Source organism: Vibrio sp. GLN_1 (genome assembly GCF_043106015.1).
Classification (GTDB): domain Bacteria; phylum Pseudomonadota; class Gammaproteobacteria; order Enterobacterales; family Vibrionaceae; genus Vibrio; species Vibrio parahaemolyticus.
Genome location: NZ_JBICMD010000014.1, coordinates 1 through 56,520, shown reverse-complemented (window position 1 = coordinate 56,520; position 56,520 = coordinate 1). Strand labels below are relative to the sequence as shown.

General features: G+C 47.0%; 59 protein-coding genes and 1 pseudogene (1 of these 60 only partly in view). 42 read left to right on the top strand and 18 right to left on the bottom strand.

What is annotated here, in order from left to right; all coding sequences use genetic code 11:
* The 15 genes from vscD to vopQ all read left to right on the top strand — a co-directional run.
* Positions 1-932, top strand: partial view of a SctD family type III secretion system inner membrane ring subunit VscD gene (gene vscD / locus ACF8OV_RS05220; RefSeq protein WP_005477850.1) — the 3' portion only. The gene continues 370 nt to the left of window position 1, outside the view; 932 of the gene's 1,302 nt are visible here — the last part of the coding sequence; the start codon falls outside the window, past its left edge; the stop codon is at positions 930-932.
* Positions 919-1,128 (top strand): EscE/YscE/SsaE family type III secretion system needle protein co-chaperone, encoded by a 210-nt coding sequence (locus ACF8OV_RS05215; RefSeq protein ID WP_015296814.1) that lies wholly within the window; start codon positions 919-921, stop codon positions 1,126-1,128. The genes vscD and ACF8OV_RS05215 overlap by 14 nt, the downstream gene beginning before the upstream one ends.
* A gap of 11 nt (positions 1,129-1,139) precedes the next feature.
* Positions 1,140-1,388, top strand: a complete 249-nt coding sequence (gene vscF, locus ACF8OV_RS05210; RefSeq protein WP_005464566.1) for a type III secretion system needle filament protein VscF — start codon at positions 1,140-1,142, stop codon at positions 1,386-1,388.
* 3 nt (positions 1,389-1,391) lie between these two features.
* The gene (gene vscG, locus ACF8OV_RS05205; protein ID WP_005477707.1) at positions 1,392-1,751 is read left to right on the top strand and encodes a YscG family type III secretion system chaperone VscG; all 360 of its coding nucleotides are present in this window, start codon (positions 1,392-1,394) and stop codon (positions 1,749-1,751) included.
* Positions 1,748-2,374 carry a YopR family T3SS polymerization control protein VscH gene (gene vscH / locus ACF8OV_RS05200; RefSeq protein WP_021448598.1) on the top strand — a complete coding sequence of 209 codons (627 nt, stop codon included), beginning with the start codon at positions 1,748-1,750 and terminating at the stop codon, positions 2,372-2,374. Before vscG ends, vscH begins: the two co-directional genes overlap by 4 nt.
* Before the next feature lie 8 nt (positions 2,375-2,382).
* The gene (vscI, locus tag ACF8OV_RS05195) at positions 2,383-2,727 is read left to right on the top strand and encodes a SctI family type III secretion system inner rod subunit VscI (RefSeq protein WP_005464519.1); all 345 of its coding nucleotides are present in this window, start codon (positions 2,383-2,385) and stop codon (positions 2,725-2,727) included.
* The gene (gene vscJ, locus ACF8OV_RS05190) at positions 2,727-3,473 is read left to right on the top strand and encodes a SctJ family type III secretion inner membrane ring lipoprotein Vsc (protein ID WP_005500485.1); all 747 of its coding nucleotides are present in this window, start codon (positions 2,727-2,729) and stop codon (positions 3,471-3,473) included. Before vscI ends, vscJ begins: the two co-directional genes overlap by 1 nt.
* Positions 3,466-4,131, top strand: coding sequence for a SctK family type III secretion system sorting platform protein VscK (gene vscK / locus ACF8OV_RS05185; protein WP_021448596.1), 666 nt, complete (start codon positions 3,466-3,468; stop codon positions 4,129-4,131). Before vscJ ends, vscK begins: the two co-directional genes overlap by 8 nt.
* Positions 4,110-4,748, top strand: coding sequence for a SctL family type III secretion system stator protein VscL (gene vscL, locus ACF8OV_RS05180; RefSeq protein WP_203502554.1), 639 nt, complete (start codon positions 4,110-4,112; stop codon positions 4,746-4,748). Before vscK ends, vscL begins: the two co-directional genes overlap by 22 nt.
* A gap of 213 nt (positions 4,749-4,961) precedes the next feature.
* Positions 4,962-5,390 carry a CesT family type III secretion system chaperone gene (locus ACF8OV_RS05175; RefSeq protein ID WP_017448959.1) on the top strand — a complete coding sequence of 143 codons (429 nt, stop codon included), beginning with the start codon at positions 4,962-4,964 and terminating at the stop codon, positions 5,388-5,390.
* 3 nt (positions 5,391-5,393) lie between these two features.
* Positions 5,394-6,557, top strand: coding sequence for a T3SS effector adenosine monophosphate-protein transferase VopS (gene vopS / locus ACF8OV_RS05170; RefSeq protein ID WP_392404335.1), 1,164 nt, complete (start codon positions 5,394-5,396; stop codon positions 6,555-6,557).
* A gap of 242 nt (positions 6,558-6,799) precedes the next feature.
* A complete protein-coding gene (locus ACF8OV_RS05165) occupies positions 6,800-7,249 on the top strand; it encodes a type III secretion system chaperone (protein ID WP_005464342.1) in 450 nt (149 codons plus the stop codon).
* A 10-nt stretch (positions 7,250-7,259) separates the two neighbouring features.
* The gene (gene vopR, locus ACF8OV_RS05160; RefSeq protein WP_203502552.1) at positions 7,260-8,237 is read left to right on the top strand and encodes a type III secretion system effector VopR; all 978 of its coding nucleotides are present in this window, start codon (positions 7,260-7,262) and stop codon (positions 8,235-8,237) included.
* Between the two features lie 227 nt (positions 8,238-8,464).
* A complete protein-coding gene (vecA, locus tag ACF8OV_RS05155; RefSeq protein ID WP_025506149.1) occupies positions 8,465-8,923 on the top strand; it encodes a CesT family type III secretion system chaperone VecA in 459 nt (152 codons plus the stop codon).
* Between the two features lie 9 nt (positions 8,924-8,932).
* The gene (vopQ, locus tag ACF8OV_RS05150) at positions 8,933-10,411 is read left to right on the top strand and encodes a type III secretion system effector VopQ (protein WP_017448963.1); all 1,479 of its coding nucleotides are present in this window, start codon (positions 8,933-8,935) and stop codon (positions 10,409-10,411) included.
* 61 nt (positions 10,412-10,472) lie between these two features.
* Here vopQ and ACF8OV_RS05145 read toward each other — a convergent pair whose 3' ends face one another.
* The 3 genes from ACF8OV_RS05145 to ACF8OV_RS05135 form a co-directional block, all read right to left on the bottom strand.
* Entirely contained in the window at positions 10,473-11,111 is a 639-nt protein-coding gene (locus ACF8OV_RS05145) for a flavodoxin (RefSeq protein WP_203502551.1), read from the bottom strand.
* An 87-nt stretch (positions 11,112-11,198) separates the two neighbouring features.
* Positions 11,199-12,137 carry an alpha/beta hydrolase gene (locus ACF8OV_RS05140; protein ID WP_025502967.1) on the bottom strand — a complete coding sequence of 313 codons (939 nt, stop codon included), beginning with the start codon at positions 12,135-12,137 and terminating at the stop codon, positions 11,199-11,201.
* 71 nt (positions 12,138-12,208) lie between these two features.
* Positions 12,209-13,123 (bottom strand): alpha/beta hydrolase, encoded by a 915-nt coding sequence (locus tag ACF8OV_RS05135; RefSeq protein WP_203502550.1) that lies wholly within the window; start codon positions 13,121-13,123, stop codon positions 12,209-12,211.
* Positions 13,124-13,251: 128 nt separating this feature from the next.
* Between ACF8OV_RS05135 and ACF8OV_RS05130 the strand changes: the two genes are divergently transcribed.
* Complete coding sequence (locus ACF8OV_RS05130; RefSeq protein WP_317676161.1) at positions 13,252-14,169, top strand: LysR family transcriptional regulator; 918 nt, start codon at positions 13,252-13,254, stop codon at positions 14,167-14,169.
* A 110-nt stretch (positions 14,170-14,279) separates the two neighbouring features.
* Here ACF8OV_RS05130 and vscU read toward each other — a convergent pair whose 3' ends face one another.
* From vscU to vscN, 8 genes are read right to left on the bottom strand one after another with little or no spacing between them, the layout of a single operon-like run.
* Entirely contained in the window at positions 14,280-15,335 is a 1,056-nt protein-coding gene (vscU, locus tag ACF8OV_RS05125) for a SctU family type III secretion system export apparatus subunit VscU (RefSeq protein WP_017448968.1), read from the bottom strand.
* Between the two features lie 15 nt (positions 15,336-15,350).
* Positions 15,351-16,136 (bottom strand): SctT family type III secretion system export apparatus subunit VscT, encoded by a 786-nt coding sequence (gene vscT / locus ACF8OV_RS05120; RefSeq protein ID WP_025579371.1) that lies wholly within the window; start codon positions 16,134-16,136, stop codon positions 15,351-15,353.
* Positions 16,133-16,399 (bottom strand): SctS family type III secretion system export apparatus subunit VscS, encoded by a 267-nt coding sequence (gene vscS, locus ACF8OV_RS05115; RefSeq protein WP_005464497.1) that lies wholly within the window; start codon positions 16,397-16,399, stop codon positions 16,133-16,135. Before vscS ends, vscT begins: the two co-directional genes overlap by 4 nt.
* Positions 16,400-16,412: 13 nt before the next feature.
* Positions 16,413-17,063, bottom strand: coding sequence for a SctR family type III secretion system export apparatus subunit VscR (gene vscR / locus ACF8OV_RS05110; RefSeq protein WP_005377232.1), 651 nt, complete (start codon positions 17,061-17,063; stop codon positions 16,413-16,415).
* Positions 17,060-18,046, bottom strand: a complete 987-nt coding sequence (vscQ, locus tag ACF8OV_RS05105; protein WP_079857775.1) for a SctQ family type III secretion system cytoplasmic ring protein VscQ — start codon at positions 18,044-18,046, stop codon at positions 17,060-17,062. Before vscQ ends, vscR begins: the two co-directional genes overlap by 4 nt.
* Complete coding sequence (locus tag ACF8OV_RS05100; protein ID WP_317676162.1) at positions 18,022-19,350, bottom strand: type III secretion system needle length determinant; 1,329 nt, start codon at positions 19,348-19,350, stop codon at positions 18,022-18,024. Before ACF8OV_RS05100 ends, vscQ begins: the two co-directional genes overlap by 25 nt.
* Before the next feature lie 9 nt (positions 19,351-19,359).
* Positions 19,360-19,821 (bottom strand): type III secretion system central stalk protein VscO, encoded by a 462-nt coding sequence (vscO, locus tag ACF8OV_RS05095; RefSeq protein WP_005464592.1) that lies wholly within the window; start codon positions 19,819-19,821, stop codon positions 19,360-19,362.
* Positions 19,818-21,140, bottom strand: a complete 1,323-nt coding sequence (vscN, locus tag ACF8OV_RS05090) for a SctN family type III secretion system ATPase VscN (protein WP_025540415.1) — start codon at positions 21,138-21,140, stop codon at positions 19,818-19,820. Before vscN ends, vscO begins: the two co-directional genes overlap by 4 nt.
* Positions 21,141-21,326: 186 nt before the next feature.
* Between vscN and vopN the strand changes: the two genes are divergently transcribed.
* From vopN to ACF8OV_RS05025, 13 genes are all read left to right on the top strand, one after another.
* Positions 21,327-22,220: a SctW family type III secretion system gatekeeper subunit VopN gene (vopN, locus tag ACF8OV_RS05085; RefSeq protein ID WP_392404334.1), complete on the top strand. Its 894-nt coding sequence runs from the start codon at positions 21,327-21,329 to the stop codon at positions 22,218-22,220.
* Positions 22,201-22,485 (top strand): TyeA family type III secretion system gatekeeper subunit, encoded by a 285-nt coding sequence (locus ACF8OV_RS05080; protein WP_005464474.1) that lies wholly within the window; start codon positions 22,201-22,203, stop codon positions 22,483-22,485. Before vopN ends, ACF8OV_RS05080 begins: the two co-directional genes overlap by 20 nt.
* Positions 22,472-22,843, top strand: coding sequence for a type III secretion chaperone SycN (sycN, locus tag ACF8OV_RS05075; RefSeq protein WP_017448973.1), 372 nt, complete (start codon positions 22,472-22,474; stop codon positions 22,841-22,843). Before ACF8OV_RS05080 ends, sycN begins: the two co-directional genes overlap by 14 nt.
* Positions 22,843-23,220: a type III secretion system protein VscX gene (gene vscX, locus ACF8OV_RS05070; protein WP_069488572.1), complete on the top strand. Its 378-nt coding sequence runs from the start codon at positions 22,843-22,845 to the stop codon at positions 23,218-23,220. The genes sycN and vscX overlap by 1 nt, the downstream gene beginning before the upstream one ends.
* 5 nt (positions 23,221-23,225) lie before the next feature.
* Positions 23,226-23,570, top strand: coding sequence for a type III secretion system chaperone VscY (gene vscY, locus ACF8OV_RS05065; protein WP_021822202.1), 345 nt, complete (start codon positions 23,226-23,228; stop codon positions 23,568-23,570).
* A complete protein-coding gene (gene vcrD, locus ACF8OV_RS05060) occupies positions 23,554-25,680 on the top strand; it encodes a SctV family type III secretion system export apparatus subunit VcrD (RefSeq protein WP_079856886.1) in 2,127 nt (708 codons plus the stop codon). The genes vscY and vcrD overlap by 17 nt, the downstream gene beginning before the upstream one ends.
* Positions 25,680-26,093, top strand: a complete 414-nt coding sequence (gene vcrR, locus ACF8OV_RS05055; RefSeq protein WP_025508982.1) for an LcrR family type III secretion system chaperone VcrR — start codon at positions 25,680-25,682, stop codon at positions 26,091-26,093. The genes vcrD and vcrR overlap by 1 nt, the downstream gene beginning before the upstream one ends.
* Positions 26,094-26,153: 60 nt before the next feature.
* Positions 26,154-26,438, top strand: a complete 285-nt coding sequence (vcrG, locus tag ACF8OV_RS05050; protein WP_317676164.1) for an LcrG family type III secretion system chaperone VcrG — start codon at positions 26,154-26,156, stop codon at positions 26,436-26,438.
* 4 nt (positions 26,439-26,442) lie between these two features.
* A complete protein-coding gene (vcrV, locus tag ACF8OV_RS05045; protein WP_079856887.1) occupies positions 26,443-28,266 on the top strand; it encodes a type III secretion system needle tip protein VcrV in 1,824 nt (607 codons plus the stop codon).
* Between the two features lie 12 nt (positions 28,267-28,278).
* Positions 28,279-28,767 carry a SycD/LcrH family type III secretion system chaperone VcrH gene (vcrH, locus tag ACF8OV_RS05040; protein WP_005464462.1) on the top strand — a complete coding sequence of 163 codons (489 nt, stop codon included), beginning with the start codon at positions 28,279-28,281 and terminating at the stop codon, positions 28,765-28,767.
* A gap of 3 nt (positions 28,768-28,770) precedes the next feature.
* Entirely contained in the window at positions 28,771-29,970 is a 1,200-nt protein-coding gene (gene vopB, locus ACF8OV_RS05035) for a type III secretion system translocon subunit VopB (RefSeq protein WP_005464635.1), read from the top strand.
* An 11-nt stretch (positions 29,971-29,981) separates the two neighbouring features.
* On the top strand, positions 29,982-30,986 hold the full coding sequence (gene vopD / locus ACF8OV_RS05030; protein WP_317676165.1) for a type III secretion system translocon subunit VopD: 1,005 nt from the start codon (positions 29,982-29,984) through the stop codon (positions 30,984-30,986).
* A gap of 229 nt (positions 30,987-31,215) precedes the next feature.
* A complete protein-coding gene (locus ACF8OV_RS05025; protein ID WP_021448581.1) occupies positions 31,216-32,187 on the top strand; it encodes a TAXI family TRAP transporter solute-binding subunit in 972 nt (323 codons plus the stop codon).
* Between the two features lie 127 nt (positions 32,188-32,314).
* Here ACF8OV_RS05025 and ACF8OV_RS05020 read toward each other — a convergent pair whose 3' ends face one another.
* From ACF8OV_RS05020 to ACF8OV_RS05005, 4 genes are all read right to left on the bottom strand, one after another.
* Positions 32,315-33,085, bottom strand: coding sequence for a sulfite exporter TauE/SafE family protein (locus ACF8OV_RS05020; protein WP_031415940.1), 771 nt, complete (start codon positions 33,083-33,085; stop codon positions 32,315-32,317).
* A gap of 268 nt (positions 33,086-33,353) precedes the next feature.
* Positions 33,354-34,880 carry a tripartite tricarboxylate transporter permease gene (locus ACF8OV_RS05015; protein ID WP_025575490.1) on the bottom strand — a complete coding sequence of 509 codons (1,527 nt, stop codon included), beginning with the start codon at positions 34,878-34,880 and terminating at the stop codon, positions 33,354-33,356.
* A gap of 19 nt (positions 34,881-34,899) precedes the next feature.
* On the bottom strand, positions 34,900-35,394 hold the full coding sequence (locus tag ACF8OV_RS05010; protein ID WP_015296786.1) for a tripartite tricarboxylate transporter TctB family protein: 495 nt from the start codon (positions 35,392-35,394) through the stop codon (positions 34,900-34,902).
* A gap of 241 nt (positions 35,395-35,635) precedes the next feature.
* Positions 35,636-36,607: a tripartite tricarboxylate transporter substrate binding protein gene (locus tag ACF8OV_RS05005; protein WP_069494215.1), complete on the bottom strand. Its 972-nt coding sequence runs from the start codon at positions 36,605-36,607 to the stop codon at positions 35,636-35,638.
* Between the two features lie 267 nt (positions 36,608-36,874).
* On the opposite strand from ACF8OV_RS05005, the gene ACF8OV_RS05000 reads away from it, so the two are divergent.
* The 10 genes from ACF8OV_RS05000 to ACF8OV_RS04955 all read left to right on the top strand — a co-directional run bounded on the left by ACF8OV_RS05000 (position 36,875) and on the right by ACF8OV_RS04955 (position 50,592).
* On the top strand, positions 36,875-37,273 hold the full coding sequence (locus tag ACF8OV_RS05000) for a GFA family protein (protein ID WP_203502545.1): 399 nt from the start codon (positions 36,875-36,877) through the stop codon (positions 37,271-37,273).
* A 264-nt stretch (positions 37,274-37,537) separates the two neighbouring features.
* Positions 37,538-38,251 carry a GntR family transcriptional regulator gene (locus ACF8OV_RS04995; RefSeq protein ID WP_005464619.1) on the top strand — a complete coding sequence of 238 codons (714 nt, stop codon included), beginning with the start codon at positions 37,538-37,540 and terminating at the stop codon, positions 38,249-38,251.
* A 12-nt stretch (positions 38,252-38,263) separates the two neighbouring features.
* Positions 38,264-39,160: a methylisocitrate lyase gene (gene prpB, locus ACF8OV_RS04990; RefSeq protein ID WP_203502544.1), complete on the top strand. Its 897-nt coding sequence runs from the start codon at positions 38,264-38,266 to the stop codon at positions 39,158-39,160.
* A gap of 131 nt (positions 39,161-39,291) precedes the next feature.
* Positions 39,292-40,434 carry a 2-methylcitrate synthase gene (gene prpC / locus ACF8OV_RS04985; protein WP_005500536.1) on the top strand — a complete coding sequence of 381 codons (1,143 nt, stop codon included), beginning with the start codon at positions 39,292-39,294 and terminating at the stop codon, positions 40,432-40,434.
* Between the two features lie 227 nt (positions 40,435-40,661).
* Complete coding sequence (acnD, locus tag ACF8OV_RS04980; RefSeq protein WP_203502543.1) at positions 40,662-43,253, top strand: Fe/S-dependent 2-methylisocitrate dehydratase AcnD; 2,592 nt, start codon at positions 40,662-40,664, stop codon at positions 43,251-43,253.
* Between the two features lie 9 nt (positions 43,254-43,262).
* Positions 43,263-44,459: a 2-methylaconitate cis-trans isomerase PrpF gene (prpF, locus tag ACF8OV_RS04975; protein ID WP_203502542.1), complete on the top strand. Its 1,197-nt coding sequence runs from the start codon at positions 43,263-43,265 to the stop codon at positions 44,457-44,459.
* A 57-nt stretch (positions 44,460-44,516) separates the two neighbouring features.
* Positions 44,517-46,394: a propionyl-CoA synthetase gene (locus tag ACF8OV_RS04970; protein ID WP_021823037.1), complete on the top strand. Its 1,878-nt coding sequence runs from the start codon at positions 44,517-44,519 to the stop codon at positions 46,392-46,394.
* A gap of 195 nt (positions 46,395-46,589) precedes the next feature.
* Positions 46,590-47,072, top strand: a complete 483-nt coding sequence (locus ACF8OV_RS04965) for a GNAT family N-acetyltransferase (protein WP_203502541.1) — start codon at positions 46,590-46,592, stop codon at positions 47,070-47,072.
* Between the two features lie 199 nt (positions 47,073-47,271).
* Positions 47,272-48,822, top strand: a complete 1,551-nt coding sequence (locus tag ACF8OV_RS04960; protein WP_203502540.1) for a trypsin-like serine protease — start codon at positions 47,272-47,274, stop codon at positions 48,820-48,822.
* 306 nt (positions 48,823-49,128) lie between these two features.
* Positions 49,129-50,592 carry a bifunctional NUDIX hydrolase/phosphatase PAP2 family protein gene (locus ACF8OV_RS04955; protein ID WP_203502539.1) on the top strand — a complete coding sequence of 488 codons (1,464 nt, stop codon included), beginning with the start codon at positions 49,129-49,131 and terminating at the stop codon, positions 50,590-50,592.
* A 97-nt stretch (positions 50,593-50,689) separates the two neighbouring features.
* Here ACF8OV_RS04955 and ACF8OV_RS04950 read toward each other — a convergent pair whose 3' ends face one another.
* Positions 50,690-51,499, bottom strand: a complete 810-nt coding sequence (locus ACF8OV_RS04950; RefSeq protein WP_203502538.1) for a Cof-type HAD-IIB family hydrolase — start codon at positions 51,497-51,499, stop codon at positions 50,690-50,692.
* Positions 51,500-51,664: 165 nt separating this feature from the next.
* Between ACF8OV_RS04950 and queE the strand changes: the two genes are divergently transcribed.
* Positions 51,665-52,315, top strand: coding sequence for a 7-carboxy-7-deazaguanine synthase QueE (gene queE, locus ACF8OV_RS04945; protein ID WP_029785507.1), 651 nt, complete (start codon positions 51,665-51,667; stop codon positions 52,313-52,315).
* A gap of 14 nt (positions 52,316-52,329) precedes the next feature.
* Positions 52,330-53,028 carry a 7-cyano-7-deazaguanine synthase QueC gene (gene queC, locus ACF8OV_RS04940; protein ID WP_017448988.1) on the top strand — a complete coding sequence of 233 codons (699 nt, stop codon included), beginning with the start codon at positions 52,330-52,332 and terminating at the stop codon, positions 53,026-53,028.
* A gap of 13 nt (positions 53,029-53,041) precedes the next feature.
* Here the strand turns inward: queC and ACF8OV_RS04935 are convergent, their stop codons facing one another.
* Both ACF8OV_RS04935 and ACF8OV_RS04930 read right to left on the bottom strand, forming a co-directional pair.
* The gene (locus tag ACF8OV_RS04935; RefSeq protein ID WP_005477806.1) at positions 53,042-53,659 is read right to left on the bottom strand and encodes an OmpA family protein; all 618 of its coding nucleotides are present in this window, start codon (positions 53,657-53,659) and stop codon (positions 53,042-53,044) included.
* 2 nt (positions 53,660-53,661) lie between these two features.
* Positions 53,662-54,978 (bottom strand): TolC family outer membrane protein, encoded by a 1,317-nt coding sequence (locus tag ACF8OV_RS04930; protein WP_024103885.1) that lies wholly within the window; start codon positions 54,976-54,978, stop codon positions 53,662-53,664.
* A 403-nt stretch (positions 54,979-55,381) separates the two neighbouring features.
* On the opposite strand from ACF8OV_RS04930, the pseudogene ACF8OV_RS04925 reads away from it, so the two are divergent.
* Positions 55,382-56,520, top strand: a pseudogene (locus ACF8OV_RS04925) (Calx-beta domain-containing protein); the annotation flags it as partial.

Here is a 56,520-nt window from a genome sequence, read left to right as displayed (position 1 = left end):
GCACAAGCTGGAAAAGAACCGCACTGATAGCCGTGCTGTGCAGCGCGATACCAAGCGCGATATTCGCTGGCATGTGGTACAGCCAAGCCAATGGCAATGACAGTGAAGTTGTGGCAGAAGCCGAACCGATTGTGTTGGTACGCAATATTTTAAATGAGCTTGGGCTTAATGATGTGCGTGTGGAGTGGAACGCTACTGCTCATCAAGCGGTTTTAGAAGGTTATGTCGAAGACAGAACGCAGAAACTGCAACTGCTGGGAAGAATCGATGTTCTGGGTATTAACTACAAAAGTGACCTAAGAACGATGGAAGAAATCCGCAGAGGCGTGCGCTTTATTCTTCGTAACCTTGGCTATCACCAAGTGAAAGTCGAGAACGGGGATGAAACTGGCACGTTGCTGCTGACGGGCTACATCGATGACGCCAGCAAATGGAACCAAGTCGAACAAATTTTAGAACGCGATGTACCCGGTTTGGTCGCTTGGAAAGTCGAACTGCAGCGTGCAGGCGCGTACATGGACACATTAAAAGAGCTGCTCACCAACGCGGAGCTGCTTAAAAAAGTTCAATTAGTGACAAGTGGTGACCGCATTGAAGTACGTGGTGAATTAGACGACATCGAAACCACACGCTTTTACGGCGTGACTCGGGATTTTCGTGAGCAGTATGGTGAAAAGCCGTATCTGGTTTTGAAATCGATTCCCAAAGTCAGCAAAGGCACGGACATCGACTTCCCGTTTCGTAGCGTTAATTTTGGCCAAGTGCCGTACGTTATTCTTACCGATAACGTTCGCTACATGGTAGGGGCTCGCACTCCGCAGGGTTATCGCATATCCAGCGTAACGCCAGCAGGGATTGAGCTGGTGAAAGGCGGGCGCGTTATCACTATTGAACTTGGATACGAAGGCGAGAAAAACCATGACAAATCTTGAACAGATTCTAAATAACGACCTAAGTGGCATTGAAGTGCAAAACATTAAGAGCAAGCTCTTACAAGCACAGGCAGCGGTAAAGCGTCAGTTGGACTTGGGATGTCCTCCGCAGCAGTATCAATTGCTACTAAAACAGTATGAAGCATACACAGCGGCACAGGTTGTGATTGAAGCATACGAAGCTAACCAAAAATAAAGGGAAATCCTATGTCATTTTACGATGCGACCAACAGTGTAAACCTCGATGACGTTAAAACGAAACTTGAGCAACAAGCGAAAGACGCGAACAAATCCGTCACTGATGCAATTAAAAATCTAGAAACCAACGCGGACGATCCATCTAAGCTGGCTGAACTTCAGCACGCTATCAACAAATGGTCGGTGGTATACAACATCAACGCAACCACCACTCGTGCGATCAAAGATGTGATGCAGTCGATCCTGCAGAAGGTGTAATGCATGGAACGAGAATTACGCCAGCTGTTGGCTGAAATTGCTTTGATGGCGACGGGGATGCATCGTCATCAAGAGGCCAATACGATTGCTGATTGCCTTGAGGAGACTTCGAACTCTGAAGAAGTCGTAGTCATGATTCGTGCGATGAGCCTGATGAACAAAGGCGCTTACGAAGAGGCACATCGATTACTTGAGCCACTTTGCACCGCGTATCCTGACCTAATCAGTTTGGCGGCGCTAGCGGCTGCAAAAGCAGGGTTACTAAGCCAAGCTGAACGTTGGATGGAACTGGCAGCTCAAGGCAGCGAAGAAAGCCAAGCTTTTGCGGCGAGCTTCACCCAAGACATTAGGAATCTTGGATGAGAGTCGACCCTAGCTTTGTCGGACAAACGCCCGCTCATTCAACCGATGTTCGTCACTATGAACGCGACGATGCGAAGCGAATGAGCGAGCTTATGACGCGAGAAACTACGGCCGAAGTTTCTCGCCCAGCTCCCAAAGACACGCTGACAAAAGTAGAAGAGAAACTCAACGCAATTAAAGATTGGTATGCGTCGATCAAGGAAGCAGAGACTGTCTCTAAACAAAGCGTGCTTTCTTCGTTAAAGGACGTTTTTTCTGATCCTCAAACGCAAAAAGAAGCGCTGTGGTACGCCTTTCATCAGGCGAAAAGCGCCAAAGGAACGGATGATGCCGTTCCGGAATTATTGAGCGTTCTGAAACAAGAGTTGCTCGGAGATTTTGCAGGCCAGTTAATGGCTGAGCCGCCAACAGACAGAGCAGCATTAAAAGCGATGCTTGCGCAAAGCTTCCCACTTGGCGCTCAGAAAGAACAAGCGCTTTGGCATTGTTGGGCAGAGCTAAAGTCTTTGCCAGAGATGACATCAACAGTCGATTTAGTACGTGAAGAGCTGAGTTTTGTTATCCAAAAAAACGCGATGGTGAAGAACATCATGACTCACAGCCATAAGTTAGATTTGTCGTAGGAGTACACATGATCAATACACAGTACACCGAGGTGATGCAAACCAACCTTGAGAAGTTGCAAGATGCTCAAGTCGAAGACGGGCTGAGTGAGCGTTTTGAACAAGCCATGTCTATTCCGGAGGGGAACAACGGTTTAGAAGGCGGTTTGCTAGAAAACATCAGCGAACTAAAAAACACCATCGATAACGCGAAAAGCAGTCTACAAGACAGCATGAAAATGGTCGGTGACGATCCAGCGCAACTGTTGCAAATGCAGTGGGCGTTAACGCGAATCACGTTTCAAGAAGAGTTGATCGCGAAAACCGTGGGTAAAACCACACAGAATGTCGAAACGCTTTTGAAGGCGCAGTAATGATGAAAAATAAAATGCGCGCGCTTTGCCTTGTATTGGCGCTGTTTTTGGTGGGTTGCCAAACCGAGCTTTACACCAATGTGAGCCAAAAAGAAGGCAACGAAATGCTGTCGATCTTGTTATCGGAAGGCGTGGTGGCGACCAAAGAACCGGACAAAGACAACAAAGTAAAATTGATGGTCGATAGCTCGCAAATCGCGTTTGCCGTTGATGCATTAAAACGCAAAGGCTACCCACGAGAGCAGTTCTCGACGTTAAAAGAAGTGTTTCCGAAAGACGATTTAATCTCCTCGCCACTGGCGGAAAGAGCGCGTTTGGTTTACGCAAAATCGCAAGAGTTGTCATCAACGCTATCGCAAATTGATGGTGTGCTGGTGGCGCGAGTCCACGTGGTACTCGAAGACCAAGATCTTCGCCCAGGCGAGCGTCCGACTCCTGCTTCGGCATCGGTGTTTATTAAACATGCTGCCGATGTAGCGTTGGACTCTTACGTGCCTCAAATCAAATTGTTGGTGAACAACAGTATTGAAGGGCTGAATTACGACCGCATTAGCGTCGTGATGGTGCCATCTTCGGAGGTGCGAGTGACGACTCAAAGCAACCAATTTAAAAGTATTTTGTCGGTGCAAGTTACCAAAGAAACGGCGAACCATCTCATCGGGATTTTAGTGTTTATGGTACTGCTATTGATTGGCTCGAATGTCGCGACGTTCACGTGGTGTCGCAGGAGCGCAAAGCGTGGTTAAACCTGAAACACCGATGGCTCAGGTACTGCATCAGTTCAACTACTGCCCATGTCAGTACCTAGAGCAAAACTGGATCGTGCCAAAACAGCCTTGGCTTCTTAATTTAGATGGCTGGCGAGATAACCCAAACTTCAACCTTTGGTGTTTAGAAGAGTGGGCGCTTGCGCCTGTTCCAGAAACGGCTTTTAACAAGCCACACCATAGCTTGGCTCTGCTTCCTCCTGATGCGCTCAGTACGTTAATGCTCACCATTGGCGGGGCGTTGCACAGTTTTGCGATGCGCCAAGTGGTACTTAAAAAGCCCAAGCAGTGTTTGAACAACGTGTTTGGTTTGGATATCGCCCGTTTTCTTATTCAGCAAGGGCCGATGTTGTTGTCACAATGGCCGAAAGGTTGGCAAAAAGCGCTACCAGACATGATGAAAGAAGACGAAGTTGAACGTCATATGCTCAAACAGGGCTACGCATGGATGAAGTTTATCTTAGCGAGCTCTTCTCACGATATTTTGCTCCGTTGGCAGTTCAAGCTCGATCAATCACTTAGCCAAGTGAAAGAAAACACCTCTTGGCTCGTTGAAGAGCAGCGTGATCTCGCGTACCGACTCACCAAAAAAATCGCAAAACAGGTTATTCCCCAATGGTTTCATTTGTTGAAATAAAAACCGACAACTTGCAGTTAGCGCCAGGTTTAAAGGTGCTCAAAGCCAAGGATTACGTTAGTTATCTCGATTCGCAACATTTGGTTGAAGCGGCGAATTCGAAAGCCGACAGCATCATTGCTAAAGCGCAGCAAGCGTATGAAACCGAAAAGCAGCGCGGCTATCAAGATGGTTTGGAGCAGGCGAAAATAGAAAATGCGCAGGCGATGGTCGCTACTTTGGCTCGCTGCAATGAATATTACCTGCAAGTTGAGCACAAAATGACGAACGTCGTCTTAGACGCAGTGCGTAAAATCATCGACACATTTGATGACGTTGACACCACGATCAGCGTGGTCAGAGAAGCGCTGCAATTGGTGAGTAATCAAAAGCAAGTGATCTTACACGTTCATCCTGAGCAAGTGGTTGACGTGAGAGAGAAAGTTGCTGGCGTTTTGAGTGATTTTCCTGAAGTGGGTTATGTCGATGTGGTTGCCGATGCGCGCCTCAAAAACGGTGGCTGCATACTGGAAACCGAAGTCGGCATTATTGACGCCAGTATCGATGGACAGATTCAGGCGTTAAAGCAAGCGATAGTGAAACAACTCAGTGAGCGGAAAATGACGTCACCAGAGTAGAGCGTCACCGCCAAATCAATCGAACACAAAGCTCAGCACATTGCTGAGCTTTGTTGTTTTCAAACGTCTTAAAACGAAAAAAATCCGACCATCTTTAGCATATTAATCGCGTCGAATGATGAAAAATAACAGCATCAAAACGGCCCTGGGTCACTCTGTTTTCATGACTCGTCCGCCGAATTCGTAACAAGCACTATAGGATTATTCATTCAAATGGCTAATGGATTTATTACCGCTTTGATGACGGATTTTGCTCACCGTTGCCAAATAGAACAACTGGTTTTTGATGGCGACGATTGCTGTCATCTTTTGATTGACCAAGACACGGCAATCACTGTGCGTGCTGAGGATGATCGCCTGACGCTCATTGGCTTGATTTCTGGCGACAAACCAGAACATGACGTGATGCTGCAATACATGAAAGCGTCGCTCACTCAAGGCTCACCAGCCGTTTACTGGGACGAGGAAGTGGGTTTTGTTGGCTTTGTTCATCTAAGTCAGCAATGGCTGGATGCAGCGATGTTGGATGAATCTCTCGGCAATTTCATTGAGTGGTTAAAAAGCACGACCAACTCAACAATCAGTGATGAGCCAAGCGCGCCAGTGATGGATGCTAACCAATTCTCTACATTAAGGGTGTAAATCATGATCAGTTTTGGAAATGTGAGTGCATTGCAAGCGGCGATGCCACAAGCTCGTAATGAGATTCTAAATGAAGGCAAACTCAGCATTGGTGGTAAGGAATATACGATCAATGCTGCTACTCAAGAGTTTACACGCGCAAACCCTACAAGTGGTGCAGTCGCGCGCTTCTTTGAAGCTACTGGGAAATTATTTCGTGAAGGCAGCACGCAGTCTGTGGCAAAAGCGATCACAAAAGCAGTGTTTGACAACGAACAGGGACAAGCTCAACGTTTGCAAACATCGTCTTCTGTCGAGCATGGTCAGATGTTGTTTAAAGACGCGAACCTCAAAACGCCTTCAGATGTTCTGAATGCGTTTGCGAAGCTGGACAGTAAAATGGTGAAGTCTCACGCTGCTGAGCTGAGCCAACTTGCCGAACGAGCCATGACAGAAGTGATGCTAGAGACGGATTCTGGCAAGAACCTCAAAGCGCTGATTGGTGATGATGCCGTTAAATCGCTCGCGGTGCGTGTGGTGAAAGATTACGGCGGTGGCGTGGCGGCTGCTCAGAAAAATCCAGAAGTACGCATCAACCAAATGCAAGCTGTCTTTGACATGGAGGTGATGCACCTAAAAGCAGCGCAGCGACATATTGAAGGGCTCGCAAGTACGGATTTAGACCAAGGCGTGTATGCAGAAGGTCTTCCTGAAGACGCTTTCAATAAAGCTGGCGTGACCAACAATGTTGAACGCGCAGCGGCTTGGATCATCAACGCTTCAAACTCAAAAGGGAACGATGCGGAAAACATCACGTCATTATTGAAAGAGTACGCGACCAACGGTAAAGACTTGCTGAATATGGACAACCTAAAAGAGTTGCATTCTCGTTTGGTACCAAATGTAGAACGCGATTACCGTGGGCCAAATATCTCTGGCGGCACATTACCATCAAGCATTGGTGGGGAAGGCATGTTGAAGCAACACATTGAAGGCTTTTTGAAAGAGAATCCAGTTGCGGACAAGGACCTCGGTAAACATTTGTTTGCTGGTGTGATTGGTTATCACGGCTTTACCGATGGCAACGGACGCATGGGGCGCATGCTTTATGCCATCGCTGAACTGCGTAATGACTCGTTCAATCCTCTGGCGATGAATGCCGAAAATAGCCTTCACGGTATCGCATAACTCAGCGCACCAAATAACTCAGTGATTTTCGGTGTTAGTATTTGTATGTTGGTAAGAGCGGCGAGCGCCGCTCTTTTTGTTGCCGCTGTTCATGCGATTCAATCTCATCGACTTTTAAAACGGCCAATAGCAATAAAATTCGGACGTTTAAATAAAGTCCAACTTCAAAGCTCACCCTAAAATGTCCTTCATCTTTATGCGCTTAATTCAATAAGCCGTCATCAAATTTAACAGGAAACAACATGGATACCGGAAAGATCAATATTCTTCTCGCAGAGCTAGGGGATTCACTCAACCTTGAGCGTGTTACAGAGTTTGAGCATCAAATGTGGTCGCTCTGTTTCAGCGAAGATAACGCTATCGATGTGCAATTTGTGCAAGAGAAGAACGAGGTGCTTGTCTCAAAAAGTCTAGTGGTAGAGAAAGATATTCTCACCGCCGACAAGCTCCAAGTGCTGCTGGAATACAACTTTTTGTATCGCGAAACGGGCGGAGTGCAGTTTTGCATCAACCCAACCACCAAAGATATTCTGCTTCAAATCGCCATCACGGCAGACACCGAGATCAGCCAATTAGCCAACGTGATCAGTCAGTTGAATGAGTTGAGTGACACTTGGGTGCAACTGTTCCAAAACAACACGGTTGTCGATTTTAGCCAACAAACTGGCTCACACCCGTTTATTCAAGTTTAAGGTTTTTTACATGGTTAATATCAATACGTCACACATGCAGTCGTTGAGCCAGCTGACGTCACATTTGGCGACACAGAATCAAGCGGACGATAAAGAGATTCGAGCACACAACGGCAAAGACATTTTCGTAAAAGAAGGTGCGCCAAAAAACAAAAGCGTGAGCGCTCGTATTAGCCATCAGAACAAAGCGAAAGACATTGTGGTGAATCTGCTCACCAAGCAGGGCATTCCAAAAGATGTGGCGAAGCAAATGCTACAAAACGTGCTCAATGGCGAAAATAAACTGACGCTCGGCAATTTGAAAAATCTTGAAAGATTGTCGTCTGGCCCAAGTTCACATTGGCCTGCAGCACAAACCGAAACCTCGTCTTCCAAAACCAGCAAAGCCTCATCCAGCGTGGCGCTGATCAACGAGCACAGAGACAACCTTCAAAAGCTGGGGGATTTTGCGTGTACAGACTTAAATACGTTTGGTCAAAAAGGGTCGCAGTTTTATGAAACAAAAGGCGCGCCAAGGCTAAAAGCTCTTTACGCGAACCAAGCACGTATCGCGCAAGACCAAAGAGCGACCATGTCTGCCAGCGCAGTTCAAGCTGCCGCTCAAAGAGGCAATGCTCCGCAGCTAAGTACATTACAGAACATTGCTAAGTATGTACAAAATGCTAAGGCAGGTTGCTGTACCACATTTGCTTTCGCTGCCGCTGCTGAAATGATTCAAGGCATGTCGGGCACACCAGAAAACCAACCAAAAGTAGAAGTTGTGGCGTTTAAAAAAGGCCATTCTGGCACGCACCTTTATGTATTGGTGGGGAGACAAGAAGGCAGCGACATTAAAGACCCATCGACATGGAATAAAGACGTAAAAATCGTCGACCCTTGGGCGGCGTCAGCGTTTGGTGCGACCATGTTCGGTGATGCCCAACGCCCGCCAGTATCGAACATGTTCCCACCAACAGAAGTGATTTTCGATAGTCACAAACTTGGTTAGTCGAGGCTTGTACGTTGATTTGACATCGAACATGAAAATCGAACCCGTAAGAAAAGAGCAGCTGAGTGTTGCTCTTTTTTTATTTATAAACCAAATAGTTAAATTGAGGTTGTATCTGAGGCCATCATCACAAAGAAACGGTGAAAGTGACAAAAATAAAACCATTAACGACATCGTCAAAATGGGAATCGGTGTTCAATAGAGTGACGGAAACAAGAGGAAAGATTATGAACACGATTCAACCACTGCTCGATGAGTTTTGTCGTTTAAATGAATTACCACCACTCATTTTAGAAGATGGAAATCGTTGTCAGCTTCTCGTTGATGATCGATTCGTGCTGTACTTCACCGCCACAGAAGATGACGCCTTAATGCTCTCTGTTACGTTTGGTGGCTTAGAAAAATCGGGAGAGTTGCGCGTAAGAGGCTTAGAGCTACTAGCCCGCGCAAATTACCAAAGAGTAGGCAGTGGCAACTTGGCGTTATCGCTCGCCCCGAATGGTCGACAACTTGTCTTAGCGGGTCGCCAACCTACCGAGCATCTTAACTCAGCCAATCTGACAGTTTGGTTCCACGAAATCATCGAACAGACCGAACTTTGGCAAGCGCGCTTTGCCATGTTGGATCAAGATCTTTCAGCCACTTCAAATCATGAACAAAGTCATGTTCAACCACTGCGTGTGTAGGAGGGAGTTATGGTGAATACAACGCAAAAAATCAGTCAAAGCCCAGTACCCGATTTGGAACAGTTTCGTGCCATTGCCGCGCAAAAAGATGACCGAGTAATCAGCAAAAGAGGCGAAGTCAAAGAGCCATCTACGTTCCATAAAGGCCACAAGTTTGCTTCGGTTAGCGAAGGCGTATTAAGAAAAAAATACACCAAGTTCTTCCAAGAAAACATCAAAACGCACCTCGACTTGAAGCAGGCACTGCTTAAGGAAGAAAAACCAGAAACCGCGCTTTTGGCTTATTCATTAGTCAGTCCGTCAGGCTACCGAGGAGAACCATTAACCGAGCGAAAAATCTTGGAAGTGGTGAGCCTACTTGATGAAGTAAAAGTCGACGGAGACACCTATCAGCAGCTCAAAAATACGTTTGATTCGATCAGCAAAGATCCGCGTATGCAGGTCAGTTTGGAAAACCAGTATCCGGGGAAAATGGACGGTTTCGGCGCGCAGTTGTTGGAAATGGGAAAAGAGAAGCTGAAAGGCTCGGGTGTTAACGCTGCCATCAATTTGGCGTTACCCGGTGTAGGCTTGCTCGTCGCCACAGGGCGTGAACTTCATAAAGCGTCCGTCAATGGCGATGCCGAAGCGTATCATCATCAACTCGAACAAATCTCACAATTGCCGGGAAGAGATCAGCGCTTATCGATGCCAATGCAACAAACGTTAGCCATTGGTCACGCGATGTTGTCGGCTGAGGGTGCAGTTGGTGCCACACTTGGTATGGCGACAGGCGGTTTGGGTACGTTTGGTGTAAGCTCTGTGGCAACGGCAGGAGTTACGCCGATAGCAAAAGAAGCCATTGGAACTGCTTTAGCTACTGGCATTATCAGCGGCGGGGGTTTTGTTGCTGGCCAAGCTGGGGCGTATGGCTTAAATAACGAAGTGCAAGACCAACTCAAACAAGGGCCAATGTCTGGTGTGCTGCCACGTTTGGAAATTTCAAACGTGAAGGGCGATTTCACTTTTAGCATGCAGGAGCCGGCGGCAGTTCGCGCACTGATGGCGTATCTTGGTCCTAAAGAAGATACGTCAATGAGCTCACCTCAAGCGCCAAAAGAAGCGCAAGAGATGGAAGCCGCACGCTTAACACTCAAACAAATGCTTGGCTCAAGCCCGAGTGAACATCTCGTTCCTGATGTCGACTCACTGCTTAAACTGAGCGATGAAGACATGCCAAGTCAGACGGAATCTACGGCGAACGGTGCATTTAAAAAGCTGTTAAGTGAAGATTGGGATTGGCTGATGCCTGCTGTCCGAGCAATGGATAAAGGTGAAGCGAGCAAAATCAACGAGAAGTTGACGTACAAGCTGCCTTTGGATGCCGCCAACGGACGTGTGTATCTCGATAAGAGCCCGAACCTAAGTGACGCCCAGCTTGATGCATTAGATAAACTCGGCTCACCAAGCCAGTTACGACTAATGTACTTAGCCGAAGGCTGGATTTAAAGGAAAAGGGAGCATTCGCTCCCTTTTTGCCTATTATATCGCCGCTTAAACAGTGCCATGTTTAACGTGAACTTATTGATTGGGGGGGGAGATGGTCAAACGCGGCTAACATTTCGTCTGTAGATAACTGGTCTCCCATTCTTCCTCGTTTTACATATTGATGCTCGAAGCTTGTTGCGCCTTTGGCTCGAACTAATGCAGCAAATTCGTCAATAAAGTGTTGTTCAAATTTACTATTGAACGAGTTAAACAATATGACCCGTTTGTTGGTTAAATCGTTGTCTTTCACAAATTGCCAAATAGGTGGGGCTGGACTGTATAACCAAATAGGAGAGCCGAGATAAACCGTATCGTAAGAGGAGAGGTCGATATGCAGTGGGACGATCTCTGCAACATTACTTCTGGCATCTTTCAACGCACTTATCCATCCTGGAATGCCGAGCTCGTAGCTTTTGGCAAAAATTTCATAAACATGCCCATTTGTTTTGTTGGCAATATGCTCGGACAGAGTAGCGGTATTTCCTGAGCGAGAGAAAACGACGATTGCGCTTTTAGACTCGCCGGTTAACGAGCGCTGCAGATGTTGCTGCTTTTGTTTGTGCTTGCGGTATTGTGAGTTTTCGATTTGAGTAACGACGAGAGCAACCACCATCAAAAATACGAACAATATAAATAGAACGATGAGCGTCCATCGAAACATAGTCACTGACCTATGGCTATTAACTGGGAAATAGGAATAACAGAGAAGTAAGAGTGCGACCGGTTTGGTGGCACTCTTGATTTCAGATTACTTCAAATGCTTATCCAAGAAGGGCGAGACTTTCTCCATTGCCATTCCAACTGCTTGTGGATGGTCATACAACTCATAGTGAGACCAGTTCTCTAGATCAACTAGCTGGCGATCCTTTGACGCGACAGCTCGACCATAAACCTCTTGACCATCGCGATAAGCACCAAACGCTCCCACTTTTTGACCAATCACGGTCATCACTGGTTGAGTTAATAAAGTTTCAGTGAAGGCAAAAGCATCCCAACTTAGGGTTTTCTGAGCATGAGAAAACAACATGCGCGTGGCTCCGCCTTCAGTCTGTCCGCGAGGCGTTTTATAGTAGTCAGTCGCCTCAAACACATCGCGCTCAGTTAAGCCATTTTCTTTGGCAAACTCTAGGCTTGGTGGAAGAAGTTCGTTGACTTGTAATTCTCCGCCGCGAGCTTCAGCGGTACGCTGTGCCGCCATTGCTTCCAGCGTGCCGTTTGGGTTGTACAAGCTGAATCCTTCACGGAATAAGCGTCCCACATTGACTGGCGTAATGCCAACGACCGCTTTCAAACGTTTTTCTGTTAAAGCGGCACTGATGACATAAGCCCCGCCACCGCAAATTCCCAAGCCACCAATTCGAGTTTCATCGACATACGGCAGGGTTACTGCGTAGTCGATAACGCGACTGATGTCTTCAACGCGTTGGCTTGGGTCTTCAACATAACGAGGTAACCCTCCAGATTCACCTTGAAAACTCGCATCAAAGGCGATCACCACGTAACCAAGCTCAGCTAATGCTTTTCCGTATACCGCGCTTGACGTTTGCTCTTTGCAACTGCCAAATGGGTGAACGCTTATCATGGTTGGGTAACGTTTGGATTCATCAAAACCTTCAGGTAGTAGAATAAGTGCCGCTATATCCCAAGCCATATCTGCGTTTCTGAATGTTACTTTTTGAGTGTTCATATCTTTGTTCCTAGTTTCAAATTTGGCTCGAAATCGCAGAGCCAAACTATCTGGTATCTCAAATCAATCTGTTAAAGCGTACGTTGGAAAAACGGCGCTAGAGCGCCAATCGCTTCTGCGATAGGGTTTTCACCATCATAAAGATCCATGTGATTTGCGCCGTAAACGACATACATGTGTTTATCCGTACTCGCCGCTCGTTCCATTAGGTCATCGCTCATCCATTTACTGCCAGCCTCGCTACCGACAACGGTCAGCAATGGTTGAGTCAAGAACGCTTCTGCTTTGAAAAACGCATCGTAAGTGATGATTTGATTCAAACTACGTGCGGTTGCAAAGCCCGGCGCTGTGCAATATGCCGCGCGATCGGTGTGGTAATACTCCCACGCTTGGCGTAACTCTTCGTTTGGCGCGTCTTCTTCTTTTAACGGCGCCATTGGGATTGTGACAAATTCAGCACCGCTCGCGTCTGAAGTTCTGGCGAGTGATCCCGCCTCGATGTAAGGGATGGCGTCGCTGTCTTTCACACTGTTATCCCAACCATTACGGAACATTTGACCGATATTAACCATGCTGACGGTACCGACAGCCTTAATGCGGCGGTCATTAATCGCTGCGTTCGCGGTGTAACCGGCACCTGCACAAATCCCCATTGCACCAATGCGTTCGTTATCTACGTAGTCAAGAGTGGTGAGATAATCGATAACGGCACTTACATCTTCGGTACGAATGTAAGGGTTTTCTAGTTGGCGAGGCTCACCTGTACTTTCGCCCTGAAACGATGCGTCGAATGCGATAGTCACGAAGCCATGTTCTGATAGTTTTTTCGCGTAGGTTCCCGCTGTCTGCTCTTTAACGCCGCCACCAGGATGAGAAACAACAATGGCAGGATACGGTTTAGATTCATCAAAGTTTTCAGGAACGTTAATCACCGCTGCAATAGAGATGCCCAGACCATTTAGATTTTTGAAAGTAACTTTAGACATAACGAAATTCTCCTGTAGCGTTTCACTGTTTTGTCTCGTGGGGCGTAAGCCTTGAGTTAATACTAGTGAACGAACTGTATTAGATAAATATCGTTTTACACACATGACTGTTAAGTTATACTTAACAAATGGCTATTGAACCTTCCCTAATATCTTCACTAACGTGGTTTGCGCATGTAGCGCGCCATCGTAGTTTTACGAAAGCCGCCTCCGAAATGGGAGTGACGCGGGCTGCATTGTCGCAGCATGTGAAAGGGCTAGAAAAACAACTTCAAGTCAGGCTGCTAAATCGCACGACACGAAACATGTCTATGACCGAAGAAGGGCAGCGCTTGCTCGACACTCTTCATCCTTCATTGAGCAATATTGAGCAAGCCCTAAATTCGCTGAATGATTTACATATCGAGCCAGCGGGGCTCATTCGTATTAGCGCTTCTAGAACAGCCGCTCGGCTTCTTATCGAACCGCACTTGGGGGAGTTTTTATCTCGTTATCCGAAAATACGTTTAGAGCTGATCATGGATGACGGTCTGACAAATATTGTTGCGGAAGGGATGGATGCAGGAATACGTTTAGGGGTTAGCTTGGATGAGCACATGGTCGCGATTCCAATCACTCCAAATCTGACAAACGCGATAGTCGGTTCTCCAGATTACTTCAAGCGATATGGCAAACCTGAAACGCCGAATGACTTAGAGTATCACAACTGCCTCGCGTACCGTTTTACCTCAAGTGGCACACTCGACCATTGGTCACTCACGTCTCCTGATGTTGATAAACATACTGTGATATTTGAACCGAAAGGCAATGCGGTGTTCAACGACGATTACAGCATGTTGCAAGCTGCTATTCAGGGTGTGGGACTTATCAAGCACATTGATTTATGGGTATTGAAGTATCTTGAAGAAGGGAAACTGGAGCGCGTTTTTGTTGATTGGTGTAAACCGTTTCCGGGCTTTTATCTCTATATCCCTTCACGTGAAAACATGCCCAAGAAAATCCGCGTCCTTATGGATTTTCTGATTGAAAAGCGCGCTGAGCTTTAGGTTTACAAGTAAATCATACGTGCTTTCTGCAGACGTATCCGTGCTAGAAATGTTAAATCAACCTGAGTTTTATTAAGGACAAAGCGACGTACTTTGCCCTTTGAATAAAACTATCTTTGAGTACCATCAGATTCCAATGATGCCAGCCAACGGAGCACTTCTGCCGTGGCTTCAATTAATTCGCTTGGGATGTATTGGTCAACGTTTCCGTCGGCATAAAGCGCACGCGCTAATGGCACTTTTTGCATTACTGGCACGCCTTCTTCTCGCGCAATTGCAATCATGCGTTTAGCCATCGCATCGGTTTCCATCAGAGTGATCACAGGTAAAGGTGTTTCGCCTTTTTTGTAGTACAGACCAACCGCGATATGAGTTGGATTCGTTACTAATACGTTGGAGCGCTTAACGTTTTCGCGTTGATTAGAAGCTTGAAGTTCTTGATGAAGTTGACGGCGTTTACTTTTGATTTCCGGGCTGCCTTCCATCTCTTTGTATTCACGTTTCACTTCGTCCTTGCTCATTTTGAGCTTCTTCGTGTGGTCAAACTTTTGGTAGGCAAAATCTGCCGCGGCGATCACAACAAAACCAACCGATGAAATGATCATCAATTGTTTAATCATAACTCCCGTCACCGCAGGGACACATTCCAATCCACAAGTTGGAATTTGCATCAAGGTGTTGATGTTGCCCCGCAACGTAACCCAAATGATGCAGGAAAGCAGAGACACCTTGAGTATCGACTTGATGAACTCAATGACGCTTTTTAGCGAGAAGATGCGCTTTGCGCCCTCGACAGGGTTGATTTTCTTAATGTCGGGCTTGATGGATTCGCCACTAAAAAGAAAGCCAAACTGTCCCATGTTAGAAAAAATCGCGATAAGCGCTGCGACCAAAATAATTGGCGCGAGGAGGTAGGCCATCTCTTTGGCGATAGCGATGGCAACATCGATCAATGCGTCTTGAAAGCCTTGATATGCGAGTTCGCTTGGCAGCAAAAGTAGGGCAGAGATGTGCGACATGTAGTAATCGGCAAAGGCGAACAGCACGGCGATGAGTGCCAGAATTAACGCCGAAGAGACGATTTCTTGGCTCTTTGCGACTTGTCCTTTTTTGCGGGCGTCGCGGAGCTTTTTGGCGGTGGGTTGTTCGGTTTTTTCACCACTCATAGAACATCCTAACCTTTATTTCCAAATCGTGTTGAGCTGAGCGCCAAAGCGAGTGATGCCATAAAATAGTGCTTCAAAGTGATCCATCATTAATCCGAGATAGACGATCAATAACACACTCGCGATGGCACTTTTGATGGGCATCGCCAAGAAGAAAACGTTGAGTTGTGGCGCAAAGCGGCTGATCAGCGCAAGGCCAAATTCGGCTAAGAACATCGCGAGCACAAGTGGCGCCGACATTAAGACACCAAGCCACATTAACTGTTGAAACTGATCATAGAAAAAGCTTACCCACGCGTCCGTGACCATCGGAAAAAAGCCGAGTATTGGCCAAGTGGTGTAGCTTTTAAACAGAGCGTAGATAAATGCAACAAAGCCACCGCCCGAGAAGAACAAGGTGATCAACGTTTGGGTGAGTAATACCGCCGTTGGGGTGGATTGAGAACCCAGCGTTGGGTTGAACATGCTCGCCATCGCCGCGCCGCGTTGGTTATCCACCAAAAAGCCAGTGGCTTCAATCGCCCAAAAAGGAATGGCTGCGACAAAGCCAATCAGCATACCCAGCAAGACTTCTTTGCCTAGAATCACAATCAACCAAAGGCCGTCAGTTTCGGCGGGCAATGCTTGCTCGTTTACGACGGGAAAAATAAACAACGCAAGTGAGCAAAGTACGCCGTTACGGATCATTGCGCCGCCAAGCATCTGTTTGCTCAAAATAGGCAGAAAGATAAAGCACGCCATGAGCCTTGGCAGCGTCAAGCTATAAAGAAACAAAGCTTGGTGTAAATCGTCGTAACTCATCGTATTTGTGGAATTTTATCCAGAGCGAGTGAGGCAAAAGCGTGCAGTTCTGCACCTAGCCACTGCGTTGTGATGAACAGGGTGATGATCACGGCAATGAGCTTCACGACAAACCCTAACGTTTGCTCTTGTACCTGAGTCAGTGCTTGGATCAGCGACACTAAGGTGCCGACTAATGCTGCGACTAAAATTGGTGGTAGCGACAAGAACAGAACCAAAGTGAGTGCTTGCGTTGTGAAATGGATGATTTCTGCAGGATTCATTCTCTTTCCTTCATCAACCGTAACTCAGCACTAAGCCGTGCGTGAGTTTTGTCCAGCCATCAAGCAAAACGAAAAGCAGCAACTTGAAGGGCAGAGAAATGGTCATTGGTGACACCATCATCATCCCCATTGCGAGCAGAATATTGGAAACAATCAAATCGATAGCGATAAACGGCAAGTAGAGTAGGAAGCCGATTTCAAAAGCCCGCGTTAACTCGCTAACCGTAAATGCAGGCAGCAACAGCAATAAGCTGTCGGATTCCAAACGGTCCACGTATTTTTGTGGCCACAGCGTGCGTGCTGCGTCGGTAAAAAATATCGCTTCGGTTTCACGGATGTGTTTTTTCAAAAACTCGCGATACGGCTGTAAACCACTTTCAATCAGGCCCTCAACGCTTGCAGAGTCTTCCAAAGAAATGTCGTGCTGTTTTACGTAGTCGTACGTTTCAAAGCCAACCGGTGCCATGATGAAAATCGACAAAATGATCGCTAAGCCATACAGCGCCATATTCGGCGGAATCTGTTGTACGCCAAGCGCATTTCGCAGCAGCGAAAACACGACCGCGAGTTTTACAAATGAGGTCGCCATCATGGCGATAAACGGGATCAATGCCAGCAGCGCAAGGCTGACAATGAGGTTTAGCTCATCAGGTAACTGAATCATGCCGGCTCCTGAGTGCCGCCGAATAATTCAAGCACACGTACACCTAAATGATCGTTGACGTTTACCAGTTCACATTCACCAATGATTTTACCATTCGCGCGCAGTGTCACGGGCTTAGACACCGGTTGGTTGAGCTCGAAAACGTACCCAGGTTGCAGTTGGTTGAGTTGCTCCAGCGTGACGGTTTGGTGGCCGATGTCGAACGTGAGTTCCACAGGCAGTTGCTGGTGGTCTGTGAGTGTTTCGGATGTGTTTACGTCATTCATATCGGTTTCTTTCTCAATGATGTAGAGGGTGTTGTCTTCAAGTTGACAACGCCACAGATTCTTATTGGATACCTGAACAATCGCTTGTTGCTGGGCGATGTAGCATTGGTCAAAAAAGATCACGTCTCCAAGCTCTAACGAATGGAATTGATTTAAGTCCAGGTGCGTTTTGCCAAGGCTTAGCCAGACAGGAAGGGCAATATGCTGAGTCAGTTGCGACGAGCATGGCGGCAGCGCATCAACTAAAACGCTTTGACCTTCACTTACCCACAAACAAAGTGATGCGCTCGGTTTGTTTAGCGTCAGCATTAAGGTATTGCGCTGCGTTTCGCTTTGTTCCAGCGGTTGTAATTTGCTGAGGATCGGTAACTGACCAAATAGGCGTTTGAACGCGTCAGCATGAGGCTCAATCTGCGTACTGAGCAGAGCTAACTGCAACGAGTTTGGGAGAGATTCAAACGCTGTCGCATTCAAAGTTGAGTGAAGCCATTGCTGCAGCTGCGCGGAACAAAAATCGACTTGAATGGTTTGTCCACCAACCAGAGTGGTCAAGCGGTAGCCAGAAAATTCCGGTTTTTGCGATGCGGTTATTGAGATGCTGTGCTCGTCACGCCCTTGAAAGTGGCATTGTTTAGCGCAGAGCTGATTGGTCAGCGCAATGCTCTCGGCATCGACTGTTGGGATGGTTAATTTCATTGATCCGCCTCGGGTTGCCATTCTTCATAAACGCTACGTTGTTGGCGTGATTGTTGTTGATCTTGCTGTGTGTGACCATGTTGCGACGTCTGCTCGCTGATCGATACGCGCAACGGCTGTTCAAAGCCCATGCGGTTTAAACGCTCTGCCAGATCTTGCCTTGCTTGTTGATTGATGATGGAAAGCGCATGCTCTTGTCGAATCGTCACGCTATAACCTTGCGAATCTAACTTGATGTGGATTTCGCCACCTTTGAGTTGGCCTTCGCTCAGAAACAATCGTACTTCTTTCTCATTCGATGCCGTTGGTAGGGCAATGTACACTTTATCCACCAATTGCTGAATCAGTTGGCTGATTTCACGAGTTGGTTGAGTAGGTTGTGGAGTCGAGATGCCTTTCAAAATCACATCGCCTTGAGTAATCGGTGTCGTGACTGGTTGATGCATCGGCTTGTCACTGCTTTTTTCTGAATCCAACATGGCTCTATCTAGCAACGTGCGCTCACCCTTGCTCGCTTTGGGATGTTCATCATTCGGGAGTGGTGTTTTCAAATTGCGCGAATTAAAGCCAAGTGATGAGTCACCCTCATGCTTGTTTACTTCAGTTTTAGTTGCAGTTTTGTGCACAGCTGAAGTGACAGGATGAGAGGTGAGTGACGCAGACGTCACAGACGCAACGGTTGTTGACGCTAAAGCGTCGGATACCGTTTCAATTGTGTCCGGCTTCGTTCCCGCAGTAGGAATGTGCTTAGTATCTTTCGGCGACTGTGTCGACTCGTGTAACTCTGCTGTTTTAGCAGTCGCAAGTTCGGTTTTAGAATCATCATGATCTTCGACCAAGCGTTCAAATGCGTCTTGCTCGTCAGCGTTTTTCTCACGCTTATTCGAAGGCTCCATTGGTAGTTTCTTATCACCGGTAGTAGGAATTCGAATGCCAGATTTCATGTGCGCGTCCATATCGCTTGGCGTTTTGTCTTGGGTGTTCAGAGCGATAGGTGACGACGTATCTGATTCGTTGTTTATATTTTCTGTGACGACGTCACTATTTTGAGCAAAAGCAGATTTCTCAGCAGTCTTACGTTGGTTGCTACTTGTCGAATGCAATGACGCAAAAGAGCGATCTGAGTAATTTTCAGTAAACGGTTTTTTAGCTTCTAAAGTTGCTTGATTATTGGCGTCATTTGGCTGTGGTTTGGTTTGGTCTGGGTTTTCCTTGAGCGCACGCTCAAAACGCGATTGAAGCATGGCATGATCGTCAATCGGCATTGGAGATTGTGATGAATGAGGCTGCGTACTTGGGGTATCCGTACTTGGTTTAATGCGCATGATGAACCTTTAGATAATATCGACAGTGCGAAACTCTTCTTGCTCGAGTTCTTCTTGGTACTGTTGTTGGCGCGATTGTTCCGCGATTTCTTGTTGTTGCAACTGAACGAATTTTTCTTTGGTTTTATGGGCTTGAAGGGCCTCTTGTTGTTTTTGTTTTAGCAGAGTGCGCTCTTGTTCTAACGTCACTTTTACTTCTGCTACGCGCTGCTTGAGCTCGGCTTCCCGTTCTCTAAGTAGGGCGATTTCTTGTCTTAGCGTTTCCAGCTCTTTAAGAAGCACGGTTTGCTGTTTGGCTTTCGCGAAGCGGCGTTCTTCTTCTTCCTGACGCCAAACGTGATAGTCCGCTACCGAGCGTTCTGCTTTTTGCAGCTCTGCCGCCACGTTGGCAACTCGGTATTCTTGGCGTTGAACGGCTTTATCGGCGCGGTCTGCACGAATTTTCTTAATTTCTAATAATCGTTCGATCATTGACCTGCGATGCCTTTCAGTTGAGCGATAGCACCTTCAAGGTCACTTGGCTCATGGGTACCTTGACGTAAAAAGGCGCGAATATCGTCACTTTGCGCGATTGCCAGATCGGCACGCGGGTCTGCGCCATGTTGGTACTCGCCGATTTTGATAAGCAGCTCGACTTCTTCATATTTCGCCAACATTTCACGCAGATGCGCGGCAGATGCTTGATGATTCGGCTCGACAATTTGGTTCATCACTCGACTTGCAGAGCGGAGCACATCGATGGCCGGGTAGTGGTTCATCGCTGCCAATTTCCGCGAAAGGATAATGTGTCCATCCAGAATGGAGCGCGTTTCATCTGCGACAGGCTCGGTCATGTCGTCACCTTCGACCAATACGGTGTAAAGGGCAGTGATAGAGCCTTTGTCCGATTGGCCTGCGCGCTCCATTAGTTTTGGCAGTGCGGCAAAAACAGAAGGCGGATAACCGCGTCGAGTTGGTGGTTCACCAGCGGCAAGACCAATTTCACGTTGGGCACGAGCAAAACGGGTGACGGAGTCCATCAGCAGCAAAACGCGCTTGCCTTGGTCTCGGAAATATTCGGCGATAGAAGTCGCAACGAACGCCGCTTTTGCGCGCTCCATGGCTGGTCTGTCGGATGTCGCAACGACCAGCACTGAACGCGCCATACCGTCTTCGCCCAAGTCGTGTTCGATGAACTCTCGCACTTCTCGCCCACGTTCGCCAATCAGAGCCAGAACGGTTACGTCCACGTCCGCAGAGCGAATCAGCTTCGCCAGCAAGGTACTTTTACCGCCACCAGCCGCAGCGAAAATGCCCATACGTTGGCCTTCACCACAAGTGAGCAAACCATCTATGGAGCGAACGCCAAGAGAAATTGGTTTTTCGATCAATTTACGCTGCATCGGTGGCGGGGCATCACGATAAACGGGATACCAAGCACTTGGCTCTTGGCTTTGTGCACCATCGAAAGGGCGGCCCAGTCCGTCGAGGATTTTACCCAGCAAGTGATCGCCAACACCGACTTCGTGCATTTTCCCCATCGGGCTCACCTCGGTATTGGATGAAATGCCAAACATGTTGCCAAGTGGGGTAAGCAGCGCGTGATGTTGTTGAAAGCCGACGACTTCAGCCAGCAACGATAAGGTTTGGTCGGGATTGCGCAGCTCACACAACTCTCCAACGCGTACGCCCGGCACAACAGCCTTGATGATGGTGCCGGTTACTTGTGTAACGCGTCCGCGAATTTGGATCAAACGCGTTTGTTTGATCGCAGATTGCTGAATATCGGTGATGTATGAGAAATCGTTCAATGTAAAAAATATGCGCAATGATTGATGCTGGGAGAATAGAAAGGATGGGGTGGTATTTATAGTGAATATTGGTCGGGAGTTTTTAGAAAACTGAAAACGCCCTAAAAAAACACGTCTGATTTTGACAGCCTGATAAAAACGCACTTCATATAATTCGCTTGTATTGTACGAAAGGAGTGCAAGTGAATGAGCATTATCAATAGTCAGATAGCAACCAACACCAAGTTTGATGCATCGGTCCGAAATGGATTGGAATCGTCTCGTGCGGACAGTGCCGTAAAAGGCAGTTATCGAGGTGAGACAGTGCGCGTGCACAACGCCACTCAATCGCTTTTTGACGCGATGGAAGAGCTCACATCACTTGGCTCCGAAAAAGCAGAAAAAGCTCTCACCAAACGCAAAATAAAAGACGGTGGCGTTCGCGTTAACGAAGCGCACGAGATGGTTTCTGATTACCTCAGAAAGGTGCCCGATCTAGAGAAAAACCAAAAAATCAAAGATCTTGCGGCCAAAATGGCGGGTGGCAACATTTCGACCATCGCTCAGCTTCAAGCGTATTTGAGCGGGTTTTCGGAAGAGAAAAGCCACCAATACTTAGCTCTAAAAGCGGTGAAGAAATACTTATCGGCCAATCCGGAAAGCAAGCACTTATTGGCGCTGATTGACCAAGCGATCTTGAAAATCGAGCAAAACCCGGATTCTTGGTCGCAAATCGACACCGAAATCCGTGTTTCTCATTTCGCTGATGAGTTTAGCAAAGAGCAAGAGTTCAGCTCTCTTCATCAGTTGCGCGGCTTTTACCGCGATACGGTGCACAGCTATCAAGGGCTTGGCTCTGCATATCAGGATGTTGTCGAGCGTTTTGGTGAGCAAGAAGTCTCTACTGCGGTGGACTTCATGCTGCAAGGCATGAGTGCCGACCTTAGCGTTCAAGGCAGCAACATTGACTCCGTCAAATTGCAGCTACTGATGTCCGACATGCAAAAACTCAAAACGTTAAACACCTTGCAAGATCAAGTAGGGCGGCTATTTCAAATGTTCAAACCAGAAAGGATGAGTCATGGCTTATCAGGCTTCTGATTTGATGGCTGACGTAATTGCTCTGGTCGAGCAACGTTGGGTCAGCAGTGAAGAGATTTGGAAGATCGCAACATCAATGGAGTTGGTGGCAATAGAACAGAAAATCGATTTTTTTCGAGAGCTGCACAAGTTGATACGACACATCCCCGTTGATGTATTTGCTGACGACGAACAGAGACAAAACCTAATACAAGCCGCACAAAAGGCGCTAGACGAAGCCATTGATTTAGAAGAAGAGGAAGCGTGGGACGATGAGTTGGATTGATGCATCAGTCGATGAGTTTTGCCGAGGAATGGGTTTAGATGCGGTGGATTTTTCTGCCGCAGGACGTGTGCAGTTGAGCTTTGAGCAAAGCGGCACATTGCACATAGAAAAACATCATGATCGACTTTTCCTTATGTTGGCGCGTGCGTTGTCGTGGCATCAATCGAGCGAGCGTATTCAGCATGCGCTGCGTTTGTGCCATGCCGAACAGGGTTGGCCTTTTGAAATGAAAACCGGTTTGCTCGACGACGAAACCTTGGTGTTTTCCGCCAAAATTGAAGGCGATGAAGTGACGCTGCCGACACTCGAACAAGCGTTCGCTCTTTTAGTGCGTCTTCACGATGAAGTGGCAAGTTGATGACCCGAGTTAGTACGTTAAATGTCGGCATTGAAGCCTTTACTCACGTTTCCCATGGTGAAGTCGAAACGGATTTCCCCAAACGATTTCAGTTACTGCCGGATGGGCAAGCCGTCGCGACTCATTTGGAAAAACTGTATGACCTAAGACCGTCCGATCAATATTTGTTGGCGTTAGCGAAGCCAAAACTGGACCATTGTGAACTGCTTCGTCCAGAAAAGTACCGTCAGCAATTCGACAATACTTTAGCTCGTGTTCAGCAACTCGCACAGGAATCAGGCTCAGCGAACCTTGCTAAAGCCGCCGAAACGCTACAAAGCACACAACTGGACCAGCGTTACCTCACCATGGCGCTCAATCTTCTTATTCAGGTTTAACCCACATGCTAAGCACCAAAGATATTGAGCTGCTGCTGGTTCACGCTGCGCTTCAAGTTCAATACCAACAACCCGATCAAGCCATCGCGATACTGGATGCCGTGTTAGAACTCGAACCAGAACGCGAAGATGCGTTACACACGCTCGCGGTCGCGTGTTTGCAAACTGGCCGTTACACCCGCGCTGTTGCGATATGTGAAGGCTTACTGAAGTCGCAATCGCAGTCTGTGCAAGCGGCGGGAATTTGGTTTTGCTTGAGCCAAGCGCGCTGGAAACAAAATGACGTCGAGGGCGCACGCCAAGCGCATCGACGCTATCTGCAATCTTTACATAGTGAATCTCATGAATAAGTTGATCGATATTCTAAACAAGGTAGGGCAACGCAAAGACATCATGCTCGCAGTGATGTTGCTGGCGATCGTCTTTATGATGATTTTGCCTTTGCCAACTGCACTAGTAGATGTGCTGATCGGCGCAAACATGAGTATTGCTGTCGTGTTGCTGATGTTGGCGATTTACATCACCACGCCACTGGAGTTTTCGGCGTTTCCGGCAGTATTGCTGATCACGACGCTATTTCGTTTGTCGCTGTCAATCACCACGACACGTTTGATCTTGCTTCAAGGCGATGCGGGTCAAATCGTTTACACCTTTGGTAACTTCGTCGTTGGCGGCAACCTTGTCGTTGGTATCGTGGTCTTCCTGATCATCACTATTGTACAGTTTATGGTGATCACCAAAGGTTCGGAGCGTGTTGCTGAAGTTAGTGCTCGATTCTCTCTTGATGCCATGCCGGGCAAACAGATGAGTATCGACGGTGACATGCGCGCTGGAGTTATCGATGTTCACGAGGCACGTCATCGCCGTTCACTGATCGAGAAAGAGAGCCAAATGTACGGCTCGATGGACGGCGCAATGAAGTTCGTAAAAGGCGACTCCATTGCGGGCTTGGTGATCATCATCGTGAACATCTTGGGTGGCGTCACCATTGGCGTCACGCAAAAAGGCATGAGCGCGTCAGAGGCGCTTGAGCTGTTTGCGATTTTGACCGTAGGTGATGGCTTGGTATCGCAGATTCCTGCGCTATTTATCGCGATCACCGCTGGTATTATCGTTACGCGTGTTTCCCATGAAGACTCGGCCGACTTGGGCTCCGACATTGGTGGGCAAGTCACGGCTCAGCCTCGTGCACTGTTGATTGGTGGCGTGCTGCTGATCTTGTTCGCTCTTATCCCTGGCTTTCCGAAAATTACATTCCTAGTGCTGGCTTTGGTGGTCGGTGGCGGCGGTTTTTACCTCTTCTATCAACAGAAAAAGCAAACCGAGTCTGAAAGCAGCGATCTGCCGAGCTTTGTCGCGCAGGGAGCGGGTTCTCCTGCCGCAAAACCCAATAAACCAATGCCGTCTCGTGGTAGCAAAGGCAAATTGGGCGAGCAAGAAGAGTTCGCGATGACAGTGCCACTGCTTATCGATCTGGATTCAAGCTTACAAGAAAGCCTAGAAGCCGTCGCACTGAACGACGAACTCGCCAGAGTAAGACGCGCGTTGTATCTCGATCTTGGCGTACCGTTTCCTGGAATTCACTTGCGTTTTAACGACGGGATGAAAAACGGCGAATACTTGATTCAGTTGCAAGAAGTGCCCGTTGCACGTGGTCGTATTGAGAAAGACAAATTGCTGGTCACAGAAGGAAGCGACCAGATTGAATTGCTTGGTGTGCCTTTTGAGCAAGATGACGACTTCCTCCCGGGAGTCTCGAGTCTTTGGGTCGCACAAAGCTATCAAGAGAAGTTGACTGCGAGCCATGTCGGCTTCCTTACACCAGACCGTATTTTGACGTTCCATCTATCACACGTATTGAAAGAGTACGCACAAGACTTTATTGGGATTCAAGAAACTCGCTACCTACTTGAGCAAATGGAAGGCAGTTATTCTGAGTTGGTGAAAGAGGCGCAGCGCATCGTTCCGCTACAAAAAATGACGGAGATTTTGCAACGTTTAGTATCTGAGGACATTTCGATTCGTAACCTTCGCGTCATTTTGGAGGCCATGGTCGAGTGGGGACAAAAGGAAAAAGATGTCGTCCAGTTGACGGAATACATTCGTTCAAGCTTAAAGCGTTACATCTGTTACAAGTACGCGAGCGGTCAGAACATGCTGCCGGCATACCTTCTGGACCAGAGCCTCGAAGACACGATTCGCAGCGGTATTCGACAAACCTCGGCGGGCAGCTACTTAGCGCTTGATCCTTCGGTTACGCAGCAATTTGTTAGCGACGTAAAACAGACTGTAGGCGATTTAAGCCGTATGCCGAACAAGCCTGTTCTGGTGGTTTCAATGGATGTACGTCGTTATGTTCGAAAGCTGATTGAATCCGAATATTACGATTTGCCCGTTCTGTCTTTTCAAGAACTCACTCAGCAGATCAACATTCAGCCACTTGGACGGGTAGGGATGTAATGAACGCAGCACTTGTACAATCGTTTGAACAAACGGGGATCGAAGTGACGCCGTACTTTTGGCAAAAAAGTGCGATTCAACTTGGTTATCGCATTGAAGTTGATGGCATGGAGCTGGTGTTTCGTGTCGAACAAGGGGAGATAATTATTGTACTCCTCAAACGTGTGAGTCCGAATTTGGGGTTGAGTAACCCCTTTTCTTGCCTGTTTCTTTTGGCTGAGCACGCCATCCCTCTTTTTCCTTCTGATTGGGTTATCCGCGGTAACGTTGATGTGTTGCGTGGTAGCAACATGAGTAGCCAACGCTTGGCTCAATTCTACTTACACGCCTGTGGCGCTAGCCACGATCAACAAGCCGACTGGTATTTTTTGCGGCTTGCAGACTATCGCCCACTGAAAAAGAGAAAAATGTAAAAACTCTCGACTGTTACTGACAGCGCCAATGAGAAGACACGCTTTAAGATAGGAATCAATATGAAGCAACCCTTTACCCAAGCTATTGAAAATGCAGAGTTAGCGATTCGAAATGCGGATGAAAGAAATGACATTTTTAGTGAGCTATTAGAAGGACTCGGTGTTGGCCCCGTAGCAGGAGAAGTTCTGCTTGCCGGTTTAAACGCCTCGCCGAAGTTAATGCAACACGCCGAGCAAGAACTCATCGAAGAAGTTCAGCGCCGCAGGCAGCAACAGCATCAGTTGCAAGGCGTGCAGGGTAAAAGACGAAAGCGACCAACCATGATGCGCGGTATGGTGATCTAGAGGTTTGGATATGACGGATATGACAACAACGGGCTCAGCAACCGAAGCGGCAACCGCCGCCGCAAGCAGTACGCCACTGCCAACGTTTGGACAAAGCCTAACGGAGCAATTGACCCCAATTTTAGGTGATGCGGAAACTCAGCAGCTTGCTTCACTGATCGCGCATTTGCCAACTATTAAAGGTCAAACAGACGAACAGAGCATCGCACTTTACGTCGATACGCTGACTCAATTGAAAGAGAAAAACAGCGCATTTTCGGGTGCTGCGCTCAGCGAAAGCGCATCTATTTGGATGACGTCGCTACAACGAGTGAGTTCAAACGGTAAAATGGACGCCGCCGAACTTGCGACGCAGATGAACAATGCATTGGCAAGTCAGTTCCAAACTTGGTTTGCCGACCAGCTTACGGACAAAGTGGATTCGTCATTGCCGACTCAGTTTGTGAGTCAATTTCAGCTTGGAACCGAAAGCACGCAAGCGCAGCAGATTGCAAAGTTAAGCGCTGAAGAGCTGAAATCAGCTACTGGGGATATTGCCTCATTTGTTGATGATTTGGCGCGTCAAATGAGTTCTAGCGTGGTTCGTGAGAGCGCATCTTCGTTCCTTCGCAATGCGTTTGCTCATTTGCCATCGATGAATCTGGCACAGCTCAAAGCATCTGATTTTCTGCTAACCGAAGCGAATTTTGTTACGAACGTCTCGACGCAATTGCAGAACGTTTTTAAACAAATTGGTATCACTTTAACTAAGGATGTTGCAGACGAATTAGCGAAAAGAATTACGTGGACGCCAGGCATTTCTAAACAGCAGCTTAGCGAAGCGTTAAGCGAAATGGCGACGCAAGTGAAAGGTCAGTTTACTGCGGCTTACGGTGAAACCGCTGGGACTGAAAATTTACGAAAAGCGTTAGATGCCATCATCAAAAGCTCGGATTCTTTGACGCTTTCAAGCTTGTTTGCGAATTTTGCTGTAAGTCTGATTCACACCGAAATCGATGCTTTTTACAACGATAAAGCGATTGTCGATATCCAAAAAACGCAAATCTCTGCAGATCAGGTTGAGCTGATAAAAAACAATACGGAAAGAGATATCCGTTTCCAGTTTGAAAAAATGCTGAAGGGTGAGTCGACAGGCGCCTCGTTTATCGAACGTTACGAAACATTACGCAAGAACTTAGGTGCGTTGAAAAATCGTCTACTCAATATCACCGAGCAAGAGAAAAAGGATCTTGAGGTTCGCGCAGAGCACTCTTTGACGGCTCGCGATTTGTTGGCTGTCGTTGAGTCCAGTATTGGTGACCGTTTTGATGAACAAGTGCTGTTTGCATTAAACGAGCGTCGCGTAAATCGCTTGGAAAAACGTAACGAGCAAAAGGAAGCACTGCAAGATTTAACCGTGCAACTAAAAATCTTTGGTGTTGTTCAGTCGAAAATTCACTCTACGCAAAGTGTCGATGGTACTTACAAACCGGATGACAATGCTTTTAGTGCGAGCGACTTCAACTACAACTCTGCTACCGATTATCAGAACTCGCCTGAGTATAAATACCTCACCGACAATGGCATTACTACACACACGGATTTTCTGAAAAAGCAGGGTGTAACGGTAGCTGACGGCGCGAGTTTTAAAGACGAAGAAAAAACCAAGAAACTGTCCAACTTTTCCAGTTCGGTCAGCGACAAATCCAAACTACTCAACGACGAAGTTCAAATCAAAACCACTGAGCTAAACGACATCAGCTCGCAATACAATTCGACCGTTGAAGCGATGAACAAGTTTGTTCAGAAGTACCACAGTATTTTACAAGAAATCCTACGAGCCATTTAAGGATAACCAACCATGACTAAAACAAACGCGACCGATCCATCTCAAATGCAAGCAGAAGAGCTGCTGTCTTTTCTGGAAGAGGGAGGCACGCTGAAAATGTTGCACGATGTATCGGCAGATACCATCGAACACATTTACGCGGTCGGCTACAACTTCTTCCAATCAGGAAAGATTGAACAAGCCGCCAAAGTTTTCCAACTGCTTAGCATGCTGGATCATTATCAGGCGCGATTTTTCATTGGCCTTGGTGCTGCTCGTCAGGAACTGGGTGAGTATCTGCAGGCGATTGATGCCTACAGCTACGCAGCGCTCGTGGACATTAACGATCCACGCCCACCTTTCCACTCTGCGGAATGTCACCTGAAATTGGAACAACTGACGGAAGCAGAGAGTGGGTTTTACAGCGCGAAGGAGATGTCTGCCGGTAAATCACAATATGCAGACTTGCATCAACGTGCAGGCATCATGTTAGAAGCGGTGAGAAACAAAAGGAGTAATTAGACTATGAGTTCTATTGCACTTGACCGCACTCAGACGCAGGTTTACATCCCTGAGTCTGGCCAAACTACGTTAGAGAACGTACAGAAAACGGCGTCTACTGCGACACCTTCTGTAACGGTTGAAAACGTAAAGAGTAGAGATGCTGACACTCTGAATACAGGAAGAGTGAAAGTTCAGCTAGATGCCCCAAATGCTGCCGTGAGCGATAAAGTGACAGACTTGACGCTAAAAGCCATGGCTCAGCTGCAAAAGATCGTCGATACCATCGCAAAAGCGCTACATGCTGTTGCTGATCAGACGGGTTCGATCGCAGTTAAAATCATCGCAGGTTCTGCGGACGATTTTGAAGTGGAGCTTGCGGCGATTACAGACAAACTGAAAAGTGCTCAGAACGAGCTGAAAATTCAGGAAGTGAAAGTCGCAAAAGCCAAACATGAACAAGAAATGGCAGAGAACCAAGAGAAAATCAAGGAATCAGAAGCCGCTGCGAAAGAGGCTCAGAAATCGGGCTTAGCAGCGAAGATCTTTGGTTGGATCAGCGCGGTTGTCTCCATTGTGGTAGGTGCCATCATGGTTGCTACTGGCGTTGGTGCGGCAGCTGGCGCGCTTATGATCGCTGGTGGCGTCATGGGTGCAGTCAGCATGGCACTGCAAGAACCAGCCGTTCAAGACGCGCTAAAAGAAGCGGGTGTGAATGTCGATGTGTTGAACAAAGTGGTGATGGCATTAGAAATTGCTGTCGCTGTCATCGGTGCAATCGTGACCTTTGGTGGCGCGGCGGCTGGTGGTATCGCGAAACTTGCCGCGAAAAGTGCCAGCAAAATTGCGCAGAAAGTGACAGATATTGCCACTAAAGCTGCAGCCAATATGGCAAAAGTTGCGGACATGGGTTCTAAAGCTGCGACAACCACAGCCAAAGCGATTCGCTACGGTGCTGAAACGGTCGACCTTACGGTTAACATAGGTAAGGGCGCAACGGACAGCGTTCACGCTGCCAACAATGCGAATGTTACGGAAATACAAGCCGATATCACGGATCTCCGCGCCAAAATGACATTGAGTCAGGCGGTCATCGACAAGCTAAAAGAAGAAATTGGCAAGTTGATGGAAGATTTCCAAGAGCTGATGAGCATCATCATGCAAATGATTCAGGCGAAAAGTGAAACCATGCAAACGGTGTTAAGCCGTCCTGCAACGGTTTAAGGAGCGGAAGTATGTTGGATAAAATTGGTGGAACGGGGCGCGGTGAACTGTATGGTTTGGGCGACACTATCAAAACAACCAAAGCAGAAAAAACACCAGAGACCAAATTGGAAGCGGGTGCAGTAAAAAGCAACGGTGAGTCAAACGTTTCTGGTGCAGGTCGCTATCAATTAGATGGGCCGAAAGCTCCTGCGATCAGTAATCAAGCACAAGTGGTTGCGAACCTGATGGGAGAGCTTGCACCAACGATTGATCTACTGATGAGCACTACCACGAAAGTGCTAAACGGTGAAGAAGTGATCAAATCACCTTCGGACGCGGTTTCTCAATCGCTGTCTTTGTTGACGCTGCTTTACCAAGTGTCGAAGCTAAGCCGTGAACAGCAAGTGCTTCAACGTGAAATTGCGGTTGAAGCCAACGTTGCGAGTTTGCAAAGCCAAGCGGCAGAGCTGAACAACTCTGCTAGCGCGATGATCGCGATGGCGGTTGTATCTGGTGTGTTAGCGGGTGCTACAGCAATTATCGGTGCGCTTGGTTCGTTCAAAGCGGGTAAAGAAATTAAGACCGAGATGGCAAGCAACAACGTGCTGAAAACGCAAAAGGCGGGCTTCGATCAGGTTGAAGAGTTGATGAACAACGGTAACTTGTCAAAAACTCAACAAGATCAAGTAAAACGCGCACATTCGCTAGCGAAAGACAGCATTGCAGACACCACGGCTCAGTTGACTAGCGGCGGTCGCAAGTTCGATAAACTGATGAGCTCAAACCAAGCGAAGAACGCGATTCTTCAAGCTCTTGGACAGATGGCAAACTCAGCATCGAACGTTGAACAAACTAAAGCGCAAGCTCGCAGCAAGGACGATGAAGTGCAAGCGACGCGTGCTCAAGCAGCGAAGCAAAAAGCAGATGAGAACATCGGCTTCCAAGAAGGGCTGCTTAAAGAGTTGCGTGAGCTGTTCCGTTCTATCTCTGATAGTCAGAACCAGGCGTGGCGCGCATCTATCCCGACAGTGTAATTGCGGTTTCATTTTAGTACTGACAAAGCGTTGTTTATACAACGCTTTTTTTTGTATTTAAAAGGATAGAATAAAAAATACTCTTTATATATCAGATTATTATGTGGTTTTGTAAATCATTCTCGAATCGGGTGTGAGAAGCAAAGTTCAAGGATGAGAACTTAAACGTTATCAAATTGTTAACGATTGCTATACTTACACCGTCATAAACAAAGGAAAAGGACGTTCAATGTTTAAGTTTAAGCACATCGCGCTAGCTGCGTCACTTGCAGCGTTGACTGCCGGCTATTCAGTTGCCGCCGAAGAGACTTTCGTCACAATAGGTACGGGTGGCGTCACAGGTGTTTACTATCCCACGGGTGGGGCTATCTGTCGCTTGGTAAATAAATCTCGAGCAGAGCACGGCATTCGTTGTTCGGTCGAAAGTACGGGCGGTTCGATATACAACATCAACACCATTCGCGCAGGCGAGTTAGATTTGGGTATTGCGCAATCAGATTGGCAATATCACGCGTATAACGGCACCAGCCAGTTTGCTGAAAATGGTCCGTTTAAAGAGCTGCGCGCGGTATTTTCTGTTCACCCAGAACCGTTTACGGTGGTTGCCCGTCAAGATTCAAATATCAAAACGTTTGATGACTTAAAAGGTAAAAGAGTCAACATTGGTAATCCTGGCTCTGGTCAGCGAGGCACTATGGAAGTGTTGATGAAGGAATATGGTTGGAGCAACGATGACTTCAAACTGGTTTCGGAATTGAAAGCGGCAGAACAATCGAAAGCGCTTTGTGATAATAAAATCGACGCAATGGTTTACACCGTTGGTCACCCAAGTGGTGCGATTAAAGAAGCAACCACTTCGTGCGACAGTAACATCGTGACAGTCGCTGGCCCAAAAGTGGATAAGCTTATCGCCGACAACAGTTTTTACCGCGTTGCTACCGTGCCTGGCGGCATGTATCGCGGCTCGGATAACGATGTGATGACATTCGGTGTTGGTGCGACGTTTGTTTCATCTACTGCCGTGCCTGAAGATGTGGTGTATAACGTCGTGAAGGCCGTGTTTGAAAACTTCGATGATTTCCGTCGTCTTCATCCTGCGTTTGCGAATTTGAAGAAAGAAGAAATGGTAAAAGATGGTTTGTCTGCGCCACTTCATCCCGGTGCACTTAAATACTACAAAGAAGTTGGATTGATTAAGTAAGTGGTAGTCCGTCTTAAAACGGTTTTCTAAACTCACTTTTTCACGTTATTTAATAAACTTCTTTTTAGAAACCTTTATTGAAAGCCGCAAAAGCGCCATTAAGTTGATGGCGCTTTTTCTGTTTGGGTTAGGCGTAAACGTCAATAAAAAAGTAAATGGTGATGATAATCGAAGAGAGAGCGACAAAGCCTTTAACGTGGCTCGGATTAAGCTGGCGAGACACACGCGCGGCGAGATAGCCGCCAGCTAATGTCCCGACCATTACCACGCTGCCTTTACTCCAATCGATAGAGCCGTTCGCAACAAAAATGACGATAGCGATGAGAGAGACACACGTTGAAACCAGAAGTTTAAGCCCATTCATCAAGTTGATGTCTTGATGGCCCGCCACAACGAGGTAACTCAGAACAATCACACCTAATCCGGCATTAAAAAATCCGCCGTATGCTGAAACGCCCACCAACAACAAACTCAATGCGATTAAGCCTAACACGCCCGCGTGTTTATGTTCTTTGGTGATGGATTTGATGATCATTGTTAACCGAGAACCTGTAAGAAACAGCACCGTAGCAAACAAAAGTAGCCAAGGAATGGCTTCCAAAAACAGTGATTCTGGCGTGTTGAGAAGAAGATACGCGCCAACTGCGCCACCGACTAAGCTGAACGAGATGGTGAATAGCAGTTCTTGCTTGTTCTTCAAAATTTCTTCACGAAAACCCACGGCACCGCTTATGTATCCCGCGCATGCGGCGTAAGTGTTGGTGGCGTTAGCCATGATGGGCGGCACGCCAACCGCCATCAGGGCGGGGAAGGTGATAAAACTTCCGCCTCCTGCTATCGAATTCATGATTCCACCTACCACGCCTGCAGCAAACAACAGAGCCAATTCCAGCAGCATAAACAATCCTTGTTATGTTCTTATTGGTTATTAGAGTCTTAGATTTTGAGAACGCATGTTCTAACGTTTTTATGAGATTTACTTTACATGCTCCAAAACGAAATTGTTCAGTTCCGTTGCGGTTTTGATAACGTGAACCTCTTTCTAGCGAAATTTTTCTCTTAGCCGTGATATTAATTCATCGTAGCTATATCGTAGAAAGATCGAAGAAATAAAAAGCCACCGCGAGGGTGGCTTTTAGGGGCTATCAAGAAGGAGGAATCGACGATTATTGCTCAACTTTTATAGGTTGCGCTTTAAGCTTTTGAAACAGCTTCACAAACAGCGGGCTACCCAGCACTAATACTGCCAGCACAGTAAACGTCAACGTAATCGGACGCTCCCACAAGAAGCTCAACTCACCGTCAGAAATCATCAACGCTCGGCGCAAGTTTTCTTCCATCAAGCCGCCGAGGATGAAGCCAAGCAGCAATGGTGCGAGCGGGAAGTTTGCCAGTCTAAGTGCAATGGCAGCCATCGCCACAAGTAGCATCACAAACACATCCATCGTATTGAACGAAACTAAGTACACACCTGTAATTGAGAAGAACAAAATCATAGGTAGAAGCACTGTTCTTGGAACGGCCAGTAGTTTCGAGATGTAAGGAATCAACGGCAAGTTAAGGATCACAAGCACGATGTTACCAAAGTACATTGAGATGATGACTGACCAGAAGACATCCGGGTGTTCAACAAACAGGCGAGGGCCAGGTTGAATGCCGTAGGCGATTAACGCGCCAAGCATAATAGCGGTGGTGCCTGAGCCTGGAATACCCAGCGTTAACAATGGAACGAATGAGCCACTTGATGCGGCATTGTTCGCTGATTCTGGCGCAACCAGACCACGAATGCTGCCTTTTCCGAACTCTTCTTTTTTCTCTTTTGGAGCCAAGTTGCGCTCTAAGCCGTAACTTAGGAATGCCGCGATTGTTGCGCCTGCGCCCGGAAGTACGCCAGTAAAGAAACCTAGGATAGAAGAGCGGATCGATACCGGAGCGACTTCTTTAATTTCCTCTTTGGTGACTTTCATCGAGCCGATGTTGCTCAATTTGTCTTGCTCTTCATCACGAGTATCGTTTGAAGGTTTGAGAATCCCCATTAAGGTTTCGCCCAAAGCAAACGTCGCCATTGCAAGAAGAAGGAAGCTAAAACCGTCCATCAAATCGGTTAAACCAAAGGTGAAACGCTCGACGCCAACGCCTTTATCGATACCGACTGTCGACAGCATCAAGCCAAGAATGGTCATCATCCACGCTTTAATGACCTGACCTTTACCAGCAAAAGCCGCAACGGCAGACAAGCCGAGCAACATCAATGCAAAGTAATCAGAAGATTGAAAGCTTAACGACACGTTAGCCAAGGCTGGCGCAGCCACGAGCAGCATGATGGCCGAAAGTGTGCCGCCAGTAAAAGAGGAGTAAGCGGCTAATGCTAGCGCTTTACCCGCTTGACCTTTTTGCGCCATTGGGTAACCGTCAAACGCGGTTACGACCGTTGAAGAGCAGCCTGGTGCGTTGATCAAAATTGAAGAGGTTGAGCCACCAAATACGGCGCCGTAGTAAACACCCGCCATCAAGATGAGGCCCGATGAAGGCTCTAAACCATAAGTAATCGGGATCATCAACGCGATGGCCGAAATTGGGCCAAGACCCGGCAGCATGCCGATAAATGTGCCGACGAAGCAGCCAACAATCACCATCATGATGTTCATTGGCATCACCGCGGTGGATAAACCTTGTAGAATTCCATCTAACATAATTCAGTCCTTTCTTTGGCTACCAGATGGTGAAAATCAAACCCGGTTCGAGATAGATATCCAAACCTTGAGTGAGCAATAAATAAAAGGCGATAACGAATGGGAAAGAGGCACCAAACAAAACGGGTTTGCGTCTTTCTCCAAGCAGATAGAAACCCGCAAGCAAAAAGAAACCTGTCGCGAGTACAAAGCCCAGGTAGGTTAGGCCCAAGCCGTAAAGGGCCATCAGCACTAAGAACGAGATCAGTAGCTTCCAGTTGAAGGTTAAAACGGCGCCGCTCTTTTTGTCTGGTTGGCCAGTCACAAGAAGCAAGAGAGAAAGCCCGATGCCGATATAAGTCAGAATGGTTGGCAAGGTGCGCGCAGTAAACGGTTCATACTCATCGCCCGGAAACAGTGCGATTTGAGACGTTTGATAACCGTAGCAAAGGCAGAAGAGCAGGAAAATCATGGCGCCAACACGGTCGCGACAGAGTAGATATTCTTTGGTAAAAACGTTGGTTGAACGAGACATATTCAACTCCTAACAAGAATAAAAAAGACCGTATATGAACGTTAATGTGCAAAGTAATCCATTAACAAGTAAGCATTTCGCTGCTAGTCGATATGCTTAACAATCAATAAACAAAGGAGTGTGTATGCCGAGTGTCGACAATGTCCATATACGGTGAAACATAGAGTGCAAATGCCGTTGGGGCGAATAGCAACTCAGGTTTTACGCTAAGTTGCTATCGGAGGGAGCCCCGGAATAACGGTTATTTCAGGAAGCCTAGCTCACGCATCAGGTCACCCATTTGCTTCTCTTGATCTTCAAGGAACGCGAAGAATGCTTTGTCCGCTTTGTAGTTGTCTATCCAACCGTTGCGGTCACGAACGACTTGCCACTCGTCAGTGTTGTACATCTTAGCGAATGCGGCATTCCATTCGTCGATTTTCTTTTGGCTAACGCCCGGTGCAGCAAAGAATCCACGCCAGTTCGCAAATACCGTTTCGTTGCCGTATTCCGTTAAAGTTGGAATGTTCGGCGCGGCTTCTAGGCGTTTTGGCGCAGTGATAGCAAGTACTTTCACTTGGCCAGATTTGGACATTTCCAGTACTTCACCTAAACCTGTTGAAAGCAATTGAGTTTCGCCAGAAAGCAGGGCTGCCATTGCTTTACCGCCCGCATCATAGCCAATGTAACGGACTTTACGCGCATCAAAGCCTTCGCCTTTAAATGCCGCCGCAATGACAAGGTGATCCATAGACCCGCGCGCTGAGCCACCAGCAATCTTCACTTTGCGAGGATCGGCTTCAAACGCTTTTACAGCATCTTCCCATGTGTTGTATGGCGAGTCCGCAGAGGCAACAATCGCGCCGTAATCTGCAACTGTTGCAGCCACAGGCGTTAGGTCACGGAAGGATTGAGGAAAAATACCGCTAAGAGAACGCACAACGATTGGTGTTGAGTTCACCATGAGCGTGTCTTCTTGGCGATCTGCCGTTTCAATTAAGTGAGCAATCGCTTTACCACCGCCGCCACCTGATAGGTTTTGAAACGACACGTTCTCTACGATGTCTGATTTTACTAACACATCACCCGTACCACGGGCAGTCATATCCCAACCGCCGCCAGCGCCACCTGGGATCAAGAAGTGCATTTTTTCAATATCCGCAGCAAAAGCGTTGAATGAGAATGAAGCTGCGATGATTGAAGCGGCGAGCGTTGGTTTGATTACCTTTAACATGTTCACGTTCCTTATGTTGGCGACTCTATTTTTTGATGAGCCTTATTATTTTGCTCCGTCTTAATGCCGTGTAAGCGTTAAGTCTGAACTTTGTGTAAAGGTTAATTAACTGTTAAATGTCTGTCTTTAAAACGGAGATAAAGAGAATATTGAGCATTGCGGCTATTTTGTTCATAAAGTTCACGACGAGAAACAGGGGATAGGTCACGCGGATTTGCTTATCGGTAGGCCATAATAGGGCGACAACAAATGAATAAGGAAAGAGGAATGAAAGGAACATGTTTGTGCGGTGCAATCGAAGTTATCGCAGAACCCAAGAATGAAGTGAGTCTGTGTCACTGCTCAATGTGTCGAAAATGGTCGAGTGGGGCACTTCATGCCGTGCATTGTGGCCCAGAAGTCACATTTAAAGGTGCAGAGCCAAAACGTTATCAGTCTTCAGATTGGGCAGTACGAGGTTTTTGCGGCGTGTGTGGGACGAACTTGTTTTACCATCTCTTGCCAACCAACGAATACATCCTTTCTGCTGGCTTATTCGATAATCCTGATTTTAAGTTGACGCTAGAAATCTTTACTGATGAAAAGCCGGGTTACTACGAGCTCAATCCTCATTCTAAAAAGATGACAGCACAGGAAGTCTACGACCAATTTGTGCCAAAAGAGTAGCGGTTCTCGATTTTTTGCTCGGCAATTATACGTCTTTCTTTAATTATCAATAAATTAGAGTGTTTATAGTTGTCGACAATTGTTTCTTTCCATTACAAAAAACCTCTGTAAATCATTAAATCTTCCCAAATTCGTCCATTTCAAACTACGACCTTAGTCTAAATTGTCGACAATTTACTTGATTGTCGACACTTTGATCGTCTATTTTAAATTCAGGTTAAGAAATTGTAGACACTTTGATGTCGATTAAGTGAGTGCCTGAATATGAACTCTGAGTTGAAAGCTCGTTACAAAGTACTGGGTTCTGAGAAAGAACACACCAAGTCCGAAACGCTGACAGAAACACTGATCGAAGTGATCGTAAATGGTGATGTGGAACCGGGTAGCAAAATCTCGGAGCCTGAGCTAGCAAGGAAATACCAAGTCAGCCGTGGTCCGCTACGCGAAGCATTAATGCGTTTGGAAGGGCTTGGGTTGATTGAGCGTATTCCTCATGTTGGTGCAAGAGTCACGACCTTCTCTCCAGCCAAACTGATTGAACTGTATTCGGTGCGCGAAGCTCTGGAAGGCATGGCAGCACGACTTGCAGCACGACACATTACGCAAGAAGAGTTATTAAGCTTGGAAATGCTGTTGTCGACACATTCAAAGCACATCGATCAAGTGGAAGGCGCCTCTTACTTCCATCAGCATGGTGATTTTGATTTTCACTATCGCATCATCCAAGCAAGCCGAAACAGCAAGCTGATTTCTCTGTTGTGTGACGAGCTTTACCACTTGCTGCGCATGTACCGCTATCAGTCACCGCGCGCGCAATCTCGTCCAAATGAAGCGCTGACTGAACATAAATTCATTCTGGAAGCCATTCGCAATCGCGATGAAGAACTTGCAGAAATGTTGATGAGACGACACATCTCAGGAAGTCGAAAGCTCATCCAATCGCAAATTATACATACAGAAAGTTTAGACAAAGACTAGAAGGAATTCGTCATGAGCTTAACACCGGGGGCGAAGTTCAGACTCGCCGTAGAACAAAATAATCCGCTGCAAATTGTCGGCACCATTAACCCGTACTGCGCCATGATGGCGAAGAACTTGGGGCATCAAGCGATTTACTTGTCTGGTGGCGGTATTGCTAACGCTTCATACGGATTGCCTGATCTAGGCATTACAACATTGAACGATGTACTGGTTGACGTTGACCGCATCACCAACGCGTGTGATTTGCCGCTCTTGGTCGACATCGATACCGGTTTTGGCGGCGCATTCAACATCGCTCGCACCATTAAGCAAATGGAAAAAGCGGGCGCGGCTGCGGTGCACATGGAAGACCAAGTTGCACAAAAACGTTGTGGTCATCGCCCGAACAAAGCAATTGTGAGCCAGCAAGAGATGGTTGACCGAGTGAAAGCGGCGGTGGATACGCGTAATGACGAAAGTTTCGTGATTATGGCACGCACAGATGCTCTTGCCGTAGAGGGCATGGACAGTGCGATTGAACGTGCCATTGCGTGTGTGGAAGCTGGCGCAGACATGATCTTCCCAGAAGCGATGAACAAGTTGGATCAGTACCTTCAGTTCTCAAATGCGCTAGAGCAAGCGACTGGAAGACACGTTCCGATTCTGGCCAACATTACTGAATTTGGCGCAACACCACTGTATGGCTGTGACGAATTAGCAAAAGCGAAAGTGGACATGGTGCTTTACCCATTAAGTGCGTTCCGTGCCATGAACAAGGCCGCTGAAACGGTTTACAAACACTTACTAGAAGTGGGTAATCAGGAAGCGCTGGTTGATTCGATGCAAACACGCAAAGAGTTGTATCAACACCTGAACTACCACGACTACGAAGACAAACTTGACCAGCTATTCTCTGAAGGGAAATAGCGGGGAAAAGAAAAGATAGACGGAAGCCCAAGAAAAGATAATCGGAATTTATCTAATCCAATAACGTGAAATTCGTCTGGCTAAAAACGCTCCAACAGAGGGCAAAGCCAGACAGAAAAGGAGTTCAAACAATGCCTCAAACTGTAGCAAAGAAAGCAGAGTTAGGTGGTGCTGGCCTGCGTGGTCAAAGCGCTGGAAGCACAGCTTTATGTACTGTCGGTAAAACGGGGACCGGTCTGACTTATCGCGGTTACGATATTACTGACCTTGCCAATAATGCTCAATTTGAAGAAGTTGCACATCTTCTGTTACGCGGTCACTTGCCGAACCAACAAGAACTTGATGCGTACAAGACACACCTACTGAGCCTTCGCGGTTTGCCGACCGAGCTAAAGCAAGCTTTAGAACTGATCCCAGCAAGCGCGCACCCAATGGACGTCATGCGTACAGGTTGTTCTGTATTGGGTAACTTAGAGCAGGAAATGAGCTTTGATGAGCAACTGCAAGCAACAGAGCGCATGTTAGCCTTGTTCCCAGCCATCATCTGTTACTGGTACCGTTTTAGTCACGATGGCGTTCGTATCGACACAGAAGATCAAACCGAAGATTGCATCGGCGGTTATTTCTTGCGATTACTTACAGATAAAGAGCCATCAGCGCTACACAAGCAAGTGATGCACTGTTCATTAATTCTTTACGCAGAGCATGAGTTTAACGCATCAACCTTCGCAGCACGCGTTTGTGCATCAACATTGTCAGACATTCATTCTTGTATCACGGCTGCAATCGGTACGCTTCGTGGCCCTCTTCACGGCGGTGCAAACGAAGCAGCGATGGAGATGATTGAAGACTGGCAGACGCCGGATGAAGCCGAAGCTAACATCATGCAAATGCTGGCGAATAAAGACAAGATCATGGGCTTTGGTCATGCGATTTATCGAGAAAGCGACCCTCGCAACGCACTGATCAAACGTTGGTCTGAGGAATTGTCGAAGCATGTGGGTGACACGCATTTATACGCAGTATCTGAGCGTGTTGAATCGGTGATGAAGCGTGAGAAAGGCTTGTTCTGTAATGCGGACTTCTTCCATGCATCGGCGTACCACTTTATGGACATTCCGACCAAGCTGTTCACACCGATTTTCGTGATGAGCCGTTTAACTGGTTGGGCTGCACACGTGTACGAGCAACGCGCGAACAACCGCATTATTCGCCCAAGCGCAGATTACACAGGTCCAGATCATCAAGAGTGGGTGCCTATTGAGAATCGCTAGCGCGAAAGCCAGTCAAAGTCATTACATGCTTTGATTGGTTTATCTCCTCCTTCTTCTGTTTTCACTCTCTCTTGGCAGAAGAAGGAGGACTTCTCGTCACAAACATTACTAGAGCGACTACATCTCAAAAAGTTCTCCAATCAAGTTCTCCAAACTGCTTTGCTAGAGTAGCGTTTCTAGAGTGATGGGGAGAAGGCCAAGATGTACAGATTGAATGGAAGCAAACCATGAGCACAACTATTAATACCCAATTCCGTAAGTCGCTTCCGGGGACTCAACTTGATTACTTTGATGCCCGCGAAGCCGTAAACTCTATCTCTCCTGGAGCCTATGAAACGCTCCCTTATACCTCTCGCGTTCTTGCCGAACAGCTCGTACGCCGCTGCGATCCAAGCGTATTAACAGACAGCCTGAAGCAGCTCATCGAACGCAAACGTGATCTTGATTTTCCATGGTATCCAGCACGTGTTGTTTGTCATGACATTCTAGGTCAGACAGCGCTTGTTGACTTAGCCGGTTTACGTGATGCGATTGCCGATCAGGGCGGTGACCCGTCTAAAGTGAATCCAGTGGTTGAAACCCAGCTTATCGTTGACCACTCGCTTGCGGTAGAACACGCAGGTTTTGATCCAGAAGCATTCGAGAAAAACCGCGCGATTGAAGAGCGCCGTAACGAAGACCGATTCCACTTTATTGAGTGGTGTAAAACGGCTTTTGAAAACGTCAGCGTAATTCCCGCAGGTAACGGCATCATGCACCAAATTAACCTGGAGAAAATGTCTCCGGTTGTGCAGACGAAGCAGGGCATTGCTTACCCAGATACGTGTGTTGGTACAGACAGTCATACGCCTCATGTTGATGCACTGGGCGTTATCGCGATTGGTGTTGGTGGTCTGGAAGCCGAAACCGTGATGCTTGGCCGCCCGTCAATGATGCGTCTACCAGACATCGTGGGTGTGAAACTGACTGGGAAACGTCAACCGGGTATTACCGCAACGGATATCGTTCTGGCGATTACAGAGTTCTTACGTAATGAGCGTGTTGTTTCTTCATATCTTGAATTCTTCGGTGAAGGTGCAAGAGACCTGACAATCGGTGACCGCGCAACCATCTCCAACATGACACCAGAATATGGTGCGACAGCAGGTATGTTCTACATTGACGAGCAGACCATCAACTACCTGAAACTGACTGGTCGTGATGAACAGCAAGTTGACTTAGTTGAGAAATACGCTAGACAAACTGGCCTTTGGGCAGACGACCTTGATACTGCGGTTTACGAGCGCGTACTTGAGTTCGATTTGTCATCAGTGAGCCGTAATATGGCTGGTCCTTCAAACCCTCACCGTCGTTTACCAACGTCTGAGTTGGCACAACGTGGCATTTCTGGTGCATGGGAAGAGAAAGAAGGAGAATTGCCAGATGGCGCGGTGATCATCGCTGCGATCACCTCTTGTACTAACACCAGTAACCCAAGAAACGTCGTCGCTGCGGGCCTTGTGGCGAAGAAAGCTAACGAACTTGGCCTGGTACGTAAACCTTGGGTGAAATCCTCTTTTGCTCCTGGCTCTAAGGTGGCGCGTCTTTACTTAGAAGAAGCGGGTTTGCTACCAGAGCTAGAAAAACTAGGCTTTGGTATCGTCGGTTATGCATGTACGACTTGTAACGGTATGAGTGGCGCGTTGGATCCGAAAATCCAACAAGAGATCATTGACCGCGACCTGTACGCTACAGCCGTACTGTCTGGTAACCGTAACTTTGATGGCCGAATTCATCCTTACGCGAAGCAAGCTTTCCTGGCTTCACCACCATTGGTTGTCGCTTATGCGCTAGCCGGTACGATTCGTTTTGATATCGAGCGTGATGCACTTGGCACTGACCAAAACGGTAAACCAATTTACCTAAATGATTTGTGGCCAAGCGATGAAGAGATCGATGCTGTTGTCGGTAAACACGTTAAGCCAGAGCAGTTTAATCAGGTTTATATCCAGATGTTCAAATTGGATGATGCAGAGAAAAGCTCTAGTCCGCTTTACGACTGGCGTCCGATGAGTACCTACATTCGTCGTCCACCTTACTGGGAGGGGGCTCTTGCGGGTGAGAGAACGCTATCTGGCATGCGTCCATTAGCGGTTCTTGGTGACAACATCACAACAGACCACTTATCACCATCCAACGCGATCATGGCGAGCAGTGCGGCGGGTGAATACCTTGCCAAAATGGGTGTACCGGAAGAGGACTTCAACTCTTACGCGACTCACCGTGGCGATCACTTAACGGCGCAACGTGCGACCTTTGCTAACCCGAAACTATTTAACGAAATGGTGAAAGAGAACGGTGAAGTGGTTCAGGGTTCTCTGGCGCGAATCGAGCCAGAAGGTCAGGTTGTACGCATGTGGGAAGCGATTGAAACCTACATGAACCGCAAACAGCCACTGATCGTAGTCGCTGGTGCTGATTATGGTCAGGGTTCATCTCGTGACTGGGCAGCAAAAGGCGTTCGATTAGCTGGTGTAGAAGCTATCGTTGCAGAAGGCTTTGAGCGTATTCACCGCACCAACTTGGTTGGCATGGGCGTGTTACCACTGCAATTTAAGCCGGGTGTTAACCGCAATACATTAGAACTGGATGGTACTGAACTTTACGATGTCGTGGGTGAAATTAAGCCGGGTGCAGATTTAGCCTTGGTTATTACACGTAGCAACGGTGAGAAAGTCGACGTTCCGGTTACTTGTCGCTTAGATACCGCTGACGAAGTGCACGTGTATAACGCAGGTGGTGTTTTACAACGCTTTGCTCAAGATTTCTTGGCGCAATAAGGAGTGGCTATGGAAAACAATACTCCGAATCAAATGAGCCAAATTAAAGTGCCTGCGACGTACATGCGTGGCGGCACAAGTAAAGGTGTCTTTTTCAACCTTGAAGATTTGCCATCAGAGGCTCAAGTGGCAGGTGAAGCGCGTGACAAACTGTTGTTGCGAGTTATCGGCAGCCCGGACCCTTATGGTAAGCAAATCGACGGTATGGGCGGCGCGACGTCAAGTACAAGTAAAACGGTGATCGTTTCGCGCAGCAGCCGTGACGATCACGATGTTGATTACTTGTTTGGACAAGTATCCATTGATAAGCCATTTGTGGACTGGAGTGGGAACTGCGGTAACTTGTCTGCCGCAATTGGGCCTTTTGCTATCCATGCAGGCTTGATCCCACAAGGTCGACTTCCAGAAAACGGCATTGTGACGGTGCGTGTATGGCAGGTGAACATCGGTAAAACTATCTTGGTTCATGTGCCGATTGTGAACGGATTCGTGCAAGAGACCGGAGAATTTGAACTTGATGGTGTGACGTTCCCGGCCGCAGAGATTCAGGTCGACTTTGTTGACCCGGCAGATGGGGAAGGCAGCATGTTCCCAACTGGAAACTTAGTCGATGATTTGGTGGTGCCTGATGTGGGGACGTTTAACGCTACCTTTATCAACGCAGGTATTCCAACCATTTTCATTGATGCTGAGTCTATTGGCTATCAGGGCACAGAACTACAAGATCAAATCAACAACGATGACGCAGCATTAGCGATGTTTGAATCCATCCGTGCGCATGGTGCGTTAAAAATGGGTCTGATTTCTGAGCTTGAAGAAGCTCAGACACGCCAGCACACACCAAAAATCGCGTTTGTATCCAAGCCGAAAAGTTACCAGTCCTCAAGTGGTAAAGCGGTCAATGAGTCGGAAATTGATGTGCTGGTACGGGCGTTGTCGATGGGCAAACTTCACCATGCAATGATGGGAACAGCAGCCGTTGCGATTGCTTCGGCGGCGTGTGTACCGGGAACATTAGTCAATCTGGCTGCTGGTGGAGGCGAAAAAGAGTCAGTGACTTTTGGCCACCCGTCAGGAACATTAAAAGTTGGAGCACAAGCGAAGCAAACTGAACAGGGCTGGGTGGTACAAAAAGCCATCATGAGCCGAAGTGCGAGAATACTAATGGAGGGATTTGTGCGTGTACCCTCTGATGTCTTTGAGTGAAAAGAACGGTCTTTGAATAGAACGAGAGCAATGTCAGGACATACTGGAGGAAGCAATATGTCTTCATACGAAAAAGAATATTTATGGGCGAAAAACGAACCGGAGAGTTTTTGGCGCGCTCAAGCGGAGAATATCGACTGGTTTGAATCTCCTAAAACCATCTTGAAATCTGATGAGAACGGCATCGAACGTTGGTTCCCAGATGGGGTGATGAATACGTCTTGGTTGGCACTGGATTACCATTGCGAACAAGGACGTGGTGATAATACTGCGCTAATTTATGACTCACCAGTAACGGGAAATAAAAAGACTTACACTTACCGAGAGCTACGCGATCAAGTTGCGAAAATTGCCGGTATGCTTTCTGCCCAAGGCGTTGAAAAAGGCGACCGAGTTGTTGTTTACATGCCGATGATCCCAGAAGCGGCAATGGCAATGCTTGCTTGTGCACGTTTGGGTGCGATTCACTCAGTTGTGTTTGGTGGTTTTGCGCCTAATGAGCTGGCGGTACGTATTGAAGATGCAGAGCCAAAAGTCATTATGACGGCATCGTGTGGCATCGAAATCAGTAAAATCATTCCGTATAAACCATTAGTAGACAAAGCCATCATGGACAGCCGTTGGAAACCTGAGAAAGTGTTTGTTTTCCAGCGTCCAGAATGTGAAGCCGAGTTAAATCAGGAAAGAGATTTGGACTGGCAACAGGAATACAAAAAAGCGCTGCCTCATGCTTGTGTTCCTGTATTAGCAACAGACCCACTGTATATCCTTTATACCTCAGGCACGACGGGCAAACCGAAAGGGGTGGTACGTGATAACGGTGGCCATGCGGTAGCACTGAAGTACTCAATGAGTGCAATCTACAACATCCCGCAAGGTGGTGTGTTCTGGGCGGCATCCGACGTGGGCTGGGTAGTTGGTCACTCGTATATTGTTTACGCGCCATTGATTCATGGTTGCACCACAATACTGTTTGAAGGTAAGCCAGTCAGAACTCCGAATCCGGGGGCATTCTGGCGTGTGTGTGATGAATATAAAGTGGATGCTTTGTTCTCGGCGCCAACGGCTTTCCGTGCGATTAAGAAAGAAGACCCGGAAGGCGAGTTCTTAAAGCAGTATGATCTGTCAAACCTGAAAACCATCTTTATGGCTGGTGAGCGTTTAGATCCTCCTACGCTGGAATGGGTACAAAGTAAAACGGACAAACCGGTTATCGATCACTGGTGGCAAACAGAGACAGGTTGGGCGATTGCGGGGAACCCAACGGGCATTGAAATGATGCCAGTAAAAGCAGGTTCTTCAACTAAGCCTATTCCGGGTTATCAAGTAGAAATCCTCGATGAGCTGGGTGAACCAGTAAAACCTAATCAACAAGGTTTTGTGGCGTTAAAGCGTCCGTTACCACCAAGCTGTTTACCAACGGTATGGCGAAACCATGATCGTTTTGAAACGGGCTACCTAAGCCAATTCCCGGGTTACTATGTTTCTGGCGATGGCGGCTACCTTGATGAAGATGGTTACTTGTTCATCATGGGACGCATTGACGATGTGATTAACGTCGCTGGCCACCGTTTGTCTACTGGTGAAATGGAAGAAATTGTTGGTGGTCACCCTGCCATTGCAGAATGTGCGGTTGTGGGCATTCACGATGAGCTAAAAGGACAGCTACCACTTGGTTTCGTTGTGCTGAAAGATGGCGTGAAGGTTGATGAGTTAGCGCTAGAAGGCGAACTTGTGGGCAAGGTGAGAAATGAGATTGGCGCGGTTGCATGCTTCAAACACGCACTGGTTGTAGATCGCTTACCGAAAACACGTTCGGGTAAAATTCTGCGTCGAACCATCCGCCAAATTGCTGATGGAGAGCAATACACCGTGCCATCGACGATTGATGATCCAACGAGCCTGAATGAAATAGAGCGAGTGTTACGACGCTAACAATTTATCGTCGTACTCAAATGAAACCCTGATCCTCGAACTCCGTAGTTTGGTTCTGCCTCTGTATGCTGATTTGTACAGGGGCTTTTTTGCGTTGGTGCTCCAGAAAACAATCGTGAGTAGGTGCTTTTGTGGCTTGCCAAGCCTGTGTTTTCGCAACACACTATACGGACTCAAATTTTGGTAACCCTTAGTATGTCTGTATTTGTAATCAAAGCTGCGAGTTTTGAGGATTTAGAAGTGCTCAACGATCTCATGTTCGATTTGCACGATGAGCACCATGTTCAATCCCCTGAATTGTTTAAAACTGCCGAAGAAATCGAGCAAGAGAAAAGCATTGCTCGTTACATCGATAATCCCGAGTGTTTGGTATATGTAGCGAAAGTCGGTGATGAAGTTATCGGTTTTGTCTCTGGTCACTTTTGTGAGTTAACTTCCGTTGTCAGCCAACCTGTGATGATGGGCAGTGTGGATGAGTTGTATGTGATGCCGGAATATCGAAAGCGAGGAACGGCTCAAGCTTTGCTCGATAAGATAGAATCTACCTTTATCGATTACGGTGCAACCCAGATGTTTGTTGAGGTTTGGAGTTTTAACCGCCAAGCACTCGCATTGTATGAAAAACAAGGGTTTGGGCATCATATTCACTGTTTGCGAAAGCCCTTAAATCCATCGTAATTAATACGTCTCGTTGACGGTAATTCAGTGACAGAAACCATGTGGAATTGAAATCATTCAGTTCATCAATAGACTTTTGCGTTTAAGTGGCTCGCAAGCTATGAATTTGCTACTCAACTTACATTGGTAACATTGAATTTGTCTGCTTGTTTTATGAGTAGCACGAGGATCGTGCTTACAAAAACAAGAGGATAATACTTTGAAACTATCAAAATCGTTACTTGCTTTGGCAGTCTTGCCAATGTTTGCAAGTGCTGATGATTTATCACAGACGCAAAACCACATCATTCAACCGAAAATCGTGGGCGGCATTACCGCCGATCCAACTGAATGGAAGTTCTACACACAAATTGTAAGTCGCTACAGCAATCGTTCCTATTGCGGTGCCAGTTACATTGGCAATGGCTATGTATTGACGGCGGCTCACTGTGTGGAGGGCGATTCACCGAGTCAAATCGCCGTGAAAATTGGTGGCGTCGTGTACAACGGCACCGATGGAGTAAGAGCGAATGTGAGTGAAATCCACATGCATCCGTCTTATCGCCGCGCCACGCTTTCTTATGATATTGCGGTTCTAAAGCTAGATTCTGTCCCTCAAGGTGTATCCGCCGTTGAAATTGCTGACGGCAGCTTGGCGCAGTACGCCAGTATTGGAGATTGGTTGACAGTTGCAGGTTTAGGTCGAACGTCAGAAGGCGGCAGTTCGCCAACAAGATTGCAAGAAGTCGATGTTCCACTCGTGTCGGATGCCACTTGTCGTCAGGCGGGTGGAAACTACACCACCGTTGGGGAAGTGGCATTCTGTGCAGGCGTGCCGCAAGGTGGGATAGATTCATGTCAGGGTGACAGCGGTGGCCCGATCGTTATTAATCGCGGCGGTGCGATTACCCAACTTGGTGTGGTTAGCTGGGGAATAGGGTGTGCACGTCCGGGTATGTACGGCGTGTACAGTGATATTGCTGCATTGCGCAGTTTTGTGGATGGCGTCATCGGCACTTCAACGCCTCCGAAAGATAACGTTTCTGTTGGTTACACTGCTAATCAAATGTTGCCAGCGTTTAATGTTGGCGAACTCAAGCAGCATGGATTTGTGATTAGTAATTCGGGAAATACTGCATTCACTGTCGAAAATGTACGCATTGGCGGCTCAGGAGTGACTGATGCAGCACTGATTGCCAACGATCAATGTTCTCAAACAACGTTAGCTGCCAATACGAGCTGTCGTGTGGATGTGGAGTTCGGCGCATCACAAGCGGGTGAAGCTAGAGTGACGTTGAACTTTGGCGTTGATAAAACCAGTACGTTATATCAAGCGGTTGTGTTTGCAACAGCCAAATCGGTAACATCGCCACCAACAGGAAGCTGTGCAAACGAATGGCAAGCCTCATCTGTTTACAATAAAGGCGATACGGTCACGTGGAATGGAAAAGTGTGGCAAGCGCAATGGTGGACTCAAGGCGATAACCCAGCAGAATCGGGTTCCTGGGGCGTTTGGCAAGCCGTGAGCGATGCAAATTGTACGTCACATCAAGATCCGGTCATCCCGCCGACTGAACCGCCAGTTGTATCTGTTCCTTCAGATAATATCTATCAAGCAGGAGCTCAATACCTCGCTGGCGATGTTGTGACTAATCAGGGCTCGTCTTATCAATGTTTACCGTGGCCAAATAGTCTTTGGTGTGGTTCGACGCCAAGCGCTTATGAGCCGGGCGTAGGTTCTGCATGGACTCATGCGTGGATAAAGCTATAAAGTCATACTAATCATAAATGGGGTTTATTGTTTTCGAATAATAAGCCCATTTTTGTTGTTTTAAATATGAGAACCCACAAAATACCTATGACTTTATCCTGACAGTTTGCTTATATAACTGGCAGAATTGCGATCAATATTTCACGTTTTGTCTGATTTTTGTCAGATTTACATTAAGAATTTTCTCCGATGACTTTTTTGACTTGTGCATCATATGCATAACTCGTTACTTAATTTATGTCGAAAAATATTGGTAATACTGCCATCATGCATTGGTCATTATTCTCTTCATTAAAGGTTTATCTTGTGCTGAGACAGTTGTTTTTTCTCACTCTCTTTTCTGCTTTGCTTTCTACGTCTTCGATGACAATGGCAAAATCGGTATCCGGTGTGTCATTGAATGGAATTAAAGGCGCGCTCTGTGTTGTTCGAGCCGACGACAAGCTTGTACTGGTTCATGAAATTCTCACTAACAAAATCTCCTTGCCGGGAGGTACTATTATTGAAGGTGAATCTCCAGAAATTGCCGCGCAACGAGAAACGTGGGAAGAAACGGGGCTTGCAGTAACTGTCGGTAATGAGTTGGGTAGAACCTCAACTGCGATCTTGTTCGACTGCGTATCTGATTCTGAAGTTATCGCTTTTTCTATGAATAACTCATTGGGTGGAAACGAGCTGCCTTCTTGGTTTTCGCCTCATTACGGTGTGGAAGTGGCTTCTGCCATGCTGCTTAACCCAAGTGAACTTACGGCGTCTCAATATCGCTATCCGGCTCAATGGCCAGAAGTTGTTAACCTTTTTGCTAATGCAACAAACCAGCCGGTTTCTTACGTTACACAGCTAATTGAGTCTGCACCTACATTCCGTCAGGTCGAGCTTTCTTGGGTGATGGAACTGCAAGGTTGGATTGGTGAGCTTTCAGACAACAGTTACAAAGCCGCGTACGACTTTGCAACTGTAGTGATGGAGCTGACGACGCCGACTATTTTGCTGTTTTTATTCCCGTTCGTCATGATGCGCTTTGATAGTCGCTTTGTGTACCGACTGTTCTTCGCCATTACCGCGACATCTTTAATGGTTTTGGTGGCACAGCAGGGATTTTCTCTACCAAGGCCGCATGTGTACGTGCCTATGGCGGAACTTCCAAACAGTTACGGCTTTAGTTTTCCAAGCTTGCCTATTGCGGTTTGGTTCTGTGTGTTGACATTTTTGTTCCAAAGAACGCATAGCTTTGGATTTAACAGTACCACAGTGTTGATGGCCGCTATCACGCTAATAGTCATGCTGTGCAAGTTCTTCCTAGGTTCTGCGTTTATTCTTGATATGTTACTGGGCGCCTTGTTGGGCATCTTGGTTGCTTGGCACGTATTACGTTTGGAAACGAATCCAGAGGTCAATGTTGATCAACTCCTCAGCTCAAAAGGAGTGTGGTTTACGTTGACTGCAGTGACTGCCGTTATTTCGGTGATTTGGCCGTTACCTGTGTTTGGCAACTGGTTAGCGATGTTGATCACGGCTTCTGCACTCGTGCTTACGTTTAAGGAGTCTCAGGTGAGATTAAACAGTAAGCAGATGATTTTTGTCACTTTGGCGTTGATATTGACTCAGCAGGTGTATTTGTTTGCAGCGACGAGCGTCTCTTCCAGCGGTTTTTGGTCATTGGTGTTTATGACGCTCCACTATCCGATATTGATGCTGTTGTTCATCTTTATGGCAAGAAGATTGACTCATCAAAATCAGTACCAAGAAGGGCTCAAACTGTCAGAATAATAAGTTCTTCGGTATCAAGTAAAAAGCCTCGCAATTCGCGAGGCTTTTTGTGTTTTAGGTGCTTAATTCTGTAAAGCTACTTTTATTAAAGCGAGGCCTAAGCGTTAAGAACAAATTTCTCAATTGCTTTCGCTACGCCGTGGTCGTCGTTACTTTCAGTGATGTAATCTGCGATTTTCTTGGTTTCTTCCATCGCATTTTCCATCGCGATACCAAGACCTGCGTACTTCAGCATGTGGTGGTCATTTTCAGCATCACCCATACAGATCACTTCTTCTGGTTGAATTCCTAAGTACTCAGCAATCGCTGCAACTCCGATGCCTTTGTTGCTCGCTGGGTTAAGAAACTCTAGGAAGAATGGGGCACTTTGAACAACAGTAAACTTTTCACGCATTTCAGGCGGAAGTGCAGCGATGACCTCAGTTAGTTTACTTGGCTCGGCAACCATCATTGCTTTGATGATTGGATGATCATCTTCTAGCGATTCAAAATTCATCTCTGTCACATCTAAGCCATTAATGTTGGCTTCGATGTCAGTGTATGGGTTGTTCTCATTAGTGATCAAGCCGTGCACTTGGCTGAATGCGTGCACATAAGCGCCTAGTTCTTTCGCTTTACGAGCGACTAATTTAGCAGCCTTACCATCAATGATTTGCTGGTGGATAATTTCGTTTGTACCTACGTTTTTAACCATAGAACCATTGTAGAAAAGGACAAAATCTTTCTCGGAATGAATATTCAGCTCATCCAATTTTGCCTGCATGCCTTCAAGTGGGCGGCCAGAAGCCAAAACGACAGTAACGCCAGCTTCACGAGCTTTCGCGATAGCGTGTTTGTTTTCTTCTGAAATCGCTTTGTCGCTGTTTAATAACGTGCCGTCCATGTCTAGGGCGATCAGTTTGTACATCTTTACTTACCTTAAAATAATGGGAACCTGAGTATGAAACTACAAAATGGGCTATTTTAACAATTAATTTTTGGTTTGAATTGACCTAGACACGCCTCTCCATTAAGGTCTTCGCCTCGAAGTTTTATGAGTTAAGTGAGTTCTGCGTTGTATAAGCTAAATGAGATGTTTGAAACCATCCAAGGGGAAGGGATCTTTACTGGTGTTCCTGCCGTTTTTGTTCGCTTGCAAGAGTGCCCAGTGGGGTGCAGTTGGTGTGATACAAAACAAACGTGGGATGCCGAAGAAAAGGATCAGCGTCCTATCGGTGATATTTTGGTGAAGACGGAAGATTCTCCGACTTGGTGCACGGCATCGGCTGAAGACATCGTAGAACAATACAAACAGCAAGGCTTCAATGCGAAGCATATTGTTATCACTGGTGGTGAACCGTGTATTTACGATTTGCGTCCGTTGAGCAAAGCGTTTGAAGATATGGGCTGTCAGTGCCAAATTGAAACCAGTGGGACATCAGAAGTCGTCACGTCTGAAAAAACGTGGGTGACAGTGTCACCAAAAGTGGCGATGAAAGGTAAATTGCCCGTACTGAAAAGTGCGTTGGAGCGTGCTAATGAAATCAAGCACCCAGTCGGTACGCAAAAAGACATCGATCATCTTGATGAACTACTTGCAAACGCTGATATAAAGACAGAAACAGTGATCGCTTTACAACCAATCAGCCAGAAGCCTCGCGCAACTCAGTTGTGTATCGAAACGTGCATCGCGCGCAATTGGCGTCTATCTATTCAAACTCATAAATACCTAAGTATTGCTTAAGCTCGGAGAGTAAAATGAAAAAAGCTGTTGTTGTTTTCAGTGGCGGACAAGACTCGACAACCTGTCTCGTACAAGCCCTTAAAGAGTTTGATGAAGTGCATGCAATCACTTTTGATTATGGCCAGCGTCATAAACTGGAGATCGAAGTTGCACAAAAGATCGCCAAAGATCTTGGTGTAAAAGCGCATAAAGTGATGGATGTTGGTTTACTGAATGAACTTGCTATCAGCTCTCTGACGCGTGATGACATCCCTGTTTCTCACGAATTACAAGAGAATGGCTTGCCGAACTCGTTTGTGCCTGGCCGTAATATTTTGTTCTTAACTCTTGCTGGCATTTACGCTTACCAAATCGGTGCCGATACGGTGATTACTGGCGTGTGTGAAACGGACTTTAGTGGCTACCCAGATTGCCGAGACGATTTTGTGAAATCAATGAACACGGCGTTGGTTAAAGGTATGGATCGAGCTCTGACGATTAAAACACCGCTGATGTGGCTCAATAAGGCAGAAACATGGGCGTTAGCGGATCAATACAATGCGTTGCAACTGGTTCGTGAAAACACGCTAACTTGCTACAACGGCATCATCGGTGATGGTTGTGGCGATTGCCCATCATGTGATTTACGCAAAGCCGGGCTCGATGATTACTTGAATAACAAAGATGCAGTTATGAAATCTTTGGTTCAAAAGCAGGAATCAGAAGGTCTGTAAACAGACCTTCACGTTAGCTTTTTGGAAGTGTGGTGAAAATGGTCCATTCTTTTTTCACTTCACCTTTATGTCCTACTACAGTTGCGGTCACACGTCGGTTCAAAGCATGGCTTACTTCGTCTGTTCCGGTTGTTGCTAAAACCGTATCGCCGTAGCCAACAATAGTAACTCGATCAGGAGTAATACCGTTTTGAAGCAGCGCCTTTCTTACGTTCTCTGCTCGGCGTTTGGAGAGATCTAAATTGTGCTCAGACCCACCTGTGCGGCTCGCGTAACCTTGCAACTCAATGGATGTGCTTGGGTATTCTTTCAAGAAATCTGAGAGTTCTCGAATCTGCTTCGCGAAAACCGGGTTGATTTCGTCTGAATCATTCGCAAATAACACTCGAATTTGCATTTGTTGTGATGAGTTTGCGTAAGATCCGCAGCCATCATTATCAATTTCTGCACCTAATGGTGTGCCTGGACATAAATCGCGCTGGTTAATGACACCGTCGCTGTCGTCATCTTGGTGGTCGGCCCATTGATCTGCAATAGGAGTGTCGATGTAATCGTATTCGTCGCCTCGATCACTCGAAGAGCTACATGCAGCAACAACTAATGACAGTGCAATAATAGTTATGTTTTTCATAATTAATACTCCACTTTTTCTAGCCATTCTTTCGGCATTTCGACTCTTAACGCACTCAACAATTGGCCAGTTGCGTTCATCACACGATATTTGGCATACTGCTCTGCATATTTTGAATCAAGGTAATCTTTACGCGCTTCAAACAACTCGTTTTCAGTGTTCAGAACGTCTAGTAAGGTTCGTTTACCGATTCGATATTGCTTTTCATACGCGATGACCGTCTCAGCTGCCGAATCAACGTGGTCTGCTAAAAATTCTTTTTGTTGCAGCGTTAAGTCCAGAGCACTCCAAGATAAGCGAAGTCCTTCCTCAACATTACGGTACGCGCCTTCACGCAAGTCTTTCGCTTTGTTGAGTTGGTATGCGAAGTTTTCTGAATTTGCCGCATCGCTACCGCCGTTGAACAAGTTATAGCGTAAACGCAACATGGCGAGAGTTTCATCGCTTCGACCTTTTAAGCCATCCGCATCGTCTTTCCAAGTTTGAGAAGCTTCAATCGAGATCGTCGGGTAGTTAACGCCTTTCGATTGTTTGTATTGGAACTTGGCAGAATCCACATCCGCCAATGCGATTTGAATCACCGGGTGTAATTCAAATGCCAAGCCAACCGCTTCATCGACGGTGTAGGGGATAAAGTTCTGATCAGCTCTTGGAAAAATTAACCCTTGTGGCGTTTGCCCCACCAAGCGAGTAAACATTGTGTGGGAGTCGTAAAGGTTGTTTTGTGCAGCTGCCAGATTACCATGCGCTTTCGCTAAACGCGCTTCAACCTGTGTTAAGTCCGCAGTCGAGCCGATGCCGGAAGTGACGCGTTTTTTGATGTCCGTGTAGATGTCCTTGTGAACGGCAAGATTGTTCTCAGACAGCTTTAAGACTTCATAAGCCTTCACCGCATCTAAATAGACTTTAGTGACTTCTAATGCCTTGTCTGAAGCATCAGCTAATAGTTGGAATCGCACCGACTCTGCATCCGCAGCGGTACGGTCAATATCGTTTAATGTCGCGCTGCCATCCCAAATTAATTGGGTTAGGGTGATAGACGCTTCTTTTCTCGTATAGTCAGTGTTGCCTCGCCCGACTTCATCAGATGGGTCGAGGCCTTCGTAACCAATGCCTGCATCAAGATCGAGAGAAGGCAAATAAGCGCCTGTTGACGCCTCATTGATGTACCTTCGGCTCTCAAATTCATTAAATGCGCTTTTGATATCTGGGTTATTTTTTAACGTTAATGCCACGGCTTGCTCTAAAGTTTGACCGAAAACGGGTATAGACACTATTAAGCTACAGCAGCAAGCAATACTTAGTCGGTTCCATTTCACGGTGTTTCTCCTAAAAAAATCGTGTTGCTTTTTGCTGTTTCATCTCACATTTGAGATAAAACATCACAAATAACAGTGTTTGAGTAAGTAAATTATCAACCTACTGTTAAACCTAGGCTTTTGTTTCGAATATCCAGAAGTTCGCCTGATTAAACCTTAGCACATGTGCAAAATGTTGCTTGGCAACCGTTTGTGTTTAAGCAAGAGAAAAGCTTGATTTCTTAATATCATAGCGTTCCACGACCTGTGCAATTCCCTGCTGCACCTGTAACCCCGCCCCTTGAGTTAATCAGCACATCGCTCCTTGCACATACAACGAAAATATGAAGATTTTGACTAAACTATAGACGTAAATATTGGGGTGACAAACTTTTGACTTAGTTCAAAGTGGGGCGAGGTAGATATGGAACGAGTAACTTTTGGCTCATTGATGAGTAATATTGTAGTTATCGGTCTCGATGGGGAAATTAGAACCCTCGAACAAGGACAGTTGCCTAAACCAGGGGAACTAATCATTAACGAAGTTTCAGACACTTCAGAACTGGTCATTGAGCAAGTGACACCGCAAGGCAGTTCCATCAATGTAACTGGTGATATTACTGCGTTGATAGAAGCTATTGCAGCGGGGCAAGACCCGACCCAACTAGGTCAAGAGTTTGAAACCGCAGCGGGCGAAGCAAATGGGTCTAGTCCTCAGACAACAGGGAATGTTGCACGAACAGGGACAGAATTGCTCGCTAGTACCAACTTTGAGACAGTTGGCACTGAAGGAGCGGGATTCTCAACCACTCAGATTCTAACTTTATTGGACATTCTCCCTCCAACTCAGGCACCAGCTCCGACAGGAATTCCTATTCCAGTAACAATTACGGTGCAAGATATTTCGAGCCCTGCAGTAGATGAAGGGCAGCAAGTCTCTTTCGACGTTACCCTTAATCAACCAACGGAAGAAGAAACTACCATAGAGTTTACCCTTAATGATGGTTCTGCTGTAGGCGGGGCGGCGAGCGATGTTGGTGCAGATTATGTAAATACAACGGTTTTAATTACATTATCCGACGGAACCACCCAAGAAATTCAGGTGAATGATGATGGATCGTTCACTGTTTCTCTTCCGATCGGGGAAGAGTCTTTTACGGTTAGCTTGGATACCATTGATGATAATTTAGCGGAAGGATCGGAAACATTCAGTTTGTCCGGTTCAACGCCAGAACAGCCTACTCCAGTTACGGGTGTTGCAACGATTACAGATGAGGCAGAGCAAGGGCCAGAAGATACTGTGACCGTCAATATGACCGGCCCGAATAGCGTTTCGGAAGGTGAAACTACTTCCGAATACACCGTAACACTGAGTGATCCGGCGCCAGTCGGTAGCATCGTGACCTTAGCTTATAGCTACACTACTGCATCCGGTGACGACATCACCGAAACCACCCAAGCAGTGATTGGTGCGGATGGCGTAACCGCCACGTTTACCATCGATACCGTGGACGATGTTTACGCCGAAGGCGATGAAGTGTTCCGTGTCAGCGTGTCAGGCAT

What these genes read in the sequence shown, in the direction of transcription:
- ACF8OV_RS05215 (WP_015296814.1), top strand. Translation starts at nt 919, where the DNA reads ATGACAAATCTTGAACAGATTCTAAATAACGACCTAAGTGGCATTGAA.
- vscF (WP_005464566.1), top strand. Translation starts at nt 1,140, where the DNA reads ATGTCATTTTACGATGCGACCAACAGTGTAAACCTCGATGACGTTAAA.
- vscG (WP_005477707.1), top strand. Translation starts at nt 1,392, where the DNA reads ATGGAACGAGAATTACGCCAGCTGTTGGCTGAAATTGCTTTGATGGCG.
- vscH (WP_021448598.1), top strand. Translation starts at nt 1,748, where the DNA reads ATGAGAGTCGACCCTAGCTTTGTCGGACAAACGCCCGCTCATTCAACC.
- vscI (WP_005464519.1), top strand. Translation starts at nt 2,383, where the DNA reads ATGATCAATACACAGTACACCGAGGTGATGCAAACCAACCTTGAGAAG.
- vscJ (WP_005500485.1), top strand. Translation starts at nt 2,727, where the DNA reads ATGATGAAAAATAAAATGCGCGCGCTTTGCCTTGTATTGGCGCTGTTT.
- vscL (WP_203502554.1), top strand. Translation starts at nt 4,110, where the DNA reads ATGGTTTCATTTGTTGAAATAAAAACCGACAACTTGCAGTTAGCGCCA.
- ACF8OV_RS05175 (WP_017448959.1), top strand. Translation starts at nt 4,962, where the DNA reads ATGGCTAATGGATTTATTACCGCTTTGATGACGGATTTTGCTCACCGT.
- vopS (WP_392404335.1), top strand. Translation starts at nt 5,394, where the DNA reads ATGATCAGTTTTGGAAATGTGAGTGCATTGCAAGCGGCGATGCCACAA.
- ACF8OV_RS05165 (WP_005464342.1), top strand. Translation starts at nt 6,800, where the DNA reads ATGGATACCGGAAAGATCAATATTCTTCTCGCAGAGCTAGGGGATTCA.
- vopR (WP_203502552.1), top strand. Translation starts at nt 7,260, where the DNA reads ATGGTTAATATCAATACGTCACACATGCAGTCGTTGAGCCAGCTGACG.
- vecA (WP_025506149.1), top strand. Translation starts at nt 8,465, where the DNA reads ATGAACACGATTCAACCACTGCTCGATGAGTTTTGTCGTTTAAATGAA.
- vopQ (WP_017448963.1), top strand. Translation starts at nt 8,933, where the DNA reads ATGGTGAATACAACGCAAAAAATCAGTCAAAGCCCAGTACCCGATTTG.
- ACF8OV_RS05145 (WP_203502551.1), bottom strand. Translation starts at nt 11,111, where the DNA reads ATGTTTCGATGGACGCTCATCGTTCTATTTATATTGTTCGTATTTTTG.
- ACF8OV_RS05140 (WP_025502967.1), bottom strand. Translation starts at nt 12,137, where the DNA reads ATGAACACTCAAAAAGTAACATTCAGAAACGCAGATATGGCTTGGGAT.
- ACF8OV_RS05135 (WP_203502550.1), bottom strand. Translation starts at nt 13,123, where the DNA reads ATGTCTAAAGTTACTTTCAAAAATCTAAATGGTCTGGGCATCTCTATT.
- ACF8OV_RS05130 (WP_317676161.1), top strand. Translation starts at nt 13,252, where the DNA reads ATGGCTATTGAACCTTCCCTAATATCTTCACTAACGTGGTTTGCGCAT.
- vscU (WP_017448968.1), bottom strand. Translation starts at nt 15,335, where the DNA reads ATGAGTGGTGAAAAAACCGAACAACCCACCGCCAAAAAGCTCCGCGAC.
- vscT (WP_025579371.1), bottom strand. Translation starts at nt 16,136, where the DNA reads ATGAGTTACGACGATTTACACCAAGCTTTGTTTCTTTATAGCTTGACG.
- vscS (WP_005464497.1), bottom strand. Translation starts at nt 16,399, where the DNA reads ATGAATCCTGCAGAAATCATCCATTTCACAACGCAAGCACTCACTTTG.
- vscR (WP_005377232.1), bottom strand. Translation starts at nt 17,063, where the DNA reads ATGATTCAGTTACCTGATGAGCTAAACCTCATTGTCAGCCTTGCGCTG.
- vscQ (WP_079857775.1), bottom strand. Translation starts at nt 18,046, where the DNA reads ATGGCAACCCGAGGCGGATCAATGAAATTAACCATCCCAACAGTCGAT.
- ACF8OV_RS05100 (WP_317676162.1), bottom strand. Translation starts at nt 19,350, where the DNA reads ATGCGCATTAAACCAAGTACGGATACCCCAAGTACGCAGCCTCATTCA.
- vscO (WP_005464592.1), bottom strand. Translation starts at nt 19,821, where the DNA reads ATGATCGAACGATTATTAGAAATTAAGAAAATTCGTGCAGACCGCGCC.
- vopN (WP_392404334.1), top strand. Translation starts at nt 21,327, where the DNA reads ATGAGCATTATCAATAGTCAGATAGCAACCAACACCAAGTTTGATGCA.
- ACF8OV_RS05080 (WP_005464474.1), top strand. Translation starts at nt 22,201, where the DNA reads ATGGCTTATCAGGCTTCTGATTTGATGGCTGACGTAATTGCTCTGGTC.
- sycN (WP_017448973.1), top strand. Translation starts at nt 22,472, where the DNA reads ATGAGTTGGATTGATGCATCAGTCGATGAGTTTTGCCGAGGAATGGGT.
- vscX (WP_069488572.1), top strand. Translation starts at nt 22,843, where the DNA reads ATGACCCGAGTTAGTACGTTAAATGTCGGCATTGAAGCCTTTACTCAC.
- vscY (WP_021822202.1), top strand. Translation starts at nt 23,226, where the DNA reads ATGCTAAGCACCAAAGATATTGAGCTGCTGCTGGTTCACGCTGCGCTT.
- vcrR (WP_025508982.1), top strand. Translation starts at nt 25,680, where the DNA reads ATGAACGCAGCACTTGTACAATCGTTTGAACAAACGGGGATCGAAGTG.
- vcrG (WP_317676164.1), top strand. Translation starts at nt 26,154, where the DNA reads ATGAAGCAACCCTTTACCCAAGCTATTGAAAATGCAGAGTTAGCGATT.
- vcrH (WP_005464462.1), top strand. Translation starts at nt 28,279, where the DNA reads ATGACTAAAACAAACGCGACCGATCCATCTCAAATGCAAGCAGAAGAG.
- vopB (WP_005464635.1), top strand. Translation starts at nt 28,771, where the DNA reads ATGAGTTCTATTGCACTTGACCGCACTCAGACGCAGGTTTACATCCCT.
- vopD (WP_317676165.1), top strand. Translation starts at nt 29,982, where the DNA reads ATGTTGGATAAAATTGGTGGAACGGGGCGCGGTGAACTGTATGGTTTG.
- ACF8OV_RS05025 (WP_021448581.1), top strand. Translation starts at nt 31,216, where the DNA reads ATGTTTAAGTTTAAGCACATCGCGCTAGCTGCGTCACTTGCAGCGTTG.
- ACF8OV_RS05020 (WP_031415940.1), bottom strand. Translation starts at nt 33,085, where the DNA reads ATGCTGCTGGAATTGGCTCTGTTGTTTGCTGCAGGCGTGGTAGGTGGA.
- ACF8OV_RS05015 (WP_025575490.1), bottom strand. Translation starts at nt 34,880, where the DNA reads ATGTTAGATGGAATTCTACAAGGTTTATCCACCGCGGTGATGCCAATG.
- ACF8OV_RS05010 (WP_015296786.1), bottom strand. Translation starts at nt 35,394, where the DNA reads ATGTCTCGTTCAACCAACGTTTTTACCAAAGAATATCTACTCTGTCGC.
- ACF8OV_RS05005 (WP_069494215.1), bottom strand. Translation starts at nt 36,607, where the DNA reads ATGTTAAAGGTAATCAAACCAACGCTCGCCGCTTCAATCATCGCAGCT.
- ACF8OV_RS05000 (WP_203502545.1), top strand. Translation starts at nt 36,875, where the DNA reads ATGAAAGGAACATGTTTGTGCGGTGCAATCGAAGTTATCGCAGAACCC.
- ACF8OV_RS04995 (WP_005464619.1), top strand. Translation starts at nt 37,538, where the DNA reads ATGAACTCTGAGTTGAAAGCTCGTTACAAAGTACTGGGTTCTGAGAAA.
- prpB (WP_203502544.1), top strand. Translation starts at nt 38,264, where the DNA reads ATGAGCTTAACACCGGGGGCGAAGTTCAGACTCGCCGTAGAACAAAAT.
- prpC (WP_005500536.1), top strand. Translation starts at nt 39,292, where the DNA reads ATGCCTCAAACTGTAGCAAAGAAAGCAGAGTTAGGTGGTGCTGGCCTG.
- acnD (WP_203502543.1), top strand. Translation starts at nt 40,662, where the DNA reads ATGAGCACAACTATTAATACCCAATTCCGTAAGTCGCTTCCGGGGACT.
- prpF (WP_203502542.1), top strand. Translation starts at nt 43,263, where the DNA reads ATGGAAAACAATACTCCGAATCAAATGAGCCAAATTAAAGTGCCTGCG.
- ACF8OV_RS04970 (WP_021823037.1), top strand. Translation starts at nt 44,517, where the DNA reads ATGTCTTCATACGAAAAAGAATATTTATGGGCGAAAAACGAACCGGAG.
- ACF8OV_RS04965 (WP_203502541.1), top strand. Translation starts at nt 46,590, where the DNA reads ATGTCTGTATTTGTAATCAAAGCTGCGAGTTTTGAGGATTTAGAAGTG.
- ACF8OV_RS04950 (WP_203502538.1), bottom strand. Translation starts at nt 51,499, where the DNA reads ATGTACAAACTGATCGCCCTAGACATGGACGGCACGTTATTAAACAGC.
- queE (WP_029785507.1), top strand. Translation starts at nt 51,665, where the DNA reads ATGTTTGAAACCATCCAAGGGGAAGGGATCTTTACTGGTGTTCCTGCC.
- queC (WP_017448988.1), top strand. Translation starts at nt 52,330, where the DNA reads ATGAAAAAAGCTGTTGTTGTTTTCAGTGGCGGACAAGACTCGACAACC.
- ACF8OV_RS04935 (WP_005477806.1), bottom strand. Translation starts at nt 53,659, where the DNA reads ATGAAAAACATAACTATTATTGCACTGTCATTAGTTGTTGCTGCATGT.